Source organism: Cupriavidus sp. FW305-F7 (assembly GCF_058782875.1).
The window spans coordinates 1-56,707 of sequence record NZ_JBYSYC010000042.1 but is presented as its reverse complement, the minus strand read 5'-3'; the positions used below and the strand labels follow the sequence as shown (position 1 = coordinate 56,707).

52 protein-coding genes and 4 pseudogenes (1 of these 56 cut by a window edge) are annotated in these 56,707 nt (G+C 61.5%); 16 read left to right on the top strand and 40 right to left on the bottom strand.

Going from position 1 to position 56,707, the window contains the following annotated elements; translation table 11 throughout:
- Positions 1-258 carry the 5' portion of a LysR substrate-binding domain-containing protein gene (locus tag AC3WL8_RS30660; RefSeq protein WP_492379546.1) on the bottom strand. The gene continues 54 nt to the left of window position 1, outside the view, so 258 of the gene's 312 nt are visible here — the first part of the coding sequence; it begins with the start codon at positions 256-258; its stop codon lies off the left edge, out of view.
- A gap of 390 nt (positions 259-648) precedes the next feature.
- Positions 649-1,620, bottom strand: a complete 972-nt coding sequence (locus AC3WL8_RS30655) for a LysR family transcriptional regulator (RefSeq protein ID WP_492379529.1) — start codon at positions 1,618-1,620, stop codon at positions 649-651.
- A 115-nt stretch (positions 1,621-1,735) separates the two neighbouring features.
- Here AC3WL8_RS30655 and AC3WL8_RS30650 point away from each other — a divergent pair, with 115 nt between their 5' ends.
- The 4 genes from AC3WL8_RS30650 to rhmD all read left to right on the top strand — a co-directional run bounded on the left by AC3WL8_RS30650 (position 1,736) and on the right by rhmD (position 6,023).
- Positions 1,736-2,599 carry a fumarylacetoacetate hydrolase family protein gene (locus AC3WL8_RS30650; RefSeq protein ID WP_013959597.1) on the top strand — a complete coding sequence of 288 codons (864 nt, stop codon included), beginning with the start codon at positions 1,736-1,738 and terminating at the stop codon, positions 2,597-2,599.
- Positions 2,596-3,348, top strand: a complete 753-nt coding sequence (locus AC3WL8_RS30645) for an SDR family NAD(P)-dependent oxidoreductase (RefSeq protein WP_013959598.1) — start codon at positions 2,596-2,598, stop codon at positions 3,346-3,348. The genes AC3WL8_RS30650 and AC3WL8_RS30645 overlap by 4 nt, the downstream gene beginning before the upstream one ends.
- Positions 3,349-3,453: 105 nt before the next feature.
- Complete coding sequence (locus AC3WL8_RS30640) at positions 3,454-4,770, top strand: MFS transporter (RefSeq protein WP_013959599.1); 1,317 nt, start codon at positions 3,454-3,456, stop codon at positions 4,768-4,770.
- A 65-nt stretch (positions 4,771-4,835) separates the two neighbouring features.
- Positions 4,836-6,023 (top strand): L-rhamnonate dehydratase, encoded by a 1,188-nt coding sequence (gene rhmD / locus AC3WL8_RS30635; RefSeq protein ID WP_013959600.1) that lies wholly within the window; start codon positions 4,836-4,838, stop codon positions 6,021-6,023.
- A 539-nt stretch (positions 6,024-6,562) separates the two neighbouring features.
- Here the strand turns inward: rhmD and AC3WL8_RS30630 are convergent.
- The 5 genes from AC3WL8_RS30630 to AC3WL8_RS30610 form a co-directional block, all read right to left on the bottom strand.
- Positions 6,563-8,035, bottom strand: a complete 1,473-nt coding sequence (locus tag AC3WL8_RS30630) for an aldehyde dehydrogenase family protein (protein WP_013959602.1) — start codon at positions 8,033-8,035, stop codon at positions 6,563-6,565.
- A 46-nt stretch (positions 8,036-8,081) separates the two neighbouring features.
- Positions 8,082-9,887: a thiamine pyrophosphate-binding protein gene (locus AC3WL8_RS30625; protein WP_013959603.1), complete on the bottom strand. Its 1,806-nt coding sequence runs from the start codon at positions 9,885-9,887 to the stop codon at positions 8,082-8,084.
- A gap of 33 nt (positions 9,888-9,920) precedes the next feature.
- Positions 9,921-10,898: a Bug family tripartite tricarboxylate transporter substrate binding protein gene (locus AC3WL8_RS30620; RefSeq protein WP_035815623.1), complete on the bottom strand. Its 978-nt coding sequence runs from the start codon at positions 10,896-10,898 to the stop codon at positions 9,921-9,923.
- Between the two features lie 290 nt (positions 10,899-11,188).
- Entirely contained in the window at positions 11,189-11,983 is a 795-nt protein-coding gene (locus AC3WL8_RS30615; protein WP_013959605.1) for a class II aldolase/adducin family protein, read from the bottom strand.
- A 149-nt stretch (positions 11,984-12,132) separates the two neighbouring features.
- Positions 12,133-13,077, bottom strand: coding sequence for a LysR family transcriptional regulator (locus AC3WL8_RS30610; RefSeq protein ID WP_492379528.1), 945 nt, complete (start codon positions 13,075-13,077; stop codon positions 12,133-12,135).
- Positions 13,078-13,211: 134 nt separating this feature from the next.
- Between AC3WL8_RS30610 and AC3WL8_RS30605 the strand changes: the two genes are divergently transcribed.
- Positions 13,212-14,264 carry a tripartite tricarboxylate transporter substrate binding protein gene (locus tag AC3WL8_RS30605; RefSeq protein WP_492379527.1) on the top strand — a complete coding sequence of 351 codons (1,053 nt, stop codon included), beginning with the start codon at positions 13,212-13,214 and terminating at the stop codon, positions 14,262-14,264.
- 179 nt (positions 14,265-14,443) lie between these two features.
- Positions 14,444-15,532 carry a porin gene (locus AC3WL8_RS30600; protein WP_492379526.1) on the top strand — a complete coding sequence of 363 codons (1,089 nt, stop codon included), beginning with the start codon at positions 14,444-14,446 and terminating at the stop codon, positions 15,530-15,532.
- A gap of 31 nt (positions 15,533-15,563) precedes the next feature.
- Here the strand turns inward: AC3WL8_RS30600 and AC3WL8_RS30595 are convergent, their stop codons facing one another.
- From AC3WL8_RS30595 to AC3WL8_RS30580, 4 genes are all read right to left on the bottom strand, one after another.
- Positions 15,564-17,099: an MFS transporter gene (locus AC3WL8_RS30595; protein WP_492379525.1), complete on the bottom strand. Its 1,536-nt coding sequence runs from the start codon at positions 17,097-17,099 to the stop codon at positions 15,564-15,566.
- A 30-nt stretch (positions 17,100-17,129) separates the two neighbouring features.
- The gene (locus AC3WL8_RS30590; protein ID WP_492379524.1) at positions 17,130-18,302 is read right to left on the bottom strand and encodes an HlyD family secretion protein; all 1,173 of its coding nucleotides are present in this window, start codon (positions 18,300-18,302) and stop codon (positions 17,130-17,132) included.
- A 38-nt stretch (positions 18,303-18,340) separates the two neighbouring features.
- On the bottom strand, positions 18,341-19,738 hold the full coding sequence (locus tag AC3WL8_RS30585; protein ID WP_492379545.1) for an efflux transporter outer membrane subunit: 1,398 nt from the start codon (positions 19,736-19,738) through the stop codon (positions 18,341-18,343).
- A 155-nt stretch (positions 19,739-19,893) separates the two neighbouring features.
- The gene (locus AC3WL8_RS30580; RefSeq protein WP_492379523.1) at positions 19,894-20,478 is read right to left on the bottom strand and encodes an isochorismatase family protein; all 585 of its coding nucleotides are present in this window, start codon (positions 20,476-20,478) and stop codon (positions 19,894-19,896) included.
- A gap of 266 nt (positions 20,479-20,744) precedes the next feature.
- On the opposite strand from AC3WL8_RS30580, the gene AC3WL8_RS30575 reads away from it, so the two are divergent.
- On the top strand, positions 20,745-21,677 hold the full coding sequence (locus tag AC3WL8_RS30575; RefSeq protein ID WP_492379522.1) for a LysR family transcriptional regulator: 933 nt from the start codon (positions 20,745-20,747) through the stop codon (positions 21,675-21,677).
- Here AC3WL8_RS30575 and AC3WL8_RS30570 read toward each other — a convergent pair.
- Positions 21,668-22,690 carry an alpha/beta fold hydrolase gene (locus tag AC3WL8_RS30570; RefSeq protein WP_492379521.1) on the bottom strand — a complete coding sequence of 341 codons (1,023 nt, stop codon included), beginning with the start codon at positions 22,688-22,690 and terminating at the stop codon, positions 21,668-21,670. The two genes, AC3WL8_RS30575 and AC3WL8_RS30570, sit on opposite strands and share 10 nt — an antisense overlap.
- 8 nt (positions 22,691-22,698) lie before the next feature.
- Positions 22,699-22,812, bottom strand: a pseudogene (locus AC3WL8_RS30565) (oxidoreductase); the annotation flags it as partial.
- A 111-nt stretch (positions 22,813-22,923) separates the two neighbouring features.
- Here AC3WL8_RS30565 and AC3WL8_RS30560 point away from each other — a divergent pair.
- From AC3WL8_RS30560 to AC3WL8_RS30535, 6 genes are all read left to right on the top strand, one after another.
- Positions 22,924-23,802 carry a LysR family transcriptional regulator gene (locus AC3WL8_RS30560; RefSeq protein ID WP_035815629.1) on the top strand — a complete coding sequence of 293 codons (879 nt, stop codon included), beginning with the start codon at positions 22,924-22,926 and terminating at the stop codon, positions 23,800-23,802.
- A 128-nt stretch (positions 23,803-23,930) separates the two neighbouring features.
- Positions 23,931-24,848 carry a LysR family transcriptional regulator gene (locus AC3WL8_RS30555; protein WP_035815631.1) on the top strand — a complete coding sequence of 306 codons (918 nt, stop codon included), beginning with the start codon at positions 23,931-23,933 and terminating at the stop codon, positions 24,846-24,848.
- Positions 24,849-25,144: 296 nt separating this feature from the next.
- A complete protein-coding gene (locus AC3WL8_RS30550; protein ID WP_035815633.1) occupies positions 25,145-26,188 on the top strand; it encodes a CDP-6-deoxy-delta-3,4-glucoseen reductase in 1,044 nt (347 codons plus the stop codon).
- Between the two features lie 30 nt (positions 26,189-26,218).
- Positions 26,219-26,770: a VOC family protein gene (locus tag AC3WL8_RS30545; protein ID WP_035815634.1), complete on the top strand. Its 552-nt coding sequence runs from the start codon at positions 26,219-26,221 to the stop codon at positions 26,768-26,770.
- Positions 26,771-27,664, top strand: coding sequence for a fumarylacetoacetate hydrolase family protein (locus tag AC3WL8_RS30540; protein WP_492379520.1), 894 nt, complete (start codon positions 26,771-26,773; stop codon positions 27,662-27,664). It begins immediately after the preceding gene.
- 79 nt (positions 27,665-27,743) lie between these two features.
- Positions 27,744-28,148, top strand: a complete 405-nt coding sequence (locus tag AC3WL8_RS30535; RefSeq protein ID WP_035815636.1) for a GlcG/HbpS family heme-binding protein — start codon at positions 27,744-27,746, stop codon at positions 28,146-28,148.
- Positions 28,149-28,370: 222 nt separating this feature from the next.
- Here the strand turns inward: AC3WL8_RS30535 and AC3WL8_RS30530 are convergent, their stop codons facing one another.
- From AC3WL8_RS30530 to AC3WL8_RS30455, 16 genes are all read right to left on the bottom strand, one after another.
- Positions 28,371-29,219, bottom strand: a complete 849-nt coding sequence (locus AC3WL8_RS30530) for an NAD(P)-dependent oxidoreductase (protein ID WP_492379519.1) — start codon at positions 29,217-29,219, stop codon at positions 28,371-28,373.
- Between the two features lie 6 nt (positions 29,220-29,225).
- Entirely contained in the window at positions 29,226-29,609 is a 384-nt protein-coding gene (locus AC3WL8_RS30525) for a YciI family protein (protein WP_035815639.1), read from the bottom strand.
- Positions 29,599-30,291 (bottom strand): ABC transporter ATP-binding protein, encoded by a 693-nt coding sequence (locus AC3WL8_RS30520; protein WP_035815640.1) that lies wholly within the window; start codon positions 30,289-30,291, stop codon positions 29,599-29,601. The genes AC3WL8_RS30525 and AC3WL8_RS30520 overlap by 11 nt, the downstream gene beginning before the upstream one ends.
- A gap of 1 nt (position 30,292) precedes the next feature.
- Complete coding sequence (locus tag AC3WL8_RS30515) at positions 30,293-31,036, bottom strand: ABC transporter ATP-binding protein (RefSeq protein WP_492379518.1); 744 nt, start codon at positions 31,034-31,036, stop codon at positions 30,293-30,295.
- The gene (locus tag AC3WL8_RS30510) at positions 31,029-32,036 is read right to left on the bottom strand and encodes a branched-chain amino acid ABC transporter permease (protein WP_492379517.1); all 1,008 of its coding nucleotides are present in this window, start codon (positions 32,034-32,036) and stop codon (positions 31,029-31,031) included. The genes AC3WL8_RS30515 and AC3WL8_RS30510 overlap by 8 nt, the downstream gene beginning before the upstream one ends.
- Positions 32,037-32,043: 7 nt before the next feature.
- Positions 32,044-32,955: a branched-chain amino acid ABC transporter permease gene (locus AC3WL8_RS30505; protein WP_492379516.1), complete on the bottom strand. Its 912-nt coding sequence runs from the start codon at positions 32,953-32,955 to the stop codon at positions 32,044-32,046.
- 24 nt (positions 32,956-32,979) lie between these two features.
- A complete protein-coding gene (locus AC3WL8_RS30500) occupies positions 32,980-34,167 on the bottom strand; it encodes an ABC transporter substrate-binding protein (protein ID WP_013959744.1) in 1,188 nt (395 codons plus the stop codon).
- 185 nt (positions 34,168-34,352) lie between these two features.
- Positions 34,353-35,444, bottom strand: coding sequence for a porin (locus tag AC3WL8_RS30495; protein ID WP_492379515.1), 1,092 nt, complete (start codon positions 35,442-35,444; stop codon positions 34,353-34,355).
- Between the two features lie 201 nt (positions 35,445-35,645).
- Positions 35,646-36,683, bottom strand: coding sequence for a 4-hydroxy-2-oxovalerate aldolase (gene dmpG, locus AC3WL8_RS30490; protein WP_492379514.1), 1,038 nt, complete (start codon positions 36,681-36,683; stop codon positions 35,646-35,648).
- A gap of 20 nt (positions 36,684-36,703) precedes the next feature.
- The gene (locus AC3WL8_RS30485) at positions 36,704-37,648 is read right to left on the bottom strand and encodes an acetaldehyde dehydrogenase (acetylating) (RefSeq protein ID WP_492379513.1); all 945 of its coding nucleotides are present in this window, start codon (positions 37,646-37,648) and stop codon (positions 36,704-36,706) included.
- A 40-nt stretch (positions 37,649-37,688) separates the two neighbouring features.
- Positions 37,689-37,904: a 2-hydroxymuconate tautomerase gene (gene thmT / locus AC3WL8_RS30480; RefSeq protein ID WP_080569673.1), complete on the bottom strand. Its 216-nt coding sequence runs from the start codon at positions 37,902-37,904 to the stop codon at positions 37,689-37,691.
- Between the two features lie 39 nt (positions 37,905-37,943).
- Positions 37,944-38,732: a 2-oxo-3-hexenedioate decarboxylase gene (gene dmpH, locus AC3WL8_RS30475; protein WP_492379512.1), complete on the bottom strand. Its 789-nt coding sequence runs from the start codon at positions 38,730-38,732 to the stop codon at positions 37,944-37,946.
- 32 nt (positions 38,733-38,764) lie between these two features.
- Positions 38,765-39,547, bottom strand: coding sequence for a 2-oxopent-4-enoate hydratase (dmpE, locus tag AC3WL8_RS30470; RefSeq protein ID WP_492379511.1), 783 nt, complete (start codon positions 39,545-39,547; stop codon positions 38,765-38,767).
- Positions 39,548-39,555: 8 nt separating this feature from the next.
- On the bottom strand, positions 39,556-41,010 hold the full coding sequence (locus tag AC3WL8_RS30465) for a 2-hydroxymuconic semialdehyde dehydrogenase (protein ID WP_013959751.1): 1,455 nt from the start codon (positions 41,008-41,010) through the stop codon (positions 39,556-39,558).
- A 93-nt stretch (positions 41,011-41,103) separates the two neighbouring features.
- Positions 41,104-41,811, bottom strand: a complete 708-nt coding sequence (locus AC3WL8_RS30460; protein WP_492379510.1) for a class II aldolase/adducin family protein — start codon at positions 41,809-41,811, stop codon at positions 41,104-41,106.
- Positions 41,808-42,674, bottom strand: coding sequence for a VOC family protein (locus AC3WL8_RS30455; protein WP_492379509.1), 867 nt, complete (start codon positions 42,672-42,674; stop codon positions 41,808-41,810). The genes AC3WL8_RS30460 and AC3WL8_RS30455 overlap by 4 nt, the downstream gene beginning before the upstream one ends.
- A gap of 219 nt (positions 42,675-42,893) precedes the next feature.
- Between AC3WL8_RS30455 and AC3WL8_RS30450 the strand changes: the two genes are divergently transcribed.
- Positions 42,894-43,799 carry a LysR family transcriptional regulator gene (locus tag AC3WL8_RS30450; protein ID WP_035815654.1) on the top strand — a complete coding sequence of 302 codons (906 nt, stop codon included), beginning with the start codon at positions 42,894-42,896 and terminating at the stop codon, positions 43,797-43,799.
- 372 nt (positions 43,800-44,171) lie between these two features.
- Here the strand turns inward: AC3WL8_RS30450 and AC3WL8_RS30445 are convergent, their stop codons facing one another.
- The 4 genes from AC3WL8_RS30445 to AC3WL8_RS30430 all read right to left on the bottom strand — a co-directional run bounded on the left by AC3WL8_RS30445 (position 44,172) and on the right by AC3WL8_RS30430 (position 48,028).
- Positions 44,172-45,296 carry an FAD-dependent monooxygenase gene (locus AC3WL8_RS30445; protein ID WP_492379508.1) on the bottom strand — a complete coding sequence of 375 codons (1,125 nt, stop codon included), beginning with the start codon at positions 45,294-45,296 and terminating at the stop codon, positions 44,172-44,174.
- A gap of 169 nt (positions 45,297-45,465) precedes the next feature.
- Positions 45,466-46,071, bottom strand: coding sequence for an isochorismatase family protein (locus AC3WL8_RS30440; RefSeq protein ID WP_035815657.1), 606 nt, complete (start codon positions 46,069-46,071; stop codon positions 45,466-45,468).
- A 54-nt stretch (positions 46,072-46,125) separates the two neighbouring features.
- Positions 46,126-46,950: a pirin family protein gene (locus tag AC3WL8_RS30435; RefSeq protein ID WP_013959757.1), complete on the bottom strand. Its 825-nt coding sequence runs from the start codon at positions 46,948-46,950 to the stop codon at positions 46,126-46,128.
- A 10-nt stretch (positions 46,951-46,960) separates the two neighbouring features.
- Positions 46,961-48,028, bottom strand: coding sequence for an alkene reductase (locus AC3WL8_RS30430; protein ID WP_492379507.1), 1,068 nt, complete (start codon positions 48,026-48,028; stop codon positions 46,961-46,963).
- Positions 48,029-48,265: 237 nt separating this feature from the next.
- Here AC3WL8_RS30430 and AC3WL8_RS30425 point away from each other — a divergent pair.
- Positions 48,266-48,637 (top strand): annotated as a pseudogene (locus AC3WL8_RS30425) (LysR substrate-binding domain-containing protein); the annotation flags it as partial.
- A 453-nt stretch (positions 48,638-49,090) separates the two neighbouring features.
- Here AC3WL8_RS30425 and AC3WL8_RS30420 read toward each other — a convergent pair.
- The 7 genes and pseudogenes from AC3WL8_RS30420 to AC3WL8_RS30390 form a co-directional block, all read right to left on the bottom strand.
- Positions 49,091-49,288, bottom strand: coding sequence for a hypothetical protein (locus tag AC3WL8_RS30420; RefSeq protein ID WP_492379506.1), 198 nt, complete (start codon positions 49,286-49,288; stop codon positions 49,091-49,093).
- Positions 49,239-49,523: a hypothetical protein gene (locus tag AC3WL8_RS30415; protein WP_492379548.1), complete on the bottom strand. Its 285-nt coding sequence runs from the start codon at positions 49,521-49,523 to the stop codon at positions 49,239-49,241. Before AC3WL8_RS30415 ends, AC3WL8_RS30420 begins: the two co-directional genes overlap by 50 nt.
- A gap of 28 nt (positions 49,524-49,551) precedes the next feature.
- Positions 49,552-50,033, bottom strand: a pseudogene (locus AC3WL8_RS30410) (LysR family transcriptional regulator); the annotation flags it as partial.
- A gap of 178 nt (positions 50,034-50,211) precedes the next feature.
- Positions 50,212-51,630, bottom strand: a complete 1,419-nt coding sequence (locus AC3WL8_RS30405; protein ID WP_492379505.1) for an efflux transporter outer membrane subunit — start codon at positions 51,628-51,630, stop codon at positions 50,212-50,214.
- Between the two features lie 9 nt (positions 51,631-51,639).
- Positions 51,640-53,634: a MacB family efflux pump subunit gene (locus AC3WL8_RS30400; RefSeq protein ID WP_492379504.1), complete on the bottom strand. Its 1,995-nt coding sequence runs from the start codon at positions 53,632-53,634 to the stop codon at positions 51,640-51,642.
- Positions 53,635-53,636: 2 nt separating this feature from the next.
- Positions 53,637-54,815 (bottom strand): efflux RND transporter periplasmic adaptor subunit, encoded by a 1,179-nt coding sequence (locus AC3WL8_RS30395; protein ID WP_492379503.1) that lies wholly within the window; start codon positions 54,813-54,815, stop codon positions 53,637-53,639.
- Between the two features lie 760 nt (positions 54,816-55,575).
- Entirely contained in the window at positions 55,576-56,289 is a 714-nt protein-coding gene (locus AC3WL8_RS30390; protein ID WP_013959766.1) for an autoinducer binding domain-containing protein, read from the bottom strand.
- 156 nt (positions 56,290-56,445) lie between these two features.
- On the opposite strand from AC3WL8_RS30390, the pseudogene AC3WL8_RS30385 reads away from it, so the two are divergent.
- Positions 56,446-56,707: pseudogene (locus tag AC3WL8_RS30385) on the top strand (RNA-guided endonuclease InsQ/TnpB family protein); the annotation flags it as partial.

Below are 56,707 nucleotides of genomic sequence, written 5' to 3'. Positions count from 1 at the left end.
CTGCAGGCGCACGGAGGGCATCACGATGCTGATGGGCATGGCCGGCGGCCGGTGTCCGGGCAGCAGCTCAACCAGCGTGCCGCCTGCCAGTTCTTCACCGACCATCTTGTCCGGGACCTGGCAAATGTCCAAGCCGAGCACCGCGGCGGCGACCATGCCCTCCCCGTCATTGACCTGCAGGCGCTGGCACGGCGCGATTTCCGTCATGCGGTGCGCGTCCATCAGGTGCCAGGGACGCTGGCGTCCAGAACTGGGCAGGCAAAAGACGATGGGTGCATGTGCGGGATCGTAGGTAAATAGGAGAGTAGCCGCGCGGAATTGAACAGCGTGAATGCCAAGTCAGCAGACTCAGGTACACGCCGTCGGCAGGTCGCACTGGTCAGGGAGATCGGCCTGCGTCGGCAGTACTTGGAACTCGGCTTCTCGCCGCTCGCGGGCCGCGTCTTGGAGGTGCCGCTCTTCACAAGCGGCCCGTGTACGTTCGAAGGTGCTTCGCCGCCTGGACATCGGCGAGGCCACCTTGAGTGGCATCGCCGAATGACTGAAGTCGCGCGATCTCATTGCGGTGTCGCACGATCAGCCCGACCGCATCTAGTCGTCCCATTGACCATTACCGGCCGATTCTGTTGCAAGGACATTCTCCGAAAATCAAAGCTGGCGAGTCATCTCCGCATGGGTTGCCCTTACAGTTGCCTTCGACTGCGCCCTGCGTTGAAGATGTGAGATAAATCTTTCCCCCACGTCCGAAAGTGGCTCACCTTTGCGGGTCAGCACGCCGAATGCTTTCAAGTCCAGCCCGATGACGATCGGCAGCGTTGCCAGCAAACTCGCCCTGACGTGATCCCGCACGACCGATTCCGGCAACATCGCGACGGCGTCACCGGACTGTAAGAGTTGCAAGGTGGCAAAAATCGAAGAGCACTCGATCACGTCTTCCGGAGTGGACACGTGCGCCTGCGCGAATTGCTCTTCCAACATCAAGCGGGCCGGGCTGGTTAGTGTCTGTAGCACCCATGGCCAGCGCACCAGTTCGTCCCAATTCAGTTGCTCACACCGCGCGAGCGGATGCCCATTGCGAACGACGATGCGTAGCGGTTCATCCGACAGCGCCGAGAAGTCGAACTTGTTGTGGTCCAGTGGCCCGGTGAATCGGCCCACGGCGAGTTCGATCTCGTGCCGCTCCAGTAGAGCGCCAATCTGGTCACTGGTCTCGCCAAGGATTCGCACATTCAGGCGGGGCCGTTCGCGCTTGATATCCGCCACCGCTGCGGCGACGAGATCCGGGGCCGCCCCCATGATCGCACCGAGAACGAGATGGCCATGGCCACCCCGCCGCTTGGTTTCGAGATCCTCAAGAAAGCGGGCCAGGCTAGCCTGCGTTTGCCGCGCGTATGTCACCACCTCCTGCCCCAGCGGCGTCGCCCGCATGCCGCGCGCGTGACGCTCAAAAATGGGGAAGCCAAAGGCTTGCTCGATATCCGCCAGCATCTTTGTGGCTGAGGGTTGGGTCACATTGATGAGGGCCGCAGCCTGATTCAACGTCGGTGTGTCGCTTAATGCACTCAGGAGAGCCCAGTGCTTGAGTTTGAGACGGTTCACCAAGCGGGGCGTCAGCGACATTTACAGTCTCCTTCATATTCCGAAACGGAATAGCTTCTTCGTATCTTTCGATTGGAATGATATAGCGGGCCCGCATACAGTTCAACGCATTCCACACCGACAGACAGGAGACACAATGAAGCTGATCCGCTATGGCGCGGCAGGCCAGGAACGGCCAGGTATGGTCGATGCACAGGGCCGCATCCGCGATCTTTCTGCCCACATTCCCGATGTCACGGGCGACACGATTTCCCCGCAGTCGGTGGCACGCTTGGCCGCCATAGATCCGGCGACTCTGCCGCTGGTAGAGGGCTCACCCCGCGTTGGTCCCTGCGTTGGCGCGGTGGGCAAGATGGTTTGCGTCGGCCTGAACTATTCCGACCATGCGGCGGAATCGAATATGGCGATACCGACCGAACCGGTGCTGTTCATGAAAGCCACCAGCGCAATCGTGGGCCCCAATGACGACGTCGAAATCCCACCCCGCGCTGAAAAGGTCGACTGGGAAGTGGAACTCGGCGTGGTGATCGGAAAGACCGCGCGATACGTGTCGAAGGCCGATGCGCTGGACCACGTGGCCGGCTATTGCATCGTCAACGACGTTTCGGAGCGTGCCTACCAACTCGAACGCGGCGGCCAGTGGGACAAGGGCAAGAGCTGCGACACATTCGGCCCGCTGGGCCCCTGGCTGGTGACCAGGGACGAAGTGCCCGACGCGCAGGCGCTCGCACTCTGGCTAGAAGTAGACGGCAAGTCCTACCAGAATGGAAACACGAGCACAATGATCTTCGACGTGCCGACGCTGGTGTCCTATATCAGCCAGTTCATGAGCCTGCAGCCGGGCGATGTGATTTCCACCGGCACGCCGCCGGGCGTGGGCTTCGGCCAGAAGCCCGTTCCAGTCTACCTCGGCGCGGGCCAGGTCATGCGGCTCGGCATCACTGGGCTCGGTGAGCAGCGCCAGCGCACTGTCCCTGCCAATGTAGAGGGCGCACAATGAATCAGCTTGACATGAAAGGCCGCGTGGCCATCGTCACTGGCGGCGCTCAGGGCATCGGTTACGCCGTCGCGGAACGCATGCTTAGGTCGGGCGCCGAGGTGGCACTGTGGGATATCAACGAAGTCCAACTCACCACGGCTCGTAACGCTCTGGCCCAATTCGGCAAGGTCACCACCGAAGTGGTTGAACTGACCGACGAAGCTTCCGTGGGTGCCGCCACGAAGGCGACTCTGGGCAAGCTCGGTCGCATCGATGTCCTGGTCAACAGCGCTGGCATCACGGGCGGCAACGGCTCGACCTGGGAACTGGAACCAGAAGTGTGGCGCCGTGTGATCGAGGTGAACCTGATCGGCAGCTACCTGACGTGCCGCGCCGTCGCGCCTCAGATGATCAAACAGGCCTATGGGCGCATCGTCAACATCGCGTCTGTGGCCGGCAAGGAGGGAAACCCCAACGCGTCACACTACAGCGCTTCCAAGGCTGGCCTGATCGGGCTGACCAAGTCGCTCGGCAAGGAATTGGCTAAGAGCGGTGTACTAGTTAACGCGGTTACGCCTGCCGCTGCCAAGACGCCGATCTTCAATTCGATGAAAGCCGAGCATATCGAGTTCATGTTGTCCAAGATCCCCATGGGGCGCTTCCTTGAAGTAGACGAGGCCGCCTCGATGATCACCTGGCTGACTACCGAAGACTGCGCCTTCAGCACTGGGGCGGTGTTTGACCTCTCTGGCGGACGCGCCACCTATTGAGCCTGGACGCAGGCCTGCATCAGACAGGTCGCGATTCCATGGACCAAACATTACAAAAAAGGGCGCGCAGGCCCGCAAGGCAGCCGCGCCCCGGAGACACACATCATGAATGCCCATCGTCCGGCCATTGAGTCGGTAACCGCCAAGGCGATTGTACGCCTGGTGCCTTTTCTACTGCTGATGTACGTGCTTGCCTTTCTCGACCGCGCCAACGTCGGCTTCGCAAAGAAGGCTTTCCAGCTCGATACTGGCATCTCCGATTCAATGTTTGCACTCGGCGCCGGTGTGTTCTTTCTCGGCTACGCGTTACTCGAAGTGCCGAGCAATTTGATCATGCACCGCGTTGGCGCCCGCATCTGGATGTCGCGGATCATGGTGACGTGGGGAATGGTTTCCGCTGCACTGATGTTTGTCCACAGTGAAACCGCCTTTTATGCGCTGCGCTTCCTACTGGGGGTAGCGGAGGCCGGATTCTTTCCCGGCGTCATCTACTATTTGACGAAGTGGTTCCCGGCGAGTGCACGCACCCGCGTGATGGGGATGTTCTACTTTGGCGCGCCCCTGGCATTCATCTTCGGCAGCCCGCTCTCTGGCATGCTGCTCGAACTCGATGGTTTGCTAGGCTTCAAAGGCTGGCAATGGCTTTTCATGGTCGAAGGGCTGCTCGCGAGCATTGTGGGCGTGTGGGCGTACTGGTATCTCGACAATACCCCACGCGATGCGAAATGGCTGTCCCCCGCCGAGCGCGATGTCCTCGCTTTGGCCATCGATAGCGAAGAGCAAATCAAATCCTCGCACGGACCGAGCACGGTATTGCGCGCGTTGGGCAACGGTCGGGTGCTGTTCCTATCGCTCATCTACTTCCTGATTCAAGTCAGCGTGTACGGCGTGGTGTTCTACCTGCCGACGCAAGTGGCGGCGCTGCTGGGTAAGAAGGTCGGCTTCGAAGTCGGCCTGGTAACAGCGATCCCGTGGGTCTGTGCGCTCGCGGCGGCTTACTTCCTTCCCCGAATGGCCGAGCGGCGCGGACACCATGAGCGCATCGCGCTCGCCACGCTGGCCGTGGCGGCCGCCGGCATCGCGCTCTCAGTCAATGCGGCATCTCCGATCGTCGCACTGATTGCCCTGTGCTTCGCGGCCGCCGGCTTCATCGGGGTGCAGCCGCTGTTCTGGACCTTCCCGACAAACTACCTCGGGGGAGCCGCGGCTGCTGGCGGCATCGCTCTGATCAATTCGCTCGGCGCACTCGGCGGCTTTGTCGCGCCGAACGTCAAGACGTGGGCGGAGCATGCCTTTGCATCGCCGAGTGCCGGGCTCAATCTTCTCTCCGTCACCACTGCGATCGGCGCAGTGCTGTTCCTGAAACTCCGAAGCCCGAGGGCTGCCACTCCCGTGGCAAATCCTGGGACGCACTCGGCTTGAACCCGAGCGGTTCGCCCCCGAACACCTCTGACCAAACAAACTGAGCCTTTTGTAGGAGTTCCCACATGTCCATGCCTACCATCAAGCACGTTCGCGCTTTCACGCTGCGCGGCGCTGGCGCTGACTATCACGACCAGGGTGATGGTCACTGGATTGACGATCACATCGCCACGCCAATGTCCAAGTATCCCGAGTTCCGGCAGAGCCGCCGGAGTTTTGGCCTCAACGTCCTTGGCACGCTGGTGGTCGAGATCGAGGCGAGCGATGGCACCGTGGGCTTTGCTGTCACGACCGGCGGCGAGCTCGGCTGCTGGATTGTCGAGAGGCATCTCGCCCGCTTCATCGAGGGCCAGAAGGTGACGGACATCGAGAAAATCTGGGACCAGATGTTCAACTCGACGCTTTACTACGGACGAAAGGGTATCGTCCTCAATACCATCTCGGGCGTGGACTTGGCGCTGTGGGATCTGCTGGCCAAGATCCGCAAGGAGCCTGTCCACGCGCTGCTTGGGGGTCCGGTGCGTGATGAACTGCAGTTCTACATGACGGGCGCGCGGCCCGATTTCGCCAAGCAGCAGGGCTTCATCGGCGGCAAGCTGCCGTTACACCACGGCCCCGCGGAAGGCAAAGAAGGCCTGAGGAAGAACTTGGAACTGCTCGCTGACATGCGCGAAAAATGCGGCCCGGACTTCTGGCTGATGTACGACTGCTGGATGAGCCTGGATGTTGACTATGCTACGCGTCTCGCTCAGGCCGCGTACAACGAGTTTGGGATGAAATGGATCGAGGAGGCCTTGCCGCCCGACGATTACTGGGGCTACGCCGAGCTACGTCGCAATGTACCGCGCGGCATGCTCGTGAGCACCGGTGAGCATGAGGCTACGCGTTGGGGCTTTCGCATGCTGCTGGAGATGGAATGCTGCGACATCCTGCAACCGGATGTCGGCTGGTGCGGCGGCATTACCGAGCTGATCAAAATCTCCGCATTGGCCGACGCGCGGGGCAAGCTGGTGGTCCCTCACGGCTCGTCGGTCTACAGCTATCACTTTGTCATCACGCGCCACAACAGCCCATTTGCTGAATTCCTGAATATGTCGCCGGGCGCGGACGAGATCGTGCCGATGTTCCATCCGCAATTGCTTGACGAGCCAGTGCCAGTGAACGGACGAATGAAGGCCTCCGCGCTGGATGCGCCCGGGTTCGGTGTGCGCCTCAACCCCGAGCTGCCGTTGCACCGGCCATTCGAGCGCTGAGGCTCATCCGAACAGGCGCATGGGACGCCAACTCGTGGGCGATTGCGCTCAGAAAAAAGCGCGAGGCGGCGCCGTCCTGGATAATAAGGCACCGTTATCGGGCCTTATCGGCCCGCCGCCGCTTCCCTGCGTCCTCAGCGAGCAGCCCCTAACCATTGTTGACCCTCTGGGCAGCCCAACGGCAGTAGCTGGCAACTTCGGTCACTGGCAGTGTACTGATTGGACGACCGAGTTGGCCGGGAAGCAGACGTCCGTCAGCCCTGAGCGAGCGACTGCTGCAGGCGCAGACGGACATAGGAGCGGCACTCGGCTGCGTCAAGATGCCGGACTGCTGAAGGAGATCGACGGGTGGACCGGCTTCACCCGCGATTTTTCTTACCAAAGACGGGTGAGCTGGTGGTCGGTCAATTGGAAACCGCGATTGAGCTTTTTGTGCTCAACAGCGAGGCCCTTGTGCTGCAATACTGTCCGATTTCTGAAGCGTGCCACACTGGAGCCCCACGGCCCCGGTCCGCCCGGGGCTGAGTCCGGCCAGCGCCTTAAGCCAGCTTCAGGTTCACATTCTTGGTGTACGTAAACTCCAGCAACTCGGCAAAGCATTCCTCACGGCCTATGCCCGACTGCTTCACGCCGCCGAAAGGCGCACCCATGAAGTGCTGGCTGGAGTTGTTGATCCACACATAGCCCGTGTGCATGCGTTTGGCTGCACGATGCGCCGTGTTCAGGCTTTGCGTCCAGATCGAGCCAGTCAGGCCAAACTCCACGCCATTGACCTGCTCGAACAACGCGTCTTCGTCGCTCCACTTGAAAACCGACATGATGGGGCCGAACACTTCTTCCTGAGCCAAACGCATGTGCGGCTTCATGTCGGCGAACACAGTGGCTTCGTAGAAGAAGCCGTCCTTCAGAGCAGGGGCGTCCGGCTGCTTGCCACCGCACACCAGCCGTCCGCCATCTTCCAGACCCTTAGCCACATAGCCCTGCACTTTTTCCAGTTGTGCACGGCTGACGAGCGAGCCCATCGTGGTCTCGGGGTCTGTCGGGATCCCGGGCTTGTGGCGCTGCGGCAGCAACTGGACGATTTTCTCCAGTACCTGGTCATGGATGGACTCATGCAGAAAGACGCGGCTAGTGGAGCCGCAGCTCTGACCCGACCAAGTGAAGTTCATACCTCCCAGGATGCCGTTCACAAGTTTGTCGAGATCCGCATCGGGGTAGGCAATCAGCGCGTTCTTTCCGCCAAGTTCCAGTAGTACAGGCTTGAGGTTGTCCGAAGCGGTCTTCATGACGGCACGGCCTGTGGGCACTCCGCCAATCAGCGTGATCTTGCGCACCAGCGGGTGCCGTGCCATGGCGTCGCCGCATTCACGACCGCCGCACAAAAAATTCGCAACACCGGCCGGAAAGATATCGCCCACCAGTTCGGCTAGCCGCAGGATGGACAGCGGCGCCTGGTCGGGCGACTTCACCACCACGGTGTTGCCGGCCGCCAGCGGCGCGGCAAGGCGTGCAGCGGCAAACATGAGTGGGTGGTTATACGCCACGATACGGGCGATAACGCCTAGCGGCTCCTGCATGGTGTAGTTCAGGTTGCCGTCGCCCATGGGGATGGTCTCCCCTTTGATTTCCGTGGCCAGGCCTGCGAAGTACTCCAGACAGTCGGCAGCAAAGGCCGCGTCCATGGCCAGAGCCGACACCGGATTGCCATTGTTGAGCGAGTCCAGCAGCGCCAGCGGCTTGGCATGCTCGCGCAACACCGCGGCGGCCTTGCGCAGGTAGCGCCCCCGCTCGACGGGTGGCGTGGCGGCCCAGGCTGGAAAAGCTGCATGGGCCGCCTGCACCGCGGCGGCCACATCGGCCTCATCGGCAAGCGGCGCAGTGGTAATGGTCTCGTTGTAAGCGGGGTTGATGGTCTCGGCGTAGCCACCCGCCTTGGGGGTGTGCCACGCACCGCCGTAGTACAGTTCGCGTCGCGTCGGCAAGACGCCGGGGGGAATTTCGTGTGCGCGCATAGGTTCTGTGTCCTCAACAATAGAAATGCCGGGCGCCGGAGCGCAATCAGTCCTTCGACCGCGTCAGGCCCGCCGTCATGGCCGGGCTGTAGCCGGTTTGCACCACCACGTCGACCACCACGGTCTCGCCCTTCTTGACTGCTGCGATGGCATCGCGCAGGACTTCTTCCAGTTCGGCGGCGTCCTCGACTGGGCCGATGCCGGTAAGCCCCTGGCCGCGCGCCATCATGGCGAGGTCGGGCGGTGGGTCGCTGATGCGCTGGCCTATCCAGCGGTTCTCAATCGGCCGCTTGCGCTGGCGCGCGACGCGCTCCTGGTGCACCTCGTCGTTGAAGAATGAACGGTTGTTGCACACCACCATCAACATTGGGATGCGTGCATTGGCGGCCGTCCAGAGCGCGTTGACGCCCATCATGTAGTCACCGTCGCCGATCACCGCGACCGGTAGACGGTCGCTGCCTTTGAGGGCCAGCGCAGAGCCTATCGACATGCCGGGGCCCGAGCCGATGCCCCCGCCGCCGTCGTACCCTAGAAAGTCCAATGGGTGCCGGAAGTCCCACATCTCGCCACTCCAACTCAACGGCAGGCGCATCAGGCAAACCTCTTGCTCACCAACGGCGCGCTTTAAGGTGGCCGCCAGCGTGGTCACCGTAATGTTGCTACCGCTGGTGGCGCCTGGCACGGGCAGCGTCACTGAGACCGGGGGAAGCGGCCGTTTGGCGGGCGCCGGCGTTTCGCGCGGCTTGACGTGCTGGTTCAACAAGGCCACGGCCGGCTCAGGCTCGCACAACATGAAGACATCGACCGGCGGCAGGCCCTGGTGGTCCATGCTCCAGCCATTGTGGCTGTAGTGGTCCACGGAGACCTGGATGATCTTGCTGCCGACGGGCTTGTCTCCCCAGGCCTGCTTCAGCGTTCCTGAAAGATCCAGCCAGTCCAGGCTGAGCACCACGTCGGCTTCGCGCAAGACTTCCTGTGCATTAGCTGTGAGAAAGGCACCGCTGGGCGCTGCGTGCAGCGGGTGGTCGGTCGGAAAGGCCGCGCCGACACGCAGGTCGGTCAGCACTTCAGCGTTCAGAGTTTCGGCCAGCTGGATGCGCTGCTCCCAGCCTTCGACGTCGCGGGACACGCGGCCCATCAGGATCACCGGGCGGCTGGCTTCTGACAGAAGCGCTGCCGCCTGCGCCACGATGTCATCCGAAGGCCGGGCCGGCGGCGGCGCGAGATAGCGCGCCGGCTCGGGAATCGCCGGCCGCTCAGCCAGCCTCGATTCCTGCAGTGCCGCATCAAAACAGACGTAGACCGGGCCCTTGGGTGCGGTGGTGGCAATCTGGCGGGCCCGCAGAAGCGCTTCGTGCGCGGACGGAATCGAAGCCGGCTGCGCATCCCACTTGATAAAGTGGCGCACCAGCGCGGCCTGGTCCTGCGCCGTATGAATCCAGTCGATCCACGGCCGGCGCTTGTTCGCGTCGACCGGTCCGGTGGCACCCAGCACAATGACCGGCACGCGATCCACCCAGGCATCGAAAATAGCCATGGAGCCGTGCATCAGCCCGACATTGCTGTGCACAATGGCCACCAGCGGCTTGCCAGTAACTTTGGTGTAGCCGTGCGCGATGGCCACCGCATGCTCTTCATGGAGCACCACCATCATCTGCGGCTTTTCATTGCCCAGGTGGTTCACGATACTGTCATGCAGGCCGCGAAAACTTGCGCCAGGATTGAGCAGCACATAGGGGATGTTCATCGCGCGCAGCATATCGGCAATCGCGTCACTGGCCCAGACGGCTTCATCCGGTTCGGAAGGCGTGGGAATATCGCGGCGCACGGAGGGACCGGAGGGAACGTTCATGGAAACTCCCAGGTGAAAATGAAAAGAAGAGAATTATTCGGGCTTGATGTTTGCGGCCCTGATCACCTCTGCCCAGCGCTTCTGGTCGCTGGCGATCAGCCTGGTGAATTCGAGGGGCGTGCTGGTTTCCGCATAGATGCCCTGCTCGGCCAGCTTGCCCTGTACATCGGGTAGCGCCAGCGAGCGGCGCAACTCAGCATTGAGCTTGTTGATGATGGCCGGTGGCGTCCTGGCTGGGGCAACCATGCCGATCCAGATATCGCTTTCGAAATTGGGAAGCGTCTCGGCAATCGTCGGCACCTTTGGCAGCAGCTCGACGCGCTTCGCGCCACTGGTACCAAGTGCGCGCAGCCTGCCGCTGCGGATGTGCGGCAGGGCTGAATTGATTGGGCAGAACATCATGTCCACGTTGCCACCCAACAAATCCACAAGCGCGGGGGCCGAGCCTTTGTATGGGATCTGGGTGATGCGGGTTCCTGTCATGGACTTGAAGACTTCCGCCGCCATGTGCTGCGGGCTGCCCGAGCCGGCGGACGCATAGGAAAGCTTGTCGGGGTTGGCTTTTGCCAGCGCGATCAATTCGGCGACCGAAGTTGCCGCCACCTTGCCTGGCGACACCACCAGCACCATGGGCACGCGACCCAGCAGGGCGATGCCCGTCAGGTCCCGGCTCACCTCAAACGGCAGCCTGGGATACAGAACCGGGTTAACCGCCACGGTCTGATTGGGTGCAACGGCGATGCTGTAGCCGTCGCCTTCGGCCTTGGCTATGAAATCGGTGGCGATATTGCCTGCGGCACCCGGCTTGTTTTCAACGATGACGGGCTGGCCAAAAGACTCGGACATTTTCTGCGCCAGGATTCGGGCAAGCACGTCATTGGATCCGCCGGGCGGAAGCGGCACGACGATGTGGATGGGCTTGGTCGGGTAGGTCTGCGCCGAGGCAGGTACGCCAATGATCACGGTGGCAAGGCAAAGGGCAAGCATCCCTGTGCCGGGATTGAATTTCATGTCTTGTCTCCTGTATTTACTGCGGGTGGGGCCCTGTCAGGTTGCGGGCCCTTTCGCGTTAGAGCGCGTGCAGTAAAGAAGCAGCAATCGCTCGTCCACGTCACCGCATTCCGGCATATTTGTTATCGTCAGTAGCGCCGTCGGCTGGTGTTTCCTGTTTTCGTGATTCGTGCGTGACCTTTATGAGTTCCTCTCGAAAAGCCTTTGCTTACGGTTCGAGAGCGATGTGGGCATCAGTAATAGACGCGCCGGTGTTGGCAGCAAGCGACACGCACCGGCACGCGCCCAGGTCAGCGTCCGTCCACGGCGCCGGTGCGCTGCACCCGCATCTTCCAAAGCGCCCATGGACGTTCGATTTGCGTTTCGATATTCCGGCAGGCAGTATCGGCTTCGCCCTGGCTGAGGTAAGTCACCTCGCCAAGCCGCATAGCGCCCACCTGTAGCTGCGCATTCACTTCTGCGTAGACCGCTCGGTAGACGGCGTGCTTGAGCGTGGGACCGACGACGGTGGAACCATGGCCCCGCATCAAAACAAACGACGCCTCGCCAAGCTTCTGCGCAAGCGCAGCGCCAAGCTTGCCATCGCGGATCAGCAGGTCGGTCGCGTCGCCGGCAGTTTCGCGAATCTCGAAGATCGGTGTTCCAGCGCCCAGGAAACCGCTCATATGGCATACGGGCCTGAAGGGGGTGTTCTTGACGACGCTGAATGGAAGTACGGTAGGCGAGTGGCTATGCACGATGGCGTGCACGTCGGGTCGGGCCCTGTAGATCTCGCCATGGATGAATCGCTCCAGGTAGATGGCGCGCCCCCCCGCGTTGACTGGAGACCCGTCCAGCTTGAACTCCACAATGTCGTCTGGCGTAACAGTGGCGGGTGCCATGTTCCTCGCCAGCAGAAACCGGCCTGGATCCTTGTCGTGCCGGACGCTGACGTGGCCAAAGGCATCGACAATGCCCTGATCGAACAAGATGTGATTGGCACACACCAGGTCTTCGATCAACGTGTCGCTTGCGGAGCCGGAAGGACGATCGAGATCTTCAGCGTAGTCGACGCTGCTGCCGGGATTGGTATGGGAGTTGCACATGGAGGGCCTAGTCTCAGGTTGGCGAATGTGGTTCGATTCGCGTCCCGGGACATACGACGCCGCACTACTGCCCGGAACGTCGTTACAGCTTAGACTTGGGTTGATGATAGGTCTATTAGCTATTTAGGCCTTGATCCATACTCCACCAACTATGATTTGAGGTGCACCTGCAGGGCGTTGTTTTGCGGCGCGGCGTCGCGGATGAACTGCAAGAGCGCTGCCTGAAAAGCGGAGAAGCGCTTGTCTTCCCGGTACACCACGTAGGATGGAATCTTCATTGGCAAGTCGGGGCGATCAAGGACCACCAGGTCTCCGCGTGCCACATCGGCGCGGATCGAGGAAGCAAGCATGAAACTCAGCCCGATGTCCTGCCGGACCGCGTGCTTCATTGCTTCAGGATGCCCCAGCTCCAGCACGACCCTGCGGTTCTCGAGGCCATGCTTGCGCAGATGCGTGTCCTCCAATTCACGCCTTGCCAGATTCCGTGGCGTGCTGATAAAGGGCACCTGATGAAGGTCGAGTTCCTTTGACGGTTGTTTGACCCAGCGGCTGCCCGGCGCGCATACCAGCAAAAGGTCTTCCTCCCACAGCGGAATCGCCGTCAGCCCATCCAGATCTTGCTTTGCCGTCAGCAGGATTACCGCAAAATCGCAGCCCCCTATGCGCGTCGCGTCCACTGCTGCTTGCGGGTTTGAAATCTGAACGGTCACCAGTCCGTTGGGGTGCTGCCGGTAGAAATCCACTATCAGTGGCGGCAATGCATAGGAGCCGATCGACATCGACGTTGCAACGACCGCGTTTCCGGCACCCCCGCCCTCAAGTCCTGCGAGCTCCCGCTCGATTTCGCGCGTCCGCGTGATGACTTCGGTCGCCCAACGATAGACACGCTCTCCTGCTTCGGTGAGCGCGATGTTCCTGCCGGCACGCGCCACCAGGGGATACCCCAGCCGGGCCTCCATGCTGCGCAGGTGCGCAGTGACGACGGGTTGCGCAATGCACAGCCTGTCGGCTGCGCGCGTCACACTGCCGAGCTCCGCCACGGTGCAGAAAACTTCAAGTTTCTGGAAAGTGAGATATGGGTCGAATCCGCGCACGCGCCTCCTCCATCCATAGCTGGATTGCTATGTGATTACGGTATAAGAACTATTTGAAGATATGGATGAGGTTACCCACAATTGCAGCCACAAACAACATGGTGGCCTGGCATCAGGCCCTCGCAGGAGACAGCATGGACTGCACGACCTTTATCAATCGCGTTTCTTGCCGGCCCCGCGGTAAGTCATGCCCTGCCTCGGAAAGGGCACCGTTGGCCAAGGTCGCAGCAGCCACGCTCGCGGCAATGCTCTGGTCGACCGTAGTGGTCCAGTCCGCCTTCGCGGCAGAAGACTATCCCACCAGGCCGGTCCGCATTGTTGTGCCCTTTCCCGCCGGCGGCGGAACGGACAGCATTGCTCGCGTACTCGCAAAATCCTTCACGACGGATACAGGACAACCTTTTGTCGTAGAAAACCGCGCCGGCGCGTCCGGGAACATCGGCCTCGATGCCATCGCGAAATCGCAAGCAGACGGCTACACCATTGGCCTCACCACCAGCAATCTCACGATGAATGGTGCGCTGTACAAGCGGTTAGCCTTCGATCCACAGCGAGATTTCCAGCCGGTCTCGCTGATTGCCTCGTCCCCGCTCGTCATTGGTGTATCGAACACGCTTGGCATATCGGCATTGTCGGCCCTTCGCGCCAAAGCGAAAGCGTCTGGCCAGCCGCTCGCATACGCATCGTGCGGAAACGGCACACCGCAGCATTTCGCCGGCGCCATGCTCGCCGCGGCGTGGAATGTACGCTTCGTCCATGTTCCCTACAAGGGCTGTGCTCCGGCATTGGTCGATGCGTTGGGCGGCCAGGTGCCCATCTTTATCAGCACGGTAGCCAATGCGCTTCCGTATAGCCGCGATCCCCGTATCGGAGTGCTGGCGGTCACCGGTCATGACCGCAGCAGGTACATTCCGGCGGTACCCTCAACGTCGGAACAAGGCGTGACCAGCCTGGATATGCGCGTGTGGTTCGGGCTCATTGCCCCGAACGGCCTGCCTGAGCCCGTTCTGAAGAGACTGGTCGCGCTCACGTTGGCCGCAATGAAAAAGCCTGAGGTGCGCAAGATCCTCGAGGCCCAGGGATATGACGCGGTGGGTTCAGATCCGGCAACTTTTGCCGCGACAATCGCGACCGAAATCCCGTTCTGGAAGCAACTCGCGGCGAAGTACGCGATATCTCTCGAATAGTGCTTGCTTGCTGCCCGTTCCGGCAGCACAGAAACGTCCATCCGCAAGTCGTACTTGGACCTGAGAGCCGACGCGGACATGCGCCGCATCGCCTGCCTCAGTGCCCCCACTCGCGCCGCGCTCACTGCGCGGCGCAGCGTTTTCCCACCCTGCGTGCAATAAGAAAAATGGAGGATTCCATGAGAAGAACACTGTGCCTCGGCATTCTGCTGGCGACATCGGCACAGCTTGCCGCCGCGCAATCGTCGGTTACGCTCTACGGCGTAGCCGACATCGGCCTCGAGTACCTCAGCAATGCCAATGCGCAAGGCGACAAACTGTTCCGGATGACCTCGGGCAATGTGTCCGGCTCGCGCTGGGGCTTGCGCGGCGTCGAGGACCTCGGCGGCGGCGCCAAGGCGGTCTATGTCCTGGAGAGCGGATTCGACCTCGACGCCGGCACCTCCAGCCAGGGCGGCCGGCTCTTCGGGCGGCAGGCCTTCGCCGGGCTGGAAAACCAGTGGGGCCGCGTCACACTCGGGCGGCAGCAGAATGCACTGTATGACCTTCTGATCAACTATGAGCCAATGGTGCTGGCCGGGCACTATTCCGCGCTGATGATGGATCCCAACTTCGTCGGTCGCTACGACAACACTGCCAAGTACACAGGGAAGTTCGGGCCCGTGACCGCCGTCGCGCTGTACAGCTTTGCCAGGGGTACCACCATCACCAGCGGCGGCGCCAGTTCGCTTGCCAGTGAAACCGCGGGCGACCTCAAGAGCGACCGCGCCTTCGGCGGCGGGCTGGAATACGCGGGCGGCCCCTTCGGCCTGACCCTGATCTACGACCAGCAGCAAGGCACGCGCGGCCTCACGGGCCAGAATTCTGGACAGCGCGACCGCCGCCTTGCAGCGGCCGGCAACTTCAGCTTTGGCAGTTCCACGCTGTTCGCCGGCTATCGCTGGTTCAGCGGCAATATCGGGCTGGCGGCGACCGCGCCAGGCCGCCGGAACGATGTTTATTGGCTGGGTTACCGCCTGCAGGCCACACCGGCCCTGAGCCTCACAGCGGCCGGCTATTACTTTAACGACAAGCGCTCTGGCCAAGACCCGTGGAGCCTGGTAGGGTCAGCCAACTATGCGCTGTCCAAACGCACCGACGCCTTCCTGACCATCGGCTATGCGCGCAACAGGGACAACTCCAATCTCGGTCTGAACGGCTTCGGCAGCACCATCGCGGCCGGGCAGAACCAGACTGGCGTCACACTGAACCTTCGACACAAATTCTGACGGCGGCCTGGCCGCTCGCAAGCCCGATAAGTTACTTGAGCAGCCGTTGGCTTAAGCTGACCACGACACCGAGTCCACCAATGACCGCAATCACGGAAAAGTGGTCAAGGTTTGCGAGAAGATTTGCCTGTTGAGCCAAGGACTGCGCGACCAGCGCCACGGCGACTCTGCCTGCGTCCGCTTGCCCGAGTACGGTCGACACCTGGCTTGCCAGGTGGTCGACAGCCTGTAGATAAATGGGGTTGCCGAGATGGATATTTCTGGCCAGCGCGTCGTAGTGCACTGTCGACCGCCATTGCTGTCCGATTGTCGCCAGACTGATTCCTAGCGCCAGACCGATCTGCGCCAGCATATTTTTAGCTTGCTGGGCATGGGAGAACACCGTTTCGTCGTACTGGACATCCCTGAATGTCTGGATTGCAGCATTGGCCATGACAAACATCATGAAGACCCCGTTTAGCAGCAATGCCGGCAGGATATCCAGCCAGAGGTTGGCTGCAGGCGTGAGCCCGGACAGAAGCCAGCCGAACGTCGCCAGCGCGCCGAAGCCAATCACAAAGAATTTACGAGGACTCGGATACTTTGGCAGAAGTCGCGCCAGGATAAACCAGCTGACGAGAGCCGAGGCCAATCCCATTGCCTGAAACTGCCCAACAGTCTGCCACGGATACCCAAGTGTCCGTTGCAACAGGGCTGGAAGCACATAGTTATCCGCACCGAGAATGACGTAGCAGCAGGTGAAAAGCAGAACGCCTGCGACATAGCGTGGATTTAGCAGCGCCCTGACTCTGATCAAAGGAGTCTCGCGTCGATGCTCGGCGCTGACATAGTAAATGAGAGCAACTACTGCAACTGAAGCGGTCAAAAAAATGGGAATGCCGTCGCTGTAGAAATCGTAGTAGGTCCGTTGGAGCGAATAAAGCAGAAGGAATGCACCGCTAGCCAGCAACATTAGCAAGACGGGATGCGATTGCGACTTATCACTGTCACTTGACGACGGCGACTCACCATCGAAAACCGCCGTCACCAGTACAAACACTACCGCTGAGGCGCCGACCACGATCCAGAATATCGAACTCCAGTTATCGTTCGCCACCGAAACCGATGCCAACCACGGCGCGGCCGCGGTACCGGCGGCGAGCGCAACAGCGAACGCCTTGATCCCGGTAAATCTTTGTGGGCCAGGATGAATGTGATTGACCATGATGCGCGCCGAGGTCATGAATGACGCCCCACCCAGTGCCATCACGAGACGGCCAAGAAGGAATTCACTATAGGCTTGACTTGATCCGCAAATGACCGCTCCGATCATGAAGATGCTCAACGAGTACTGCAAAAACCTACGCCATCCCAGGCGCTCTACAAACCAGCGCTGCTGGGATATAGCCATGACGGCAACGCTTGCATAGGCTGCGCTGACCAGGCTGAATTCTTCTGGCCCAGCCCCGATCTCGCCCATGATCGGAGCAGACGCGAACGCAATCATGCCGGTCTGGAGGAACTCGATGCCGTTCAGCAGGAATATGGTAAGGAGGAGAAGCTGTGGCTTTCTCGATGGTTGGCTCACGATGACTCCCGATCTGGATCGATGTGACAACTAGAGATTCGCTTGGATAAGCTTTTCCACCATTTCGTCTGCGTTCGCGAGTTCGTTGGCAAATATATCTGTCTTGTAGGATTGCGGACTATGCCCTTTCTCCGCTACAGCCCTACCATCCCGCTTCGTGGTATTGACGATCACCTTCATCGACAGGCCAACGCGCAGAGGATGGGCGGCAATCTGAGATGAATCTAGCGCTATCTTCACCGGCACTCGCTGGACAACCTTGATCCAGTTGCCGGTCGCATTTTGGGCAGGGAGCAGGGCGAACGCACTGCCGGTGCCGGCATCCTGACCGACCACGACCCCTTGGTACTCAATCTCCGTCCCGTACACGTCCGTAATCAGGGCTACAGGTTGACCAATGCGGATATGCCTGAGCTGGGATTCCTTGAAATTGGCGCTCACCCAAAGATGGTCCAACGGCACCACAGACATCAGTGCCGTGCCGGCATTAACGCGTTGCCCGACCTGGACGCTACGCTTGGTCACAACACCGCTTACTGGTGCCCGAATAGTTGTGCGTTGTAGTGCAACATATGCGTCTCGCACTTGCGTTGCCGCGCTCATTACGTCGGGATGTGATGAAACCTTCGTCCCGTCGATTTGAGCGCGACTCCCGACCAACTGCTGCTCGGCCGCTTCAAAGGCGGCCTTGGCGACGACGAGCGCGTCTTCGGCGTGATGCAGTTCCTCTCCCGAAATCGCTCCGCTCGCTACCAGAGCCTTGCGCCGCATGACATCTGCTTGCGCCTTGTTCAGATCCGCTGCCTTCAGGTCACGATTAGCCTTGGTCTGGCTTGCAGCGGCAAACTGACCGCGAACCTGCCTGACCGCTCTCGCGAGAGCAGCTTGAGCGCGGGCGAGCGAGAGCTGCGCGTCAACATCATTCAAGTGCACCAGTACCTGGCCCTCCGCGATGTAATCAGTGTTGTCTGCGCCAATCGCAGTGACGACACCGGAAATCTGTGGCGTCACCTGCACGATGTTCCCCTCCACGTAAGCATCTTCAGTCGTCTCCTGATTGCGTGCGGCGCCATACCAGAAAACTGCTACGATGGCCGAAGCGATTGCCACACCGACCGGAATCACAATGTTCAGCAGCTGGCGCTTACGCGGCTGATGACTTTTTGCCGTTGGTGCTTCAGGGTCGTTTTCCGGGTGTGCCATGTTTGCCTCGTATCCAGCATTGCCATGCTCGATCGGCGTTACTGCTCCGTACTTTCTTCCGGGACATAGCCGCCGCCAAGCGCGCGAATTAAGTCGACTGTCAATTCACGCCCGCGCGCCTCTTGCTCGACCAGAATCCGCTTTTGTGTAAGTACCAGGCTCTCCGCAGAAAGCACCTGGAGGTAGTTACCGACACCACTCTTGTATCGATTCGTTGAGAGCTCAAAGGCTTCCTGCGCCAGGATGAGGGCTTGGTGTTGCTCGTCGATTTGTTCCCTGAGCCATTTCATTGACGTTAGCTGATTGACTACGTCGTGTACCGCGGCAATGAGATTTCCGTTGTACTGTTCGACCGCAATGTCATACTCCGCCTGGTGTGCCGCCAAGTTTCCCCGGAGGCGGCCTCCGTCGAAGATAGGAAGTGAGATCGCGGGCCCCACTCCTATGACGCGGCTGCCTGCGGTGAGAAGATCCGGCAATCCAAGACTCTGGAAGCCCATGAACGCTGTCAGACTAACGTTCGGGTAGAACTGCGCCTTCGCCACCTCGATGTCTTTACTAGCCGCTTCAACGCGCCACCGCTGCGCTACCAGATCAGGGCGCCGACCAATGAGTTCCGCGGGGATATTGCTCGGCAGTGAAACTGGCGTGGACAGGTTTAGTCGTGGACGGGAGATGGCCATGCCCCAGTCGGGGCCTTCGCCCACGAGCTGTGCAAGTTGTGCCTCCGTCAGCGCGATGAGTTCATTGAAGCTCGCGATGGCGCTTCGTGTGGCGGGCAGAGCGGCCTCTGCCTGCTTTAACTCGATTTTTGAGTCGATTTGTGCAGCAACTCTCTGCTGGGTAAGTTGCAGAATTTTCTCGCGCTCTTTCAATGTGGCTTCGGCAAGGTCTCTTTGCGCATAACCGTGCGCAAGCCTGAGATAGGTGCGCGCAATCGATGTTGTGAGTAACAACTGTGCTGCGTGATAGTCAACTTCTATTCCCTGCGCTCGATTCAGGGCGGCTTCAAACGTTGCCTGGTTCTTCCCCCAGAAGTCTATTTCGTAACTGACGCCCAGGCTCAGATCGCTAAAGACGTCCCAGCTGCCGGCCAGTGGCTTCGGCACCGTGCTATTTGCACTGTATCGCTGTCGGGTGCTCTTCAAGCTCGCCCCAACTTGCGGAAAACGATTAGCACCGGCGACTCCAACAAGGGCTTCTGCCTGGCGGACGCGGGCCGCTGCCAGGCGTAGACTTGGTTGACCGCTCAATGCCCTCCGCTCGAGCTCGTCTAACTGGTGGTCACCAAACGTCGTCCACCAAGCTTCACTCGGCCAGGATTCAGGGGCGATTGAAGTGCTCTCCAAACTCCGACTGGTAGTCAACCGAGCCGCGGTATCTAATGCTGAATTCCTTGCCAGACCTCCGGAACTCAAACACGAAGCCAGCGTCACCGTCGCGGCCGATGCGAGGATCACCCTGAGCCCCCGCTGCAATAGTGAGGCTGGATATGGAACTGGTCTGGGATGCGTTCTCACGGTCAAACGTCACCGGATCTCAGGTTGGCAGAACCTCACGTCGAAGTTCTGCCAGTCTTCCAAGAACGCTTTTAGCCTTGAAGCGCTGTCATCAACACTTGCACCAATTGGCCGCCTTCTGGCGTAGCCCAGCTTCCGGCGAGTTCTGCAATCAGCTGGTTGGTGGTGGTCAGCGTCACGCCGCCTTTATCCATCCGCCGCAATGCGATGTCATCGGCCATGACACTTGGTGAGCCACCACCATCTGCAACTACCTGAACTTCATACCCATCGCGCACCAGACTCAGCGCCGGATAGACCGTGCAGACGTCATTGGTGACACCGGCAATGATGAGCTTCTTACGGCCCGTAGCTTTGACGGCGGCGGCGAAGTTTTCATCGTCCATGGCGTTGACGATACCCAGGCGCTTGACGCGGGAAGCAAACTCGGCGGGCAGGATCTGCTCCAGTTCGCTCAACAGCGGCCCCTGAGCGTACTCCTCCATGCTGGAAGTCAGTACCACCGGGAGCTTCAGGATGCTTGCCGCCTTTGCGAGCATCAGCGCATTGCGTTTCATCTCGTCGAACGGAATAGATTTCACCCATCCCATAGTCCCAACTTGGTGATCAATCAACAGCAGCGCGGCATTGTTGGCACTGAATTTTTCGTACGTCATGATGAATCTCCTGGCTGTAGGGCTGGGGCACTAACGCCCCAGGATTGGGACTGTTTTCAATGTCGGTCGCAATGTTGTCGCTGATTCACGCTTGCTTTTTGTTGTAGCCGCATTCTTGTCGCCGCAGCCCCTCTAAAGCCAGATGGCTCAGTTAAAACCAATGTATAAACCTGGTTTATGCTTCTCCGGCGTGCAGCACAGGCAATCTGGTGTTACCGCGGGCGAAGACGGAGCACCTTCTGCGGTTGACCGACCAGGGAGAAACCTTGAAAGACTTAAACCTGCTTTATGTGTTTGAGGCGCTTTGGAGAGATCGATCGGTCACTGCGGCCGCGGAGAATCTGGGGCTCACCCAGGCGGCGGTCAGCAGCGCCCTGAAGCGGCTTCGGGCGGAGTATGGGGACCGGCTGTTCATGCTGGTCGGCCGGCGGATGGAGCCGACGCCTCTGGCCACGGCAATTGCGGGAGCGCTGCTCGACTCTCTGTCGACAATCCGCAAGACTACTGGCACCTTGATGCCCTTTGACCCAACGCATGCCAGGCGTCAATTCACGATGCGCACACGGGATATAGGCGAAGTCGTGTTGCTGCCACGCATTCAGCAGGAACTACTGCGTGCCGCACCGCAGAGCAGCATCCAGACCGTCTACGCGCCGATCGACGAAACCCTGTCCGCTCTTGCGACCGGCCGCATGGACGTTGCGGTAGGCTATCTGCCGGCTCTCGAACGCAATATCTACAAGTGCCCGCTGTTCCAGGAGGAATACATTTGCGTGATGCGGGCTGGCCATCCGCTTGCAACGAGACCCGACCTCCCCCTCGAAGCGTTCCTGGCACAGGACCATCTATTAATTACGTACTCGGGCAGTGGGCATATCCTTCTCGAGCGCGCCCTGCTCGAGGCCGGAGCAAAATCGCGCATCAAGCTGCGCATGCCGCAGTACCTGGCAGCTCCCCACGCCCTTCTTGCCTCCAATCTGATCTGGACAGCGCCTCAAGCCCTGGCCAATGTGCTGGCTCGTTTCTACCCTCTGGTCCTTCGCCCCCTGCCGTTGGCCCTGGAGCCATTCGAGATTGCACTTTACTGGCATCAACGCTTCCACAAAGATCCCGCGAGTATCTGGTTTCGCAGCCTTGTCATCGAAGCGATCAAGGGCATCCCATGGCCGGAAGGCCCAGCAGCGCCGCCTCAGAGATAGAGCATCGCGTCGTGCTCCCCATCCGCGTAAGGCGCGAAGAACGCCTGGAGCGCCTCGAGCATGGCCTCCGGTTTCTCTTCCGCCGGATAGTGGCCACTGCCCGCGATGATCACCGACTGCACGTTATCCGCCACCGTCCTCAGTTCCGCTTCCACGCTGCCGCCACAGGCCAGTTCGCCGGCGAACGCCAGCACTGGCAGCGTTAGCTTCGCACTGCGCGCACGTTCACGATTCTGAGGGATCGATTCGTCTATCGCCCGGTAATAGTCGAAGCTTGCACGAAGCGCGTTTGGATCGCGCCTGAGTTGCTCGATGTAGAACGCTCTCGCGTAGGCGGGAACAGCGTCGGGAGAGCCGGCCTTCGTCGCAAACTGGTGGCCGAAATAGATGGACTCGCGTCCCTCGACGAGGCGCTCATTGACCTCGCGCGCACGGTTGAAGTTGAAGTGCCAAAGGAAATCGCTCAGCCAACGCTCGTTGGGGAGAAGTGGTGGCGAGTCCGATACGCCTGGAATGAGCGCTTCACCGAGCGCGATCCGGTCTATCCGGTCAGGTTGGTCGTACGCCATCGCGAAGCCAGTCCACATCCCGATGTCGTGGCCGGCCATAGCGAAGCGCTCAAAGCCTAGCGCATCCATCAGCGCGAACATATCGGCGGCGAGCGTCTTGGAGTCGAAACCGGTTGCCGGCTTGTCCGAGAGTCCCACGCCGCGGGGATCGACGGCGATAACCGTAAAGGATCGCGCCAACGGCAGCATCAAGTGCCGCCATGCGAACCAATTCTGCGGCCACCCGCCAAGCAGTAGCAGCGGCGCCCCCTGGCCGCCGATGACGGCATGCAGGGTAAGGTCGCCAGCCGGCACCAGATAGCTTTCGAAGACATCCGTAAATCCTGCCGCCAGTTGGGGAACATCGTGTACTGAGCCGTACCCGGCTGCGCGTTTCATCCTTTGAATCAACGGGATATTCATCAGGTTCTCTCTTTCTGCGGAAGACGCAATACGTTCGCTCATGACCAGACGACGTCGCTTGGTACACCCGCATCATCGGCGCGCGAACGGGTCATCGGGGCCATGACCAGGCGGTTGGGCAGGGAATGGCGACCAATGCGAATGGGGGCAAATAGCTGGTTCATGCTGTGCTGTGCTACGAAGTGATTGGTTGATGTAAAGCATCATCCGGCAAATCACTCGCGGGATAAATATGGCAAAATTGAATTGATTGATCCACTCATGGAGCAGTCAGAATGGAACTGCTGAACGACATGGCCCTGTTCGTGGAGGTCGTCAAAGCCAGGAGCTTTCGCCGGGCGGCCGAGGCAATCGGTGTGCCGAACTCCACACTGTCGCGCCGCATCAGCTCCCTGGAGAAGGCGATCGGGCTGCGCCTGCTGCATCGCACCACACGCAAGATCGAGCTGACCGAAGCCGGCCAGGTCTATTTCGAGCGCTGCAAGCGCATCGTCGACGAGGCGCGGCTTGCACACGAGCAACTCGGCGAAATGCTGGCGCAGCCCAGTGGCGTGCTGCATGCCTCGCTGCCGGTGGATTTGGCCAATATCTTGCTGGCGCCGCTGATCGCGGAATTCGCCCACCGCTATCCTGGCATCGGCTTTGAATTCGACCTCACGCCGCGGCGCGTCGATCTGGTGGCCGAGCCATTCGATGTCGCGATCCGCATGGGGGAACCGCCAAGTTCGAACCTGATCGCGCGCCGCCTCGCCCGCCTGCCCCGCTATCTTTACGCTTCGCCGCAGTACATCGAACGCTTCGGCGAGCCAAGCCAGCCGGCCGATCTTGTACGGCATGAGTGTCTGCGGCTGCGCACAACGGAAGCCAGCGCATGGACACTGAATGACGCGACGAAAACGGTTGAAGTCGCAGTCGGCGGCCGGTTCTTGCTCAACAGCGTGGGCATGATCCGGCGCCTCGCGACGCTCGACCTCGGCATCGCCGTATTGGCGGAAGCAATCATTGGTGACGACGTGGCCAATGGGCTACTGCGTCGAGTGCTGCCACAGTGGCAGGCCACACCCATCCCCGTCTATGCCATCACCGAGACGCGTCTGCTGCCGGCGAAGACGCAGCGCTTTATCGAGTTCCTGCGAGAGCGCTTGGAGCAGTGAGACCGCTCTCACCGGGGTCGCAACGTGCCATGACGATCCCGGAGTTGACCGGCGCTTCCGTGGCTCATTCCCTTCAACTGGCAGCGGCCTACTATTGATACAATCAATTCGTCCACCCCGACGCAACGATGAACAAGCTCTACTCACTGGACCTGAATCTCCTGCTGGTTTTTGATGCGATGCTTCGTGTCGGCAGCGTGTCCAGGACCGCAGAGGAGATGGGGCTGACCCAGCCGTCCACGAGCAACGCGCTCGCGCGCCTGCGGAATTTCTTCGGCGACCCGCTGTTCGTGCGTTCTGATGGTGCCATGAGGCCAACGCCGCTGGCCTTGCAAATGGCGGAACCGGTCCAGGAGGCGCTGGGACAACTCCGCCGGGCGATCGAGGACAAGCGGTACTTCGACCCGATGACCTCCTGTCGGCGTTTTTCCATCTGTATGAACGAAATGGGACAACGCGTCTTTTTGCCGAAGATCGTCACCCGCTTCGCCGAGATCGCGCCCGGGGTAGATCTCGAGGCTATGGAAATGACATCGCAGCTAGCGCAGGCGGCGATGCCAAATGGCGACGTGGACCTTGTTATCGGCTATTTTTCAGATTTCGGGCCGAGCTTTTTCCGCCAGCGCGTGACGACAGGTCATTACGTCGCCGTTGCCCGCAAGGGGCATCCCCAAATAGACGGTATCCTGACCCTGCCCGCCTACCTGAACGCCTCGCACATCTCCTACGTGCCTGCTCTCGGCAATCACGCCGCGCTGGAGGCGCTCCTCGCGGAAGAATTCATGAAACACGGCGTGCGCCGCCGTGTCGCATTGCGCGTAGCGAATTCGCTCGGCATCCCGAAGATCATCTCCAGCACCGACCTGATCATGACCGTACCGTCCGTGCTGGCGCAGGCGTTCTGCGAAACGGCCCCCGTGCAGGTCTTCGACCTGCCGTTCGATATTCCGCATATCGAGATATTCCAATACTGGCACGCACGCTATCACCACGACCCTGCCAATCAGTGGCTACGCGCCCAGTTCAAGAGCTTGTTTCCCACCTGACACGCCGAACGGCATTGACATATCAATGCTCTGCTGATGCGTGCAGGGCACATTCCATCCGCGAGCTGGCCTGATCCTGGCGATTTCCGCCTCGCACCTCCCGACTCCCCCCGGTATTCACTGCGTCAATACCTTACATTGACGCCACTGCATAGACGCACTGCGAGTCGCGCCCTAACCTCCCATCGCATTCCCGAAGAAGGAGGAGACGCGATGAAGATATCTCAGCTGTGCCCGTCAGTGCATGTTAAGACAGCGCCCAATTCCCCGATCGCAGCGGCTTGGGGGCTCTTGTCATGACCAGGCACACGATCACCCTGCTGCCCAGTGGCAACCAGTTCGAGTGCGACGACGGCGAGACGATCCTGAAGGCCGGCCTGGCTGCCGGCCTGCTCATGCCTTTCAGCTGCCGCTCTGGTGTCTGCAACACCTGCCGCGGCACCGTCAAGCACGGCAAGGTTGATTTCGGCAATGTCCACCCGACCTACCTCAGTGACGACGACAAGCGTGCCGGCAAGGCGCTGCTGTGCTCGGCCAAAGCCATCGGCGACTGCAGCATCGAAGTCGGCGAGCTGGACCCCGCGGAAGCCTTCCCGGTGCGCCGTTTGCCGTGCCGCGTCCTGCATCTCGAACGGGTAGCGCCAGACGTCATGCTGATCACCATCGGCCTGCCGCCGAACGAGCCAACCGTCTTCAAGGCCGGCCAGTACGTTGACTTCCTGCTCAAGGACGGCACACGCCGCAGCTACTCGATCGCGACCGCCCCCGCCAGCGAAGGTGTAAGGCAGTTTGACCTGCACGTCCGCCTCGTTCCCGGTGGTCGCTTCACGGAACACGTGTTCAACACGATGAGGCTGCGCGAAACCATGATGCTGGAAATGCCGCTCGGGTCCTTCTACTGGCGCGCGCGCAGCGACAAACCGATGATCATGCTTGCTTCGGGCACCGGCTTCGCACCGATCAAGTCCATCATCGACCACAGCATCGCGTGCGGAAACAAGCGTCCCATCACCCTCTACTGGGGCGGTCGCACACGTGCATGCATCTACATGGCTGCGCTTGCCGAGAAATGGGTCGCTGAGCACGACCACATCAAGTTCATTCCTGTCGTGAGTGACGCCACCCCGCAATGCAACTGGACCGGTCGCAGCGGATTCGTGCACGAGGCGGTCATGGAAGACTTCCCCGACATGTCCGCCTGTCAGGTGTATGCCTGCGGCGCGCCGGTCGTGGTCGATTCCGCCCGCCGCGATTTCACGGCGCGGTGCGGCCTTCCGGAAGGCGAGTTCTACGCCGATTCTTTCATCAACGAAGCAGACCGGCAGAAAGCCGCAGCTTGAGCTGCCCGGCAATACTGAGGAGACAACACCATGGAAATCAACATCGAAGATGCCATTCCCGCGGACTTCACCGCGCCCGTCCCAGAGCGCAATTCGCACGTAAAACCCTTCTGCCTGGGACATGGCACACTGGAATGCTACAGCCTGAAGGAGTCCCGCAAGTTCTACGAGGAGTTCCTCGGCCTGGAGTGCCGCCGCCACGCAAAACCGTCGATGTCGGTTCGCCTGGGTATGCGCTTCCACATTGTGTGCGTGGAAGTCGGCGACGCGGTCCACCCCTGCAACGTGCTTAACCACTGGGGGCTGGACGTCACGTCGCGCGAGAGCGTGGACGCTGCCTACCAGGCGGCGCTCAAGTACAAAGACCAGTACAAGATCCGCCAGGTGCTGGAACCGCACGAGCAGCACAGCGTGTACTCGTTCTACCTGGAAGACCTGGACCACAACTGGTGGGAAATCCAGTACTACCCGAACGGGTTCCAGCATGACGACTTCTTCGATTTCGGGGACCGGTTCTCCGACGACGAAAAAGCCGACCTCAACGCGCTTCCTGAACTCAATATCTTCGGAAAGGCAGACTAAATGATCCAGCTCGTTACTTTCAAGGTGCCCGAGGGCGTGCGCACCGGCATGATGAACAACGGCAAGATTTACCCGTCCCGCGCCTACCACGACATGATCGAAGTGCTCGCGGACTGGTCCAACGCTTCCACAAAGCTCGCGACGCTTGGCCCCAAACTGGCCGAGCGGGAAGACGTAAAGAATGCCGAACTGGTTGCGCCGCTTCCGGCGCCGCGGAACATCTATTTCGCGGGTGCGAACTACAAGGACCACGTGGAGGAAATGAGGGAGCGCCTCAAGCTCAATATCAACCCCGATCCGAAGGGCAGCGGCGAGAAACCCTGGCACTCGCTCAAGGCGACCGGATCGAGCGTGGTGGGTCCCGGCACCAAGGTGGCGCTGCCCGGCGGGTCGAAGATGCTCGACTGGGAGGTGGAACTGGCGGTCGTCATCGGCAAGCCTGCAAAGGATGTGTCGCGGGACCAAGCGCTTGACCATGTCGCTGGCTATACCGTCGCCAACGACCTGTCCGCTCGCGACCACATCTTCCGCCCCGAAGCGGCAGAGACCTCGCCCTTCCGCTATGACTGGATCGGCCAGAAGTCATTCGACGGTTCCTGCCCGATGGGCCCGGCCATCACGCCTGCGCAATTCATCGGCGACCCGATGAACCTGAGCATGAAGCTGTGGGTCAACGGCAGGCTCAAGCAGGATTCCAACACCAACCAGATGCTGTTCGACATCGCCGACCAGATCTCCCATCTGTCCTCGCGCGTAACGCTCCTCCCGGGCGACGTTGTCCTGACGGGTACGCCAGCCGGGGTTGGCATGCCGAACAGCGACTTCCTGAAGCCGGGCGATGTCGTCAAGCAGTGGATCGAGAACATTGGCGAGTTCGAATTCACGATCGCATAAGCGGCGTAGCGATTGAGACTAGCGGGCAGCGCCGGCGCACGTTGACGCCGGCGCTGCCATTAATGGAGAGGACTTAAGGATGTATCAGAAGATCAGTCTCGGTATGGCGGAACTGAAGCAGGTAGCCGACGCTGCCTTGGCCTATGCCAGCGCAAAACAGTGGGTCGTGACGATTGCCATCGTCGACGATGGCGGCCATCTGCAATGGCTGCAGCGGGCTGATGGTGCCCCACCCGCAACCGCTTACATCGCAGCCGCCAAGGCCCGCACGGCGGCGATGGGCCAGCGTGAAAGCAAGTTCTATGAAGATATGGTCAATGCAGGTCGGCAGGCGTTCTTGACGGCGCCCGGCCTGGATTGCCTTCTGGAAGGCGGCGTGCCAATCATGGTCAACGGTAGCTGCGCCGGGGCGATCGGTGTGAGCGGCGTCCGCTCCAACGAAGATGTTGAAATCGCACGCGCTGGCATCGCTGCGCTGGCCTAGCCCGCCTGGCGCGGGCGGCCAGTTTTCCCCACGCGCCAATCGTCGACGCAGCTAACGACGCGGCGTGCCAATCCTGCGGATCGACCGCAGGTAGAGAATGACCGCGTGGCAGTGCCAGGGTGGAAGCGGTTTGCGCGCATGCGTTTCGACAACGAAATTGGCCGGAAATGTTCTCGGCAACATTTCCGGCCTTTCCTCGTTCAAGCGAGCCCCATGCGCACTTCAGGAGATCACTTCCACCAAGCTCTCGGTGCCTGAGTCTCCCAACCCTTCGGATACCGCTCTTTCATAGTACTGCTTCGCGCTGCCCAGGAACGTAAGTTCTATTCCCGACGCCAACGCGTCGTCGTGGATCACGTTGATCACGTCGAGCAGCATCGATACCGTGCCCGCACCCTTACCGTAGGCGCCGCTGGCCATCGTCTTGCCGCGCATGCCGAGTACACCGGACTGCGCGATCGGCGGGATATGGTCGAGCAACGTGCCGATGTCGAGCCCCGATCTCTTCGCGTAGACAACCGCCTCTGCCGCGGCGACCGTATGTACGGCGAGCAGCATGTTGGACACGTACTTCAGCTTGGAGCCGTCGCCGAACTTTCCCACGTAACGGGCGGCGGCGAACTTCCGCAGTTCGTCTTCGACAACGCGGCAGGCCTCCTCCTCTCCGCTCATGTATACCACCGCGCGACCCGCTTCGATCAGCGGCGGATTGCCCATGACGGGAGCGTCAAGGAAGATTGCTGATGCACGCGACAAGCGGTCGCGCACCTTGCGCTTGAGCTCGATCGGCGCTACCCCGAGGTCGACGAATGTCTGACCGGCCCTGACGTGCGCGAGCACATTACCTGCGCCGAAAAACAGGGATTCGAGCGCCGCGTCTGGCACGCACAACAGCACGATATCCGACTGGTCGACCAACTCCGCCGCCGACGCGCAGTGCCGGCCGCCGGCCTCAACAAAGGCGGAGTTGTCAGCGCGGCGATAGCCGAAGGGCACTGTACCCGCACCAATGAGCTTGCGGGCGATGGCCAGGCCGATGCCACCCGTTCCCAGAATTCCAATAGATGTCATCTCTTCTTAACCAAGTTCGAATTTTCCGGTGGAATAGTTGAGAGTAAGGCGTAGGCCGCCTTCCATCAGCATCCAGGTGAGCAACTCGTATTCCACGGCGCCAGCAGCCACAAACGGGTCAGTATCGCCGATTGCTATCGCTTCCTGCTCATCGGTCGCACGCAATACAGTCATGCCGCCGCCAGCACCACGCGGCCGGCCGCGCACGATGAATGGGCCAGAGGCGAAGATCACTCCCTCGCGCTCCTGCGCGATCATCCATTTCAAATGAAGCGCGACGAGTTCGTCGGTCAGCAACTCGGCGCGCACGGTCCGGCGTAGCATCACATATAGTTTCTGGTTGAGCATGCCGGCAATCAATGAATCTACAGGCGAACGATCAGACTCCAAGATATCGCTCCCAGATCTCCGGCTGTTCAGTCAGCTGCGCGCTGCTCCCTGTCCATCCGATCCGTCCGCTTTCGATGAAGTAGTGACGATCCGCTAGGTCAATCAGGTTCTGGATGTACTTATCGATCACCAGGATCGACTGGCCCTCCTTCTTCACCTCGTGCAGGCAGCGCCAGATCTCCTGGCGGATCAGCGGCGCCAGCCCTTCGGTCGCCTCGTCGATCAGCAGAAGCCTGGCGTTGGTCAGCAGCGCCCGCGAAATGGCCAGCATCTGCTGCTCGCCCCCAGAGAGCTGGAAGCCCATGTTGCCCTTACGCCTTTCCAGGACCGGAAACAGCTTGTATATCCGCGGCAGGGTCCACTGGCCCCGGCGCGCGAACGCAACAAGGTTCTCGTATACCGTCAGGTTGGAAAAAATCCGGCGGCCTTCCGGCACCAGGCCGATCCCATTTCGACTGATGCGTTCCGGCGCCATCCCGGCCACCTCGCATCCGTTGAAGCGCACACTGCCGCGCCTCGGCCGTAGCAGGCCGGAGATGGCCTTGACGGTCGTGCTCTTGCCCATGCCGTTGCGGCCGAGCAGCGTTACCACTTCGCCTTCATCGATGAAGAGGTCGACACCGAACAGCACCTGGCTCGCGCCGTAGCCGGCCTCAACCGACGTCAGTTCCAGCAGGCTCATATCACTCTCCCAGATAGGCGCGCTTTACTTCCGCGCTGCTCTTGACTTCGTCGGGTGATCCATTAAAGATCCGCTTTCCCGCCACAAACACCGAGATCCGATCGGACAGCCTGAAGACTGCGTCCATGTCGTGCTCGATCAGCAGGATGGACAGGTTCTTTCCCTTGAGGCTCTTGATGAAGTCGACAAACCAGGGTACCTGGTTCGGGGATAGCCCGGCCATCGGCTCATCAAGCAGCAACAGGCGCGGCCTTAGCGCCAGCGCGAGCCCGATTTCCAGCTGGCGCTGCTGGCCATATGACAAGTGGCAGGCCTGGGTATGAAGTTCGTCCGCCAACTGGATGCGGTGCGCAACCGAAACCACTTCCTCGCGCAGTTCTTCGACCAATGCCTTATCAAAGAAGCGGAAGCTAGCCTTCAGCCGCGACTGAACGCTGATGGCGAGATTCTCGAATACCGAGAGATTGCGGAAAATGCTGGTGATCTGGTAAGAGCGCACCAGGCCCATGTCCGCGCGCTCGGCCATGCTCAGGCGGGTTATGTCGGTTCCGTAGAATGAAATGGATCCCTTATCCGAAAGCAGCCCGCCGGCGAGCTGCGATATGAACGTGGTCTTGCCGGCTCCGTTTGGCCCGATCAGCGCGTGGATCTGGCTGTCCGTGATGTCGAAGTCGACATGATCGGTGGCCATCAGTCCGCCAAAGCGCTTGACGAGGCCCCTTACCGCTAACACTTGCTCAGCCATTACCCACCTCGCTCGACGAACGGCGCTGCCCCACTTGCGGGACGCGGACGCGCCACCGCAGGCCGGTCAATCCCTCCGGCACACGCATGACAACCAGGATGACAAGGACGCCCATGGCGATCTGCCAAAACCTGGTCAGGTGTGGCAGCACTTCTTCCAGCACACAAAAAACGATGGCACCTACAGCGCCACCCCAGAAGTTCACGCTGCCTCCGAGGATCACCATGATGAGCAGGTTGCCGGACTGCAGCCAGCTGAACAGGCTCGGGCTGGCATAGCTGTTCTGGTTGGCCAGCAGTGCACCGGACAGCCCGGCTGCGGCGCCGGCAATCGCGAACACCATCAGCTTGTACCTGTAGGTGCGGTAGCCGAGCGCCTGCATCCGGGTTTCGTTCTCCTTGATGCCTTTCATCACGCGCCCCAGCGGCGACCGGATCAAGAAGCGAAAGAGCAGGTTCACCAGGACCACGGTGGCGAGCACCACGTAATAGAACGTGACGTTGTCACCGGTATCGAGACCGAAGCCAAGCCTGGAGCGGTGCGCCATATTGATGCCCTCGTCGCCACCGTACATCTTCAGTGATTCGAACAAATAGAACGTCATCTGGGCGAACGCAAGCGTGATCATGATGAAGTAAGCGCCCTTCGTGCGCAGCGAGATCATGCCGATCACCACCGCCAGCAACGCCGACACCATGACGGCAATCGGCCAGGCGATCCATGCGGAATCCGTACCCGGCAGCAAGCCGACTGGCGCTGTCAGTTCCTTAGACAAGATGGCGACCACGAAGGCGCCGGTGCCAAAGAAGGCGGCGTGTCCAAAAGATACGAGGGCCAGTTCGCCGACCAGCAGTCGCAGGCTGGTTGCGGCCAAGGCCAGGATCAGCACGCGCGTGGCGAAGCCAACGTAGAAGCTGCCGCCGAACGCCTGTGCCATCGCAGGGAAAGCGATCAGAAGGACGGCAAGCAATGCCCAGGCAATGTGGGAATGAGATTTCATGACAGCCTCAGCGCGAGAAAAGACCTTGCGGCCGCCAGTACAAGACCAGCGCCATCAGTAGATAAATCGAAACGGCAGACAGCGTGGATGCCAGCGAATCAGCCAGCCCTTGGTCCGGCAGGCTGCGCAGCGCCATCGGAATCAACGCCCGGCCCAGCGCGTCGACAACGCCGACGAGCACAGCGCCGGCGAGCGCACCCTGGACGGAACCGATGCCACCGATCACCACCACCACGAAGGCCAGGATCAGAATGCTCTCGCCCATGCCGACGTTGATCGACAGCAAAGGACCGAGCAGGCCTCCGGCGATGGCGCACAGCGCCGCGCCGAGACCGAACACGAGCGAGAACACAAGGTTGATGTTCGCCCCCATGGCGCGGGCCATCTCACGGTCGGCCGCACCCGCCCGGATCCACATGCCCACCCGCGTCTTCGTGATGAGCAGCGCCAGCAGCGCGGCGATCAGCAGGCCGACGACGATAATGAACAGCCGGAAGACCGGATAATCGAAGCTACCGACGAGCGGCACGGACTCACTCAACGACGGCGGCATGCTGGTCATGATCGGTTGCGCCCCCCAGATCTCCTGCACCGCCTGGTTGGCGATCAGGATGATGCCGAACGTGACAAGCACCTGGGTAAGATGGTCCTTGTCATAAAGCCGGCGCAACAGGCTCATTTCGAGCACGACGCCAATCGCCGCGGTCAGTGCCACGCCGCCGATCAGCCCGAACAGGAAGCTGTCCGTCTTCAGGGTCAGCGTGGCGACCAGATAGGCACCGATCATGTACAGCGACCCGTGCGCCAGATTGATCATGTTCATGATGCCGAACACGAGCGTCAGGCCTGCCGCCAGCAGAAACAGCATGAGCCCGAACTGCACGCCGTTGAGGAGCTGCTCGAACAGAAAAACCAGCATGATGTACTCCTTCCAACGGTTGTCCTATTTCGCCGCGAGCTTGCATTCGCCCACGTAGGGATCGCTCTGGTCGGCATACACCGGCGTGCTGCTGACGGTCTTGTTGGTCAGGTTGCCCTTCTCGTTTTTCACCACCTGGCGCAAGTAGATGTTCTGGGTGGCGTTCTGGTTCGCGGAGAACTTGAAGTAGCTGCGCACCGATTCGTACTTTGCCGACATAATCGCGTCGTGCAGTACCTTGTCATCCTTGTACTTGCCCTTGCTGTCGCGAATCGCGGCATCCAGAAGCAGTCCAACCTCGTAGCCCTGCGAGGCGTAGCTCGAGGCGGGTCGCTTGAATTCCTTCTCGAAATCCTCGACGAATTTCCTGTTGACCGCGTTGGGAAGGTCCGGACTCCACTGGCTGGTGTTGTAGATGCCGACGGCTGCGTCGCCGAGCGCAGGCAGGGTGTCGGCGTCGACGGCGAAGCCGGCAGTGACCAGGTCGATCTTCTTGTTCAGGCCGGCCTGGTTGAACTGCTTGACAAAATTGATCGCCATCGGCCCCCACAGCGCGAAGAAGACCGCATCAGGGTTGGCGGCGCGGATCTGGCCGATTTCAACTGAGAAATCCAGCTGGCCCACCTTGTTGCGGGCGCGGCCTGCGATCTCGCCCTTGTATTCCTTCTCGAAGCCCTCGGCATGCTCGCGACCTGCCTGGTAGTTCGGTGCAATCACGAATATCCGCTTGTATCCCTTCTGGGTGGCGAAGCGGCCAGCGGCCTCGGACAGCGCGCTGGTATGCCAGGTAGGATTGAAGTAGTAGTAATTGCACGAGGCCCCGGCGAGTTCCTTGGGGCCTGCGTTGGAATTGACGAAGAAGATCTTGTCCTTGAACGCCGTGGGTGCCACGGCCAGCATCACGTTGGTGAATGCCATGCCGGTGATGATGTCGACATTCTCGCTTTTGGCCATGCGCTCGTAGACCTGCTTGCCGGTATCCGGGTTAGCCTGGTCGTCGCCATACGCCACGACGGTATCGACACCGCCCAGCTTGCCTCCCTTGTGCTTGAGCGCGAGATTGAATCCGTCTTTCATGTCGGTCGACAGCGTCGACAGTGGTCCAGTGAGGGAGCCGATGAATCCGATTTTGATTGGGTCGGCGGCCTGTGCAGCCGGCGTGCAGGACAGGGCGATGGCAGTGAAGGCAATCCATCTCTTTGCTTGAAGCATATGTGTCTCCTCCTCGTGTGCTTGTGGTCCGTCCATTCCCGGCGGCCACTGTGTGCAAAGCGCATTGCGTGCGGCAATGCGGAAATGCATGTGGAATGATTCTGTGGGGGCCAGATGTAGCCTGAAGACTGGCTGGCTGGATCCTCAAGGGGCGCCGCTCCCCGGCGCCGTGCAAAATGACTCGCCTAAAAGATGTGCTTCACGCCGACCATTGCGCCGAACTGGTTTCCACCTGGCGCCGGGTTGGTACCGGCCTGACCACTATTGACGGACAAGGCGAGGTTGCCGAGATTGTCGATAAAGCCCGCGGTCGCATACGCGGAGGTCCGTTTTGAGAACGCATAGCTGCCGCGGCCCGCGAACATCCATGCCTTGTTCGGGCTGTTGTGAAAGCGAAGGTGATAGGCCTCGGCATCGACGCTGATCCTCGGCGTGATCGGGTAGGACGTCCCCAGGTAGTAGAGATCGCTGCGCGGCGTCGCGCTTGCCCGGTTGTCGCGGCGCAGCCATCCGCCCCCGATCTTCGCCTCTCCCACCATGAAATACCCGTTGAGCGAAAGCCGGTCGTCTGTCAGGGCGCTGCTTGTCAGGCCGGCAAAGGCACCGGGCCCGCCTCGTAATGAATCGTAGGCCGCCGCTACGCTCCAGCGCGGCGCATCGTACTTCAGGAGCACCGACCACTCACGACACGCGCGCTGGTCTGCCGGGTTCTCCCCCGCGCAATTGGTGCCGCCCGGACTCGGTCCGGCATTGACCGTGTCGCGACCGAAGCTGTAGGTGGCGCCAACCGTCAGGCCACCAAAGGTGCCCTTGTAGGACACGGCGTTGTCCGTGCGCGTATTGGGTATGTAACTGTCGAGCGATCCGGAACCAAAGAGATTCGGGCCAAGCATGTCGGGCTCGGCCATGGCCCAGAAGAGCATCGTGTACTGGCGCCCGATGGCCACCTGCCCCAAGCGCCCGGACAGGCCTACCAGCGCCTGGCGGCCGAATAGCCGCCCTCCCTGACTCGACGCACCGCTGTCTGGCAGGAAACCCGACTCCAGCCAGAAGATCGCCTTGTTGCCGCCACCGATGTCTTCGCTCCCGCGCAAGCCCCAACGGGACGGAACGGTACTGGTCAGGCCAGGCATGAAAGCTTCGGTGTTGCGTGCCTGGCCAACGCCATTGACGAAGGCGATGCCGGTGTCGACGACTCCATACAACGTCACGTTCTGCGCGGCGGCCAATCCGGGAGCTGCCATCAGCAGCGCAGCGGCCATCTTACGAATCTCCATGTCTCCTCCATTACCTTTCATATAGTTATTGGCTAACGTTGCGAGAGCGCCACCGAGCCTCCGTCAAGGTGGTAAATGCCCAGCCGTACGTGCCGGCAGTTTCTGTGACCAGGTGTTGTGCCATTCGGCACGGGGCCGCATGCTTCATACCCGGCTCATCCGAAATTCGCCAAGTCTGTCGATCCGCAGCGGGGGATGTCTCTAGACCTCAGCAGGTTCCCCGCCTCGCTGCGTAACCAGGTCGAGCGCCACATCGACGATCATGTCCTCCTGGCCGCCCACCATGCGACGCTTGCCCAGTTCCACCAGGATGTCGACGGTTTTTAGCTTGTAGCGTGCCGCTGCGGCTTCGGCGTGGCGCAGGAAGCTCGAATAGACGCCCGCGTAGCCCAGCGCCAGCGTTTCCCGGTCCACGCGTACTGGCCTGTCCTGCAACGGGCGTACGATGTCGTCGGCGGCATCCATCAGGGTGTAGAGGTCGCAGCCGTGATTCCAGCCCATCCGGCTGGCGGCGGCGATGAACACCTCCAGCGGTGCGTTCCCTGCGCCCGCCCCCATGCCGGCCAGGCTCGCGTCCACACGGTCGCAGCCCTCTTCCACCGCGACGATGGAGTTGGCCACACCCAGGCTCAGGTTGTGGTGGGCGTGAATGCCGGTCTGGGTCTCTGACTTGAGCACGTCCTTGAAGGCGCGGAAACGATCGCGCACATCGTTCATGTTCAGCGCCCCACCGGAATCGACCACGTAAATGCACTGCGCGCCATAGCTTTCCATCAGCTTCGCCTGCTGCGCCAGCGCGGCGGGATCGGTCATATGACTCATCATCAGGAAGCCGACGGCATCCATTCCGAGTTCACGCGCGAACTCAATGTGCTGGCGCGAGACGTCCGCCTCGGTGCAGTGCGTGGCTACGCGCACGACCCTCGCGCCGGCATCGTAGGCAGCGCGCAGGTCGTGCACCGTGCCCACTCCGGGCAGCAGCAGCGTCGCCACCTTGGCGCGACGCACGGTATCGGCTACCGCGGCGATCCACTCGACATCGGTATGCGCGCCGAAGCCATAGTTGAAGCTCGAACCCGAGAGGCCGTCACCGTGCGCGACCTCGATCGAGTCCACGCCCGCTGCGTCCAGCGCCGCGGCAATGCGGCGCACGTGGTCCAGGCTGTACTGGTGGCGGATGGCATGGCTGCCGTCGCGCAGGGTGACATCCGAGATATAAAGCTTCTTGTTCAGATCCATGTCTGTCTCCTTCTGCACGGTCAGGCGGCTGCCAGGCTGGTCTCGGCCAGGCGTTCGGCGCAAGCCAGCGCGGCGCTGGTCATGATGTCGAGATTGCCGGCATAGGCCGGCAGGTAGTGAGCGGCGCCCTCCACTTCCAGGAACACGGTGGTCTTCAATCCGCTGGCAGGCCCGATGCCCGGCACGTTCAGCGGCGCGGATGCGGGAATGCGCTCAAACTGCACGCGCTGCTTGAGTCGGTAGCCTGGCACATAGGGCTGCACGGCCTGCACCATCTGCGCAATGCTCGCCTCGATCTCCGCCTCGTCGGCAAGATCGGACAGCGTGAACACCGTATCGCGCATGATCAGCGGCGGCTCGGCGGGGTTCAGCACGATGATGGCCTTGCCGCGCGCGGCGCCGCCTACCGAGCAGATCGCCTGGCTGGTGGTCTCGGTGAACTCGTCAATATTGGCGCGCGTGCCCGGCCCGGCCGACTTGCTGGAGATCGACGCCACGATCTCGGCGTAGTGCACCTTCGCCACACGCGATACCGCCGCCACCATCGGAATGGTGGCCTGGCCGCCGCAGGTGACCATATTGATATTGCTGGCCTCCAGGTGCTGGTCAAGGTTGACCACGGGCACCACATAGGGGCCGATCGCCGCCGGCGTCAGGTCGATCACCCGCACGCCATGCTCCTGCAGCAACTGGTTATGGTGCGCGTGCGCGCCGGCCGAAGTGGCGTCGAAAGCGATACGGATATCGCCAAAGCTCTCCATTGCCAGCAGGCCTTCGATGCCCCCGGCGGTAGTCGGCACGCCCAGGCGCGCGGCGCGCGCCAGGCCGTCGGAGGCGGGATCGATGCCGACCATCGCGCCCATCTCCAGATGACGGCCGTGCCGCATCACCTTGATCATCAGGTCGGTGCCGATATTGCCCGAGCCGATGATGGCAACCTTGTGCTTGCCTGCTTTCATGTCCATCTTGATTCTCCGTTGCCGCCGCTGTCCGTTAGCGGCCTGATTAGCGGCCCAATTCCTTGGCGGATTTCCCGCCGATGCCGAAATGCGCCTTGGGCATTTCGGTGATCAGCACACGCACGGATTCGCGCGGGACGCCGATCGACGCCACCGCCGCGTCAGTGAGCGCGCCGATCAGGCCCGCCTTCTGTTCCTCCGTCCTTCCTTCCATCAGGAAAACTTGCATGATGGGCATTACTTCACTCCTGTCATTGGTCATTGGGAGCACACCGTCTTGCTCCCGCTAGCTGTGCTGCCATCAGACAAAGCGCATCGATACCGTCCCCAGGTGCTGGTAGCGCACGGTAACGTTGTCGCCCGCCTGCACCGCCACCGCCTCGGTCACGCCGCCGGTCATGATGAAGGTGCCGGCCGGCAGTTCGCGCCCCCGCGCACCCAGCATGTTGGCCAGCATGGCCACGCTGCTGGCCGGGTGGCCGAGCACGGCCGCACCGGCGGCGGTGGCGACCACTTCGCCGTTCTTTTCCATCACCGCGCCGAGGTTCTTCAGATCGATGCCATCGGCGCTGCGATGCGTGCCGCCCACTACGAAGCGGGCCGAGGAGGTGTTGTCCGCGATCACGCTCTTCAAGTCGAAACGGAAGTTCTCGTAGCGAGAGTCGATCACCTCCACCGCCGGCAGCACGAAGTCGGTCGCGGCCAGCACGTCGCCGATATGGCAGCCGGGCCCCTTGAGCGGACGTTTAAGGACGAAGGCGATCTCCGCCTCCACCTTGGGATGGATCAGCGATGCGGTATCGATGGCGCCGCCATCCATGCAGGCGCCGTAGTCGGTCACGAAGCCATAGACCGGCTCGGTCACGCCCATCTGGCGCATCTTTGCGAACGAGGTCAGCCCCATCTTGAGGCCGGCAATGCGCGTGCCGCGTGCCTCCTTGCGTGCCCGGATCGCGTCCTGGATCGCGTAGGCATCGTCCCAGTCCATCTCGGGATAGTCGTCGGTGATCTTGCGCACCGGCTCGCGGTTGAGTTCGGCGTTCTCCAGATGCTCGGCGAGCTGCTGGATGATGTCTTGGGTGAGATTCATGGCGATGTCCTGGGCTGCGATGTGGAATCCGTTCAGATGAAGCGCACGCCGGCCGAGCCGATGCCGCACAGGCTGATGCGAAGCTGGTCGCCGGCCTTGACCGGCACCATCGCGGCCAGCGAGCCGGACAGGATCACCTCGCCCTTCTTCAGCCCCATGCCGAGACGGCCCAGCGTATTGGCCAGCCACGCCACGGCGTTGGCCGGATGGCCGAGCGCGGCGGCACCGGCGCCGGTGGCGACGATCTCGCCGTTCTTCTCCAGCGTCATCCCGACCGTGCCGAGATCCAGCCCGCGCGGGTCCACGGCGGCGTCGCCCAGCACAAACACGCCGGACGATGCGTTATCCGCCACCGTGTCCTGGATGCGAATCTTCCAGTCGCGGATGCGCGAGTCGACAATCTCGAAGCACGGCAGCACGTAGGCGGTGGCGCGCAGCACATCGGCATTGGTCACGCCCGGGCCTTCCAGGTCTTCCTTGAGCACAAAGGCAATCTCGCCCTCGGCCTTGGGCGCGATCAGCGTGTCGGCGGCAATGGCGGCGCCATCGCCGTAGACCATGCCGGACAGCAGGTGCCCGAAGTCGGGCTGGCGCACATCGAGCATGTCCATCACCACCCGGCTGGTCACGCCGATCTTCTTGCCGATGACACGCTCGCCGGCATCCAGCCGATGCTGCACCATGGCGAGCTGGATGCCGTAGGCGTCGTCGAGGGACAGATCCGGATAGCTTTCGGTCAGCGGTGCGATGGCCTGGCGCGCGGACAGCGCGTGGTGAAGGCCAGCAGCGATATCGAGGATTTGTTCTGGTTTCATGGCCTGGCTCACAGTTTCACGCACACATTGCGCAGCTCGGTATAGAACTCCAGCGAATGCACTCCGCCCTCGCGGCCGATGCCGGATTGCTTAGCGCCGCCGAAGGCGGTGCGCAGGTCGCGCAGGAACCATGCGTTGATCCAGCAGATGCCCACCTCCAGCGCGCTGCCCATGCGGTGTGCCGTACCGAGATCGGACGTCCACACCGTCGCGGCCAGGCCATAGGGCGTGTCGTTGGCGAGCCGGATGGCTTCTTCCTCGGTATCGAACGGCGCGATATGGCAGCAAGGGCCAAAGATCTCCTCGCGGATCACGGCCGAATCCTCGGGCAGGCCTGTCCAGATGGTGGGCTGCACCCAGGCGCCTTCGGCCAGCGCTTCGGGCATCTCGGGCACGCCCCCGCCGGTGACGACGGTGGCGCCCTCTTCAGCCGCCTTCCTGTAGTACGACAGCACCTTGGCCTGGTGCTCCAGCGAAACCAGCGGGCCCATGTTCACGCCGTCGCCGTCCGGGGAGCCCAGCCGCAAGCCTTCGGCCTTTGCCTTGAGCGCCGCGACGAAGCGCTCGAAGATCGGCCGCTGCACGTAGACGCGCTCAGTGCCCAGGCACACCTGGCCGCTGTTCTCGAAGGCCGAGCGCGCAATGCCGGCGACGGCCTTGTCGAAATCCGCGTCGGCGAACACGATGCCGGCGTTCTTGCCGCCCAGCTCCAGCGAGACCGGACGCACGCCGTTGGCAGCGGCCTTCATGATGGCCTCGCCGGTACGGGTTTCGCCGGTGAAGGTGATGCCGTTCACATCCGGGTGCGCGGTCAGGAATGCACCGGCGGAATCCGGGCCAAAACCGTGGACCACGTTGTACACGCCGGGCGGCACGCCAGCCTCGTTCATCACTTCGCCGAGCAAGGTGGCGGTAGCCGGTGTTTCCTCGGACGGCTTGACCACGACCGTATTGCCGCAGGCCAGCGCGGGGCCGACCTTCCAGGTCATCAGCAGCAGCGGCAGGTTCCAGGGGCATACCACACCGATCACGCCGCGCGGCGAGCGCACCGCGTAGTTGATGGCCTCGCCGCCGTCGGGCGTAGCCATCGCGAAACTCTCCGCCGGTACGTTCCTGATCAGGTCGGCGAACACCTTGAAGTTGGCCGCGCCGCGTGGAATGTCGACGTGGCTGGCGAGCGACAGCGGCTTGCCGGTGTCGGCAATCTCGGCCTGCAGGAATTCGTCGAAGCGGCGGTTGATGCCGTCGGCCACGGCGTGCAGCAGCTCGACGCGCCGGGCCACCGTCATGCGCCCCCACTCGCCCTGCAACGCGCGGCGCGCGGCCGCGACGGCGGCGTCGACCTCTGCCTGGCCGGCCTCGTGGACGTGCCCGATCAGGCTGTTGTCGACCGGATTGCGGTTCTCGAAGGTCCGTCCGGTGCCGACCCATTCGCCGTTAATGAAGTTGCGGAATTGTTTCATGCAATTGCCTCGGTGACTGATTTTGAAAGGGATGGGAGCCGCGCCGTCCAGGGCGCGTCGGACCCGAGCAGCAGCGCCTGTTCGCCTGGAGCGCTAGGCTGATCCGATCGCCGTGCCCTCCGGATCGCCGGCTGTCAGGTATTCCCACATCCGTTCGAAGATCCGGCCAGCGCGGGTCGCCCGCAGTTCGGCGTCCGCCTGCGGGATGACTGCGGCACGGTCGCTCAGTCCCGCACCGCGTAACGCGAGATCCATGCGTGCCGCATCTTCCAGGTACCACGTCAGCACCACCGCCTCCTCCAGTGAAGCGCCGGCAACCACGGCGCCGTTGCCCCGCATCACCACCGCGCTGGCCGCACCCAGGGTTTCGACCACACCTGCCGCCTGCTCAGGCGTGCGGACCAGTTGCGGGTCGTCCCACAGCGGCACTCCGGCGGAGAAGTACGTGCCAATGCCGTGCAGGCAGCGCGGTGTCAGGCGTGCTGCCGACAACGCCATCACGGCCGGTGGCATGCTGCGCACGACGCCGCCAACGTGCGGATGCTGCCGGTAGATCTCCTGGTGAATGCGGACTTCGCCCAGCACGCCTTCTGGCAGCGCCCCGTCGACGTTCACCACCGTGCCGGTGTCGCTTCCCCCGATCAGTCCCATCGGTTTGGCCGCACACACCAGAAACTCGCCCGGGCTGAGGCGCACACTGCAATGTCCATAGGCATGGGCAAGATGAGCCCGACCGATCGCCCGCGCTGCCACACGCAGGAGGCGTTGTTGCGCGTCAATGAGCGTGGAGGCCGTGCTCATGAACGAAACTCGGCAATGTCCGGCTTGGCACCCCACATGCAGAAGGATGACGAAGTCCCGGTGGGAAAATGCCGAGGGCGGTAGGTCTTCTCGTCTTCCACCGAGATGGTCCTGACGCCTGTCGAGTACTCGTAGATCATGTCGTCCGGACCTTCGAAGTAGAGGAACACCGCGCCCGAGGTGGGATGCCGTCCCGGACCGAACAGGATGCGGACCCCCCGTTCGCGCAAGAGGTAGTAAGACCGCATCAGGTCATCGACGCTCTCCACCTGGTGGTTGATATGCTGGACGCCGGCGTAAGTGGAAGGGAACAGCGCGATCTTGTGGTGGATCTCGTCGATTCGCAGCAATGGCGCCTCGCCGATCCAGTCACTTACCTTTGCATTGCAGAGCCCCGTCCAGAATATTTCGTCGCGCCCCGGACTGGTCGAGCGCAAGCCGATGTGGCTGAAGCCGGTGATGCCGGCATCGCGCGATGGAAAATATCGGCGACCGCTGTGGTCGGGCGCGACCACGAGATCAATGCTGTTGCCAGACGGATCACGAAAGTTGATGAAGGCACCAACCCGTCGCAACTCGCACTGCTCTTTGGAGCCCGTGACGACACGCACATCGTTGCGATCGAGCAAGTCGGCGGCCGCGGCAAGCTCGGCGGGAGACGCTACCTCGAAGGCGGAAGTATGGTCTTTGGGGCCGCCCTCGAAATAGCACAGCGTGTGGTCTCGGCTGTCCGAGCGGAAGTACAGAGCGCCTCTCTCGCGATGCGCGACCTCCAGGCCCAGCACCTGCGTAGCGTACTGCTCGCAACCCTGCAGGTCGCGCGTCCCAAGACGCACATAACGGATATCGGAAAGGTGAATCATCGGGTCTCCTGTTGATCGCCGCCGGCAGATCACGAGGCAGGAGTCCTCAGGCACGCGCTTCCCCGGTCACAGCGTGAACCGGCCTGGCTACGTTCGTCTCCTGCCCCGCAGGCATCGATGCTGAGCATCCCGCCGGCTGGTTTTCGAAAAATGTAGCGGCGCCGAACGCATAAACAAAGCAAATTGTTATAATTCAGATTATTTGCTTTTCAGATATCCATGCGACTCGATCTGAATTTGCTGCGGGTCTTGCTGGCGATCTACGACACCGGCAGCGTGACGGCGGCGGCCAAGCGCCTGAACATGAGCCAGCCGGCGGCCAGCGCCGCCCTCGCCCGGTTGCGCGAGTCATTGGGAGATGCCCTGTTTATCCGGCAGGTCGATGGCATGTCACCTACGCCCCGCGCGCAAAGCCTGGCGGGCAAGGCCAGGGAAGTCCTGGACGCCATCGATCACGATATCCTGCGGGCGCCGGAATTTGATCCGCGGGTGTGCAGCGATGAATTCGTCTTTTGCCTGAGCGCGATCGGAGAGATCGTGTTTCTGCCAAAGCTGGTGCAACACATCCGCGCTACGGCGCCGTCTGCGCGCATTCGTGGCGTCAGCCTTGCCCCCGCCCAGTTGGAGGACGCCTTGCGAGCCGGCGAGGTCGATCTGGCGCTGGGCTATTTCCCGGATCTACGCAAGGCCGAATTCTTCCAGCGGCGCCTGTTCTCGCATGACCTTGTATGTATGGTGCGCACCGGGCACAGGATCAAAGGACCGCGCATGACCCTGGCGCAATTTCAGGCTGCAGAACATGCTTTCGTCAAGGATGGAAGTCGTAGCCAGGAGATGTTTGAAGAGGTTCTCACCAAACAGGGTATCCAGCGCAATATCGTCTTGCATACTGCGCACTATATGAGCATCCCCACCATCATCGCCGAATCCGATCTGGTGGTGGTGCTGCCGCGTACGGTCGCCAATGTGTTCGCCGACTCCAAAAGGGTGCGCATCGTAACGCCTCCAGTTGAAATTCCGCATTACGACCTGAAGGTGTACTGGCATCGGCGTTTTGCCAAGGATCCCAAATCGAAATGGCTGCGCTCCGTGGTCACAGAGGTTTTCGCTACCGACGCCGACTGAGCAATTGCCGGGACGGGGCGCGGCCCGTAGCAATCAGAGCACTTTGCGCATCGGAACTCAAGACTGCTCGCCTGCACGAGAAGGTTGCGCTACTGCGCCACGATCGGCGCCATGTAATCAATTACGCGCAATGGGAGGACGAGGCTTCTTTCCGAGGCTTCATCGAAGATCCTGAGGGCGAACGCCTGCAAGCGGCTATTCACGCCTTGGATCCATCGCTGAAGCCGAATGCCGCTCACTGCCGCGTCGTGAGAACCACCGAAGGTTCCGAGTAGGCTTGCCTCGTAAGATGCAACCATTCAGGCCCCCCCGGCGATCGAGGAGCCATGTTGGCGATGGATGGTTGAGATCGCATGCGTGCGGCGGTGCCGATCATGGTCCTCTTGCGTAGCGAAGATAGTCCGCGCTGATTCGCCTTGAATGATTCACCAGCGCACGGACGAAAGGAAGTCTTGCTGCTTCGTAACGCGCGAGGGGCGCAGAGACCGATTCGCCGACGTGCTGGTCAGCGAGTAATCGCGAGAGCACGGCTGCGTCCTCTACGCCAGTCGCAAAGCCACGTCCAGTCATGGGTGAGACGACATGGGCGGCGTCACCCACGATCGCCAACCGGCCGGCCGATAGCCGCGACGGTTCATATTCAGCGATAGGGGCGCCACTCAGTACATCTGTCGAGCGGATTCCGACATCCACCGCTTCTGCCCATGTCGCGGGCCAAAGCCTCGGAACCAGTGCAAGCAACGCCTCGCGGACCTCGGTGTCAATTGTTCCGGGTCCCAGTGTCCCCACTAGGTACCCATCTGCGGTCAGCCGATTGGTGCGGCGGAGCAACGCTTCCCGGTGCACATCGAACCATGCAAAAGTGACCTGGCGGTGACCGACTTCGAGAGAGCCATCGCGCCCCGGAAGCACGGCGGCGACCAACCGATATCCCTCAACAAATTCAATCCACAATCCGCCCGTCGCGGGCAACGGGATGGGTCGCCCGAGCACCCGCTCATCAATCAGACCCCGCCACACAACGTAACCCGCATGACGTGCAAGGGGCGCGTCTGGCGCGATAGCCTGGCGAACAGTGCTGCGGTACCCGTCAGCGCCAATCACCGCGTCGGCAACCATTTCCGTTCCATCCGAAAAGAGAAGTTGCGCGCGATCACCCACGTTTGCGACCGATGTGACGGATTTTCCTTCCTCAATGAGAATGCCCGGCGTTTCGGCAGCGCGGTCATGCAGCCACGAATACAGCGCCGGCCAGGTGGTCAGATGACGATCACGATAGGCGGGTACGACGGGCAATATGGGATGCAACCGCGGATTATGACCGACGGTCGCTGCCAGCGCCGGAAGATCCACACTCAGACTGTCGCCACCTTGTACGCGGCGGGCCGAGCGCTCGACAACATGAACCGGCACACCTCTTGATGCGCACGCCAATGCAAGCGTGAGGCCGGCAAGTGAGCCGCCGACGATAACGATTTGCGAGTAGGGGGCGTTCATCGGGAGGGATCACTCATGAAATTTCGCTTGCGGCCGAGTATGTTCAGTCGCAGGGAGCATGTGAAGAAGGATGATTCTTTGGCAGATCAAACCAGTACCGCATGGCCAACAAGGCCCGTTCTATCGACCGAACGAGACTCACTTCGGTCGACAGCTTCTGGCTTCGGCTTCAGGAGATGCTGGCGCCGAGGGCCGGGAACACATCACTGAACAACAAGCCGATCAACTGTTGGCCGGCAGGCGTTGACCAATCCTGCGCGATCTCCGCCATGAGCGTGTTGGTCGCGGTGAGCACCACGCCGGCGTCGTGCATCCGTTGACGCGAAAATTCTTCGGAGAGATCGCTCGGCGATCCCGAGGCGTCCATCACGGCCTGAACAGCAAAGCCCTCGACTGCAGCATCAATTGCAGGGAAGATAAGGCAGACGTCGGTGGTCACGCCCGCCATGATCAGGTTCTTGCGCCCGGTGGCGAGCACCGCATTGCGGAAGTCGGGATAGGCCCATGCATTCACCACGCCGGGACGCTTGATCCGGGCCGCGTGTGCCTGAGGCAGGATCTGGGCGATCTCTGGAAGAATCGGGCCTTGCGCCCGGTCCTCCTGGCTCGACGTGATCACAACCGGCAGATTCAGGATCTTGGCCATCTTGGCCAGCGCGATCGACTGCTTGGCTGCAAGTTGCTGGTCGATGTTCTTGATCAGCTGCATCGTGCCAACCTGATGGTCAATAAGCAGCAATGCGCTATTTTCTGCGGTGAATCGTTCAACCTTCATGATGAATCTCCTTGGTGATGAATGGGGCATAGGCCCCCGGTGTGTGGGCAGCTCTTACAGGCTTCCCAGATCGCCGCGGTGATAAGCGGCGGTTGCTGCGGACAGACTCTCCTGGCTCGCGAAAGCCATGGGGCCATTCGAAAGAACGGGCTGATGCAAAGGGCGACCAATGAACACCGCGACCTTGGCTCCGCCGGGCTCTCCGATGAGCTTGAATGTCGTCGCATCGGTCGTGGCAGGACGGATCGGAACACCGAGGTTATCCAGGCCGAAGGTCTCTCCATCGAGTTCCGCACTGCCGAATATCGGCATGACGAAGGCTTGGTGTCCCGCCGGCAAAGGCAGGTCCAGCGCTGCGCCTGCGTCTAGCGAGATATCGAGCAAGGTGACATCGGTCGGCGGTACCAGCGGGGAGCGCGCGTCGCCGAAGCTGCCAAGGGGAACCCGGATGCGCACGCCGGGCCGCTGCACCACCGGCACGTCCTGCGGTGCCAGGGTCAGCGCAAACGGCGCGGCTTCCTGACGTTCCCGAGGGAGATTGACGAAGATCTGCAGAAGGTGGGTCGTGCTTCCCAACACGGCAGGGTTCTCCTCATGGATCACACCACGCCCGGCGGCGGTCCAATGCAGGCCGCCGGGCTCGATCAGCACGCTGTTGCCCAACGAATCGCGATTGGCAATGCCTGTTTCCGAATCGAGGAACAGATAGGTGACCGCGGAAAAGCCGGCGTGTGGATGCGGCGGAAACGTTGGAGCGCTCATCCAGGCATGGTCGATTCCCATGAAGGGATCAAGTAACGCCGGATCTGCGCCATGCAGGCGGTATGCCCGGAAATGGCTTCCCCGGTTAGCGCGTTGCATGCGGGCGGTGGTGGTCATGGTTGACTCCTTAGACGGCTTCGGCAGCCAGCGCCGGATAGTCGATGTATCCCTTGGCGGTGGGCGGGGCAAAAAACGTGTTGCGGTCCGGCACGTTGAGGGCGGCACCTTGACGGAAGCGTTCCGGCAGGTCGGGGTTGGCAAGGAACGCACTGCCGAATACGGTGGCGTCGGCCTTGCCTCCGTCGAGTACGGCTTCGGCGCTGTCCTGCGTCAAGCCGCTTCCGATCAGGTATGCGCCGTCGAAAAGCGGGCGCAGCAACGCGTGATAGTCGACTTTCGTTCCGAACAGGGCGACATGCAGATAGGCCAGGCCCATTCCGCGAAGCTTGTCGACGAGATACGTGTAAGTTTCTTGCGGCGCGGCATCCGTGATGCTGTTGTAGTTCATCTCTGGAGAGATCTTGATGCCCACGCGGTCCGCCCCCGCCTCGGCGACCATGGCAGCCAGCACGTCGAGCATGAAGCGGGCGCGGCCTTCAACGGAACCACCGTATTGATCCTGGCGCTGGTTGCTGCCCGTCGATAGGAATTGTTCGGGCAGGTAGCCGGACGCGCCGTGCAGTTCCACACCGTCGAATCCGGCGTCGATCGCCCGGCGGGTGGCCTGGCGATACTCATCGATGATGCCGGCGATCTCGCCGAGGCCCAGTGCGCGGGGCGTGACGAAGTCGACTTGGCCACCGGGCGTCCATGCCTGCCCCTCGGGCTTGATGGCAGAAGGGGCCACGGGCGTCGCGCCATCCAGCAAAGAAGGATGCGAGACACGGCCGCAATGCATCAACTGCATGAATATGCGACCGCCACGTGCGTGCACGGCCTCAGTCACCTTCTTCCATGCGGCAACCTGGGCCTCGGTCTCGATGCCGGGGGTATGCACGTAGCCCTTACCCATGGCGGACGGAAATACGCCTTCCGAGATGATGAGGCCTGCGCTGGCACGCTGAGCGTAATAGGTAACGGTCATGTCGCTGGGAACACCGTCGTTGCCCGCGCGGGACCGGGTCATCGGGGCCATGACGAGGCGGTTCGGCGCAACGTAGCGACCAATGCGAACGGGGGTGAGAAGCTTGTTCATGTTGAAGTCCTTGAAGGTAACGAGGTGCGGAAGCGTGGAGGCCGCTAGACCGGCTTGCCCACCGTCCGCCCCAACACGCGGTGGCGATGCACGTATCTTGGATTGATTCACGAGGGAGATAAAGGCGGTAGATTGGCAATCATTGATCCATAAATGGCGCAATCTCTGTGGAACTGCTGAACGACATGGCCTTGTTTGTCGAGGTCGTCCAGATACGTAGCTTTCGAGGCGCCGCCGGCCTCACCGCTACATCTCGAACTTTCCGACGAGCCGGCCCATCCCACCGACCTGACACGGCACGAGTGCCTCGGCTTCCCCAAAGCAGGAAAGTGGATGCTCCAGCTAGGTGAGGAAACCGTTGAGGTTGAGGTCGGCGGGAGGTTCCAGGTCAACAGCGTCGGCATGTTCCGGAGGTTGGCGACGCTGGACCTGGGTGTGGCACTTCTGCCGGTCGAGATGGCTGCGGAAGATTTGGCGGCGGGTCGCCTGCGAAGAATTCTGCCCGAGTGGCAGACAAGTTCGGCCCCGGTCTATGCGCTGACCGAAGCCCGCTTGCTACCTGCGAAAACTCTGCGCTTTATCGAGTTCTTGCGCCAACGGCTGGCAAGGAGAATTAGTGCTTGGGGCTCCTGGGCAGTTCCACTGCATGCCGGAAAGTCTCGTTCCGTTAGCTTGCAAACAGGGACGTGCGAGTTAGGTGCTCGTTATCAGTTTTTCCGAGCGTCGCATATGAAGAGGATTGTGGTCACTGAAGCGCCGGCGTTTATATGGCCGCAACGGGTCGCAATGAGGCAAACGCGTAGGCGGTGATCTCCCCATCCATTGCACCGTTCTCTAACTTCATAATTTCATCATCATGAAATTAAGGATTGGCACTCCTCGCCGGCTTCCCGCCCATGCTTTGGAAGATTTGGACTGCCCGCCGCCGGCCCATTAGACTACAGGCAACGAGCATCCGGCCGCCTGCCAGCCACCACAGCTGAACTTTGTTCCTTCTGCAGACGATCATGCATCGTCTAGCAGCGGATCAACACCTTTGGCGCGGCCAAGGCGGCTAGACCCTCACAGCGTGATCTTGGGCTTCTTGATGGTGACTTTCGGCTTCTTGACGCTGACCTTCACGCCGCCGGCCTGCACTTCGACGTTCTTCTTGTCGATCTTGACCGAGGGCACGCCAGTAGCCTTGTCGATGACCTTCTTGATGTTGTCCTTATCCGCCTTCGACACCAGCGGGATGTTGGTGACCACATCCTTTGCCATCTTGTTCCTTGGGCGTCTGGCAGCTCTGCCACGTGGCGTCCAAGAACACGCGCTCGGTCGGGTCCAAGGCGAGGTAGGCGTCCTTGCTGAACTTGATCTTGTCGGCCTCCTCGCACGAGTAGGCGGTTTGCACGGCAGCAAACGCATTCATGTCATCAGCCGGCACAGCGGGCTGGGCCTGCGCCAAGACGGTGCCCGAACACAGCGTCAGAGCAAACGGGGTCCAACGTTTCACGGATATCTCCTCGGAAGTTATGGTTAAGGTTGACCAGACGAGCATGCCCCTCGCATGCTTGGGAATCGAAGAGCACCAACGGATAGCGCAGTAGCTCCTCCGGCAGGATATATCTATAGGCAAGCAACGGATGGCGCGGCGGCACCGCTACCACCAGGGGCTCGCTCCAAAGGGGATGTGCAGGAGGTGCCATCGTCAACTTCGTTGGATAGAGAGAGTCCGACGTCGTATTGACCATCGTGCAGTCCCCTGATCAGCTGAGACAACGGCGCTTCGAACAGTCGCACCTCAACCTCCAGTTCTTCCTGCCGCACAACGCGAGCAACGGGGGTAGGCGTGATCGAGCGCTACAGTCCGACAAGACGATGCGCAATTGGCCGTGAAGCCCATTAGCGACTGCCTGTACCCTGTCTCGCGCCTGCTCTACAGCAGCGAGGATGCGCCGTGCGTGCTCCAGGAACAGCTGACCACAGGACTCAGGCACGTACTACGGGTGGTGCGCAGTAAGAGTGCGCACCACCAACTCTTCAGCGACTGCACGCCAATCACAAAATAACAGCAATAGAAAGATGAAGGCGACACGATATTGACACTTTACCGAAACGTAGGGATCTTCGACCCAAATTGACATAGAAGGGATCCCCTTCGGCATGAGGATCGTATTTTGGGCTTACTCAGCAGTGCCAACCTACGCACCACCGCCTAGCGCCTTGTACAGCGTGACCATATTGTTCAATCGGTCCAGGCGATTCTTCGCGCAAGCGCCCTGCAGTTGGCGCACCTGTTTTTGCTCGTCAAGCCAGGGTTGCACGTCGGACAGCCCTGCCACAAAGCGAGCGCGAGCCAGGCCTTCTGCGCGCTGGGCCCGCTCCAACGATAGGGCATGCAGGGACTTCTGCTGCTCGAGCTGCCAGCGCCCCGACAAGGCGGAATCAACCTCGGCGAGCGCCGTGTACCACGTTTTCCTGAACTCGGCGACGTTGGCTTCGTATTCGTCGCGCGACACCTCTACCCCTCGCTGCCGCATCCCCCAGTCGAGCAACGGCAGCACAACGCCTAGTCCAATCCCGTCAATCGGGTTCGACAGCAGACCCACGAGGCTGGCGCTGGAGCGCCCAGCCTTACCGGTGAGCGAAAAAGTGGGATACAGCTCCGCACGGGCCTGGTTGATTTTCGCAAGCAACTGGCGCAACTCGAATTCGGCCTTGCGCAGGTCGGGGCGACGGCTTAACAGATCCGCGGGCAGGGAATCGGGTACGCCTGGCAAGTGCCCTTCGGGCAGATGCACAGGTTCGTGCAGCCAGCCCTGTGGCGGGCGGTCCAGCAGGATCGCGAGGTCATTCCGATGCCGCGTGCGCTGCGCCAGCAGGTTCAGCCTCAGCGCATCCAGCGTCGCCACACCTTGCTCGGCGCGTACGACGTCCAGGCCATGCGCGGCGCCGGCCTCATGCCGGCCCCGCACGATGGCGAGCGTCCTCTGTGCATTGGCAATATCCGCCTCGTTGCGGACGAGCTCATGATTCAGATAGCCGATCTGCCAGTAGTGCTTCGCCGTGTCCCCGATGAGGGTCATTCTGATCGCTTCACGTTCTGCCTCTGCGGCCCTTGCGGCCCAGCGCTCGGCGTCGCGCTCGGCCGCCAGCTTGCCCCAGAGATCCAGCTCGTAGCTGAGCGAAACGGAATAATCGCCCTGAACCCGGAGCGAACCGGTTTCGCGACCGGCGTTGAGCCCTAGCCCGGAGGAGATTCTTGGATATGCATTGCTCGCCGCAATGCCGGCCTGCAACCGGGCCTGATGAATACGGATCGCCGCAGCCACCAGCTGGCTGTTGACAACCAGCACGTCCTCCACCAATTGATCCAGATTGGCATCTCCGAAAGCTCGCCACCAATCGTACGGCACCGTTTCGGACGGTGCGCCAGCCCCCAGCTCACGGGTGCGCGTCTGTGCGTCGCCACCGTCTCCGTACTGGTTCCATTGCGTCGGGATTTCCACGGCAGGAGTGAGATATTGGCTGGCCGGCAAGCAGCCTGCCAACGATGCGGCGAGGCACGCGGCGCCCACCCAGCACGATCCGCGTCGCCGCCTTGATGTGTATGTCGGCATGGCGTCGTCTCACTCGCGGGCAAGCGCGTCGACCGGGTTCAGGCGGGCGGCGTTCCGGGCAGGGAAATAGCCGAACACGATGCCAACCAGCGTCGAGCATAGCGTTGCCACCACGACAGGCCCGAGGGTAAATGCCATCCTCGTCTGCTGCCCGAGCCACGGGAGGATCAGGCCCACCAGCAGCGCAAGTCCGATTCCGAGCGCGGCACCCAGCAGGCACACCATCACCGCCTCGCAGAGGAACTGCATCAGGATGTCCCGCTGTCTTGCACCGACGGCCATCCTGATGCCGATTTCCTGGGTGCGCTCCGCGACGGAAACGAGCATGATGTTCATCACGCCTATCCCGCCGACAATCAGCGAGATCACGGAGACGGTCAGCAACATGCGCGTCAGCACGCCTTGGGCCTTCTGCCTCCTCTTGGCGACTTCGTCAAGGTTGATTGTCATGAAATCCTTCGTACGGTGGCGCAGCGTGAGGATCTTCTCGACCCCCTCCTCGACCACCTTCGCAGGAATGCGTTCGTGACCGCGTACGATGATCCGTTCCACGTGCTGACGGCCAAAGAGCCGGTCACTGGCGGTGGTATAGGGTAACCACACGTTCAATTGCCGAGGGTTCAGGAGCATGCCCGCGTTCACGACGGCAACGCCGACCACCACGCATGGCACGTTGTCGATCAGGATGATCTTTCCCAGCGCGCTCCCGGCAGCCGGGAACAGCTTGCGGCGCGCCACTTCGTCGATGACCACGACCTGCGCGCGGCGCTGCACGGCGGCTTGTCCGAACCATGCCCCCTCGACAAGCCTTGCCCCGTACATCCGGGCGTAGTTCGCACTCACCCCTATGACATCCGCCAAGGCGTCGACGCCCCGGTAACGTACGGTGGCGCCCTGCGGAGTTTCAGGCGTCGCATCGTCGACGAATGCCTGCTCTGCCAGGGCGGCCGCGTCGGCCGGTACAAGCGTCTGGATCTCCGACGCCCGGGGATCGCCCCAGTCCCGACCTGAATAGACGTGAATGACATTCGTCCCGATACTGCCAAATGATTCGAGCGCTTGCCGCTTGGCGGCTTCTCCGATCCATGCGATCGCTACGACGGATGCGATACCGATCGTGATGCCAAGCGTTGTGAGTATCGTCCTCAACCGCCGAGCCACCATCGATTGCGACGCCAGGCGCAGCGCCTCGATAAAGCTACGCGGCGTATCGTTATCCCCGAGCAACGGTTCAGTGCACGCGGCGGGCCGGGCTGCCCGGCCGGGTGACGCCGTCGCGCTCGCGTTGTCAGGAGAGATTCCATCCCGAGGGATGGCGTACTGTCGCGAGTCCGCGACCAACTCGCCGTCACGCAGTTCGATGACACGGCTTGCATGCGCGGCGACGCCGGGATCATGCGTGATGACGATCACGGTGCGGCCGCGTGCATTCAGATCCCGAAGGGTTTCCATCACTTGCTGGCCACTCGAGGAGTCGAGCGCACCCGTTGGCTCGTCCGCAAGGATGACGTCTGCCCCATTCATCAACGCCCGTGCAATGCTGACACGCTGTTGCTGGCCGCCCGACAATTGGCCTGGCCTGTGATTGGCACGCTCTCCGAGCCCCAGTTGCCCGAGGAGTTCGAGGGCACGCGCCTGCCTTGCGCGTTGCCCGGCGCCGGTGTAGACCGCGGGCATCTGGACGTTGGCCGATGCATCGAGGTACGTCAGCAGTTGGTAGCGCTGGAAAATGAAGCCGAACCGCTGTCGCCGCAGATAGGCAAGCTCGTCGTGACCGAGGTCACCGATTTCCCGCCCATTGATACGGTAGCTGCCCGAACTCGGTTGGTCCAGGCAGCCCAGGATATTCATCAACGTCGACTTGCCGGAGCCCGATGCACCCACAATGGCCACGAATTCGCCGGCATCGATCGACAGGTTGATGTCCTTGAGCACGACCACGTCGCGGTCCCAGGAAGGAAACCGGCGCGTCACGTTCGTCAACTGCAGCAGGGGGGCATTCACCTTCAGCTCGTCGTGGCGGTGGGTTCGGCCATGCCCGTCACAACGCGTTCGCCCTGCGCCAGACCCTTGCGCACCTCCACGTTCACATTGTTGTTCAGACCAACGTAGACCGCGCGCTCGACGACGCGCTCGTCGCGACCGATCACGCGCACCAGATGGCGACCATCGGCGATCTGCTCGCCCAGCGCGGCCACCGGGATGCTAAGTACCTGACGCACGGTCGCGATCAGCACGCTCACCTGCGCGGTCATGGAGATGCGCAGGCGCCGGTCGGCATTCGGTACCTCGAATAGCGCGTTGTAGAAGACTGCGGCGCCTGGCTTGGACGATTGTCCACTGTTCGTGCCCGGGGTGGCGCCGGGCGGATCCAGGAAGCCCTGAGGCACCGGCTCGATGGCCCGGATCTTTCCGTAATAGCGTTTGTCCGGGTCGCCCAGGATTGTGAAGTAGGCAGTTTGTCCCGGGCGCAGGCGGACCACATCCGCCTCGGAGACTTGCGCTCTGACGGTCATCGAGTCCATATCGGCCAGTCTGAGGATCTCCGGCGCCTGTTGGCTGGCAATGACGGTCTGGCCCTCCTGGGTGACGATGGCTACCACTTCGCCATTCCTTGGCGCGACAATCTGCGTGTAGCCCAGGTTCGCGCGCGCAATCTCCACCTCGGCATGAGCGCCTTCGATCCTCGCATCAAGCGCGGTGAGCCGTGCCCGCTGCTCGTCGACCAGGGCTCTCGCCGCCTCGAAGTCTTGCCGCGAGGAGGCGTCGATAGCTAGCAAATTGCGCTGACGATTCAACGCCGGCTCGGCTTTTGCCAGCGTCGCGACAGTCTCCTGTCTTTGCGCGACCAGTTCCTTTTCATTGGCGATCTTCTGGCGCAGTTCGTTGTGTGCCGGTACCGAATCGATCTCCGCGAGCAGCTGTCCCTTAATTACCTTGTCGCCAAGCTCGACCTTCAACGCCTTGATCTGCCCATCCACCTGGGCGCCCACCTTGACCTGCTGGGATGGCTGGAGCGAGCCCACCGCCAACACCGCCAGTTCGAGATCCTTGCGTTCGACTGGCGCCGTGGTATATGGAGAGGGCTTCGTACAGGCGAGCTGGCACAGCGCGATGGTCAGTATCGTGGCGCAAACAGCGGCGCCGATGACCCGGGAGCGATAGCGAAGCGACATGATCTTCATGGGGACACTACATCCGCAGAGGCGGTTCGATGGACGATGGAAGCCCGGGCGCCGACTCCATGCAACCTCAGCCGTCATCGCCGGCTGCCGTCCCTTCGAGATACGCGGGCCTTTCATTGCTGTGACATGCCGCGATTAGATCGCCTCATCGTACTCTTCGGCAACCATCCAAACTGACAGGTATGTAGGTGAATTCGCTGGTGAGCAACCGGCTTCCCCACCGTGGCCGGAAACGTGAAGGGCCGCCGCGCCCGTCGATGACGCATCCATCGGACAGCCTTCCAGCGCGAGGGGGGCGCAAACCACGCCGCCAGGATCCCGAGCGCCAGGCGCAACCGCCGCCCGCGTGTGCGATAGCCTCTCGCGCAAGGGGATCCGCGCCTGTCGAGGGCTCAAGACTGCTCAAGCAACTTCGCAACGAGGGCGAACAAGCCGCCGATGGCGACGCACAGCGCAATCCATGCAGCGATGATGCCAACACAAACCTTCAGCTTCATGATGCTTCTGATGGGCCAACTAGGCTAACGGGCGGGGGATGCCTGAATTGGAAGCCTCGCCCGGCCCTTCGACAACCTTCAGAACTGAGAGGTATGCTGGTAAGTTCCGGGACGATATTTCTCACCGCACCTGCGTCGCGTGTCAGCATCGGGCGAGTTGGGCGCTACATCAGATTGCATGGGATGCTGCACCGGTGGTGCGCGACGACCAGCAGAATTGACAGGTCTTTCAGATCAGGAATCGCACCCTGTCGTGCTACGAGTCAGCTGAGCATGCCGCTCATGGCCGCATAGACAGCCGCCGCGGTCTTGTTGGGCACGTTGAGCTTGGTGATAATGTTGCGGATGTGGAAGCGCACGGTGCATTCCGACAATGAGAGCAGATCGGCAATCTCGAGCGTGGTCTTCCCATCGGCCGTCCACTTGAGCACCTCGATCTCCCGGCTCGTCAGAGCCCCGGCCCGCTGGGCGAAGTGGTCGGGCAGCATCACTTCCGATAGGCGCAGATGGGCAATGGCCGTCAGCCCGCGCAACTCCGCTTCCTTGTACGCACGCTCCTCGTCCGCTAACGGCGTCGCCGACCGCGCCACGGTGAACATGCCGCCCTGCGAGGCGCCGCTAAAGCAGGATTGGGCCCACCCCACACGCAGGCCAGCGCCCTGCGCTTCTTCCCAGAAGGCGGGCACCCGCGCAAACATTCTCGGCGTCCATACGAAAGGGGTGTCGGATTGCTCGCCGCGCGCGATCGTGGGATCGATCTCCAGATAGCGGTTGCGCGCGTAACGCTCCTGCCAGATGGCGGGATAGTTATTCCGCATCAGTGTCTCGGGTCTCGACACTGGCCAGGGTGTGCGCAGCCCGTACGCGCAATACTCGAACTCGAGCTTCACCGCCACGCGCAGTATGGCTTCGAAGATCGCCTGCTCGCTATGCACACCATCGATGGAAGTCAGCAAATCAAGTAGCCAGTGCTTCATGGCCTCACCCCGCTTTGCGCGATCACCCACCTCATGCCACACCCAACGTCTCTCGTATCCCTTTCATCAGATTTGCTCCGAGAAACCTCGCCATTCAAGGCGGGGAGTGAAAGGAGCGCCGCCGAGAGGCGGCATTCCCACGTTAGAATGAGCGGCATGATTCGTGTCTACCGCTACCGGGTGAAGTCGCTCAACGGCCTGCTCAACAAGCAGAGCCGCGCGGTGAACTACGTCTGGAACTTCTGCAATGACACGCAGAAGCACGCGCTCAAATGGGGGAAGACGTGGCCGAGCGGGTTCGATCTGAACGTGCTGACCACGGGCAGCAGCAAGGAACTCGGCATCCATTCCGGTACGGTCAACGCGACATGCGAGCAGTACGCGAAATCGCGCAGCCAGCATCGCCGTCCTTACTTGC

What these genes read in the sequence shown, in the direction of transcription:
- AC3WL8_RS30655 (WP_492379529.1), bottom strand. Translation starts at nt 1,620, where the DNA reads ATGTCGCTGACGCCCCGCTTGGTGAACCGTCTCAAACTCAAGCACTGG.
- AC3WL8_RS30650 (WP_013959597.1), top strand. Translation starts at nt 1,736, where the DNA reads ATGAAGCTGATCCGCTATGGCGCGGCAGGCCAGGAACGGCCAGGTATG.
- AC3WL8_RS30645 (WP_013959598.1), top strand. Translation starts at nt 2,596, where the DNA reads ATGAATCAGCTTGACATGAAAGGCCGCGTGGCCATCGTCACTGGCGGC.
- AC3WL8_RS30640 (WP_013959599.1), top strand. Translation starts at nt 3,454, where the DNA reads ATGAATGCCCATCGTCCGGCCATTGAGTCGGTAACCGCCAAGGCGATT.
- rhmD (WP_013959600.1), top strand. Translation starts at nt 4,836, where the DNA reads ATGTCCATGCCTACCATCAAGCACGTTCGCGCTTTCACGCTGCGCGGC.
- AC3WL8_RS30630 (WP_013959602.1), bottom strand. Translation starts at nt 8,035, where the DNA reads ATGCGCGCACACGAAATTCCCCCCGGCGTCTTGCCGACGCGACGCGAA.
- AC3WL8_RS30625 (WP_013959603.1), bottom strand. Translation starts at nt 9,887, where the DNA reads ATGAACGTTCCCTCCGGTCCCTCCGTGCGCCGCGATATTCCCACGCCT.
- AC3WL8_RS30620 (WP_035815623.1), bottom strand. Translation starts at nt 10,898, where the DNA reads ATGAAATTCAATCCCGGCACAGGGATGCTTGCCCTTTGCCTTGCCACC.
- AC3WL8_RS30615 (WP_013959605.1), bottom strand. Translation starts at nt 11,983, where the DNA reads ATGTGCAACTCCCATACCAATCCCGGCAGCAGCGTCGACTACGCTGAA.
- AC3WL8_RS30605 (WP_492379527.1), top strand. Translation starts at nt 13,212, where the DNA reads ATGGACTGCACGACCTTTATCAATCGCGTTTCTTGCCGGCCCCGCGGT.
- AC3WL8_RS30600 (WP_492379526.1), top strand. Translation starts at nt 14,444, where the DNA reads ATGAGAAGAACACTGTGCCTCGGCATTCTGCTGGCGACATCGGCACAG.
- AC3WL8_RS30590 (WP_492379524.1), bottom strand. Translation starts at nt 18,302, where the DNA reads ATGGCACACCCGGAAAACGACCCTGAAGCACCAACGGCAAAAAGTCAT.
- AC3WL8_RS30580 (WP_492379523.1), bottom strand. Translation starts at nt 20,478, where the DNA reads ATGACGTACGAAAAATTCAGTGCCAACAATGCCGCGCTGCTGTTGATT.
- AC3WL8_RS30570 (WP_492379521.1), bottom strand. Translation starts at nt 22,690, where the DNA reads ATGAGCGAACGTATTGCGTCTTCCGCAGAAAGAGAGAACCTGATGAAT.
- AC3WL8_RS30560 (WP_035815629.1), top strand. Translation starts at nt 22,924, where the DNA reads ATGGAACTGCTGAACGACATGGCCCTGTTCGTGGAGGTCGTCAAAGCC.
- AC3WL8_RS30555 (WP_035815631.1), top strand. Translation starts at nt 23,931, where the DNA reads ATGAACAAGCTCTACTCACTGGACCTGAATCTCCTGCTGGTTTTTGAT.
- AC3WL8_RS30550 (WP_035815633.1), top strand. Translation starts at nt 25,145, where the DNA reads ATGACCAGGCACACGATCACCCTGCTGCCCAGTGGCAACCAGTTCGAG.
- AC3WL8_RS30545 (WP_035815634.1), top strand. Translation starts at nt 26,219, where the DNA reads ATGGAAATCAACATCGAAGATGCCATTCCCGCGGACTTCACCGCGCCC.
- AC3WL8_RS30540 (WP_492379520.1), top strand. Translation starts at nt 26,771, where the DNA reads ATGATCCAGCTCGTTACTTTCAAGGTGCCCGAGGGCGTGCGCACCGGC.
- AC3WL8_RS30535 (WP_035815636.1), top strand. Translation starts at nt 27,744, where the DNA reads ATGTATCAGAAGATCAGTCTCGGTATGGCGGAACTGAAGCAGGTAGCC.
- AC3WL8_RS30530 (WP_492379519.1), bottom strand. Translation starts at nt 29,219, where the DNA reads ATGACATCTATTGGAATTCTGGGAACGGGTGGCATCGGCCTGGCCATC.
- AC3WL8_RS30520 (WP_035815640.1), bottom strand. Translation starts at nt 30,291, where the DNA reads ATGAGCCTGCTGGAACTGACGTCGGTTGAGGCCGGCTACGGCGCGAGC.
- AC3WL8_RS30515 (WP_492379518.1), bottom strand. Translation starts at nt 31,036, where the DNA reads ATGGCTGAGCAAGTGTTAGCGGTAAGGGGCCTCGTCAAGCGCTTTGGC.
- AC3WL8_RS30510 (WP_492379517.1), bottom strand. Translation starts at nt 32,036, where the DNA reads ATGAAATCTCATTCCCACATTGCCTGGGCATTGCTTGCCGTCCTTCTG.
- AC3WL8_RS30505 (WP_492379516.1), bottom strand. Translation starts at nt 32,955, where the DNA reads ATGCTGGTTTTTCTGTTCGAGCAGCTCCTCAACGGCGTGCAGTTCGGG.
- AC3WL8_RS30500 (WP_013959744.1), bottom strand. Translation starts at nt 34,167, where the DNA reads ATGCTTCAAGCAAAGAGATGGATTGCCTTCACTGCCATCGCCCTGTCC.
- AC3WL8_RS30495 (WP_492379515.1), bottom strand. Translation starts at nt 35,444, where the DNA reads ATGGAGATTCGTAAGATGGCCGCTGCGCTGCTGATGGCAGCTCCCGGA.
- dmpG (WP_492379514.1), bottom strand. Translation starts at nt 36,683, where the DNA reads ATGGATCTGAACAAGAAGCTTTATATCTCGGATGTCACCCTGCGCGAC.
- AC3WL8_RS30485 (WP_492379513.1), bottom strand. Translation starts at nt 37,648, where the DNA reads ATGGACATGAAAGCAGGCAAGCACAAGGTTGCCATCATCGGCTCGGGC.
- thmT (WP_080569673.1), bottom strand. Translation starts at nt 37,904, where the DNA reads ATGACCAATGACAGGAGTGAAGTAATGCCCATCATGCAAGTTTTCCTG.
- dmpH (WP_492379512.1), bottom strand. Translation starts at nt 38,732, where the DNA reads ATGAATCTCACCCAAGACATCATCCAGCAGCTCGCCGAGCATCTGGAG.
- dmpE (WP_492379511.1), bottom strand. Translation starts at nt 39,547, where the DNA reads ATGAAACCAGAACAAATCCTCGATATCGCTGCTGGCCTTCACCACGCG.
- AC3WL8_RS30465 (WP_013959751.1), bottom strand. Translation starts at nt 41,010, where the DNA reads ATGAAACAATTCCGCAACTTCATTAACGGCGAATGGGTCGGCACCGGA.
- AC3WL8_RS30460 (WP_492379510.1), bottom strand. Translation starts at nt 41,811, where the DNA reads ATGAGCACGGCCTCCACGCTCATTGACGCGCAACAACGCCTCCTGCGT.
- AC3WL8_RS30455 (WP_492379509.1), bottom strand. Translation starts at nt 42,674, where the DNA reads ATGATTCACCTTTCCGATATCCGTTATGTGCGTCTTGGGACGCGCGAC.
- AC3WL8_RS30450 (WP_035815654.1), top strand. Translation starts at nt 42,894, where the DNA reads ATGCGACTCGATCTGAATTTGCTGCGGGTCTTGCTGGCGATCTACGAC.
- AC3WL8_RS30445 (WP_492379508.1), bottom strand. Translation starts at nt 45,296, where the DNA reads ATGAACGCCCCCTACTCGCAAATCGTTATCGTCGGCGGCTCACTTGCC.
- AC3WL8_RS30440 (WP_035815657.1), bottom strand. Translation starts at nt 46,071, where the DNA reads ATGAAGGTTGAACGATTCACCGCAGAAAATAGCGCATTGCTGCTTATT.
- AC3WL8_RS30435 (WP_013959757.1), bottom strand. Translation starts at nt 46,950, where the DNA reads ATGACCACCACCGCCCGCATGCAACGCGCTAACCGGGGAAGCCATTTC.
- AC3WL8_RS30430 (WP_492379507.1), bottom strand. Translation starts at nt 48,028, where the DNA reads ATGAACAAGCTTCTCACCCCCGTTCGCATTGGTCGCTACGTTGCGCCG.
- AC3WL8_RS30420 (WP_492379506.1), bottom strand. Translation starts at nt 49,288, where the DNA reads ATGGCAAAGGATGTGGTCACCAACATCCCGCTGGTGTCGAAGGCGGAT.
- AC3WL8_RS30405 (WP_492379505.1), bottom strand. Translation starts at nt 51,630, where the DNA reads ATGCCGACATACACATCAAGGCGGCGACGCGGATCGTGCTGGGTGGGC.
- AC3WL8_RS30395 (WP_492379503.1), bottom strand. Translation starts at nt 54,815, where the DNA reads ATGAAGATCATGTCGCTTCGCTATCGCTCCCGGGTCATCGGCGCCGCT.
- AC3WL8_RS30390 (WP_013959766.1), bottom strand. Translation starts at nt 56,289, where the DNA reads ATGAAGCACTGGCTACTTGATTTGCTGACTTCCATCGATGGTGTGCAT.